This is a genomic window from uncultured Xanthomarina sp. (assembly GCF_963971605.1).
Taxonomy (GTDB): domain Bacteria; phylum Bacteroidota; class Bacteroidia; order Flavobacteriales; family Flavobacteriaceae; genus Xanthomarina; species Xanthomarina gelatinilytica.
Genome location: NZ_CAXATZ010000026.1, coordinates 1 through 41795 on the forward strand (window position 1 = coordinate 1; position 41795 = coordinate 41795).

37 protein-coding genes are annotated in these 41795 nt (G+C 35.1%); 23 read left to right on the top strand and 14 right to left on the bottom strand.

What is annotated here, in order from left to right; translation table 11 throughout:
- The 5 genes from AACY93_RS09930 to uvrB form a co-directional block, all read left to right on the top strand.
- Window positions 1–382, top strand: a 382-nt coding sequence (locus AACY93_RS09930; protein WP_339611850.1) for a T9SS type B sorting domain-containing protein, incomplete at its 5' end; no start/stop codon positions are given.
- A 78-nt stretch (window positions 383–460) separates the two neighbouring features.
- Window positions 461–2260, top strand: a complete 1800-nt coding sequence (locus AACY93_RS09935) for a gliding motility-associated C-terminal domain-containing protein (protein WP_287006346.1) — start codon at window positions 461–463, stop codon at window positions 2258–2260.
- Window positions 2261–2423: 163 nt separating this feature from the next.
- On the top strand, window positions 2424–7217 hold the full coding sequence (locus AACY93_RS09940) for a choice-of-anchor L domain-containing protein (protein ID WP_287006344.1): 4794 nt from the start codon (window positions 2424–2426) through the stop codon (window positions 7215–7217).
- Between the two features lie 79 nt (window positions 7218–7296).
- On the top strand, window positions 7297–9627 hold the full coding sequence (locus AACY93_RS09945; RefSeq protein ID WP_286853362.1) for a T9SS type B sorting domain-containing protein: 2331 nt from the start codon (window positions 7297–7299) through the stop codon (window positions 9625–9627).
- A gap of 109 nt (window positions 9628–9736) precedes the next feature.
- Window positions 9737–11737, top strand: a complete 2001-nt coding sequence (uvrB, locus tag AACY93_RS09950) for an excinuclease ABC subunit UvrB (RefSeq protein ID WP_286853361.1) — start codon at window positions 9737–9739, stop codon at window positions 11735–11737.
- 95 nt (window positions 11738–11832) lie between these two features.
- Here the strand turns inward: uvrB and AACY93_RS09955 are convergent, their stop codons facing one another.
- On the bottom strand, window positions 11833–12234 hold the full coding sequence (locus tag AACY93_RS09955; protein ID WP_007650151.1) for a hypothetical protein: 402 nt from the start codon (window positions 12232–12234) through the stop codon (window positions 11833–11835).
- A gap of 224 nt (window positions 12235–12458) precedes the next feature.
- Between AACY93_RS09955 and AACY93_RS09960 the strand changes: the two genes are divergently transcribed.
- The 3 genes from AACY93_RS09960 (at window position 12459) to AACY93_RS09970 (ending at window position 14246) form a co-directional block, all read left to right on the top strand.
- On the top strand, window positions 12459–12725 hold the full coding sequence (locus AACY93_RS09960) for a DUF1456 family protein (protein ID WP_286853360.1): 267 nt from the start codon (window positions 12459–12461) through the stop codon (window positions 12723–12725).
- Between the two features lie 68 nt (window positions 12726–12793).
- Window positions 12794–13492: a phosphoadenylyl-sulfate reductase gene (locus tag AACY93_RS09965; RefSeq protein ID WP_286853359.1), complete on the top strand. Its 699-nt coding sequence runs from the start codon at window positions 12794–12796 to the stop codon at window positions 13490–13492.
- Between the two features lie 22 nt (window positions 13493–13514).
- The gene (locus AACY93_RS09970; protein ID WP_286853358.1) at window positions 13515–14246 is read left to right on the top strand and encodes a DUF2071 domain-containing protein; all 732 of its coding nucleotides are present in this window, start codon (window positions 13515–13517) and stop codon (window positions 14244–14246) included.
- A gap of 84 nt (window positions 14247–14330) precedes the next feature.
- Here AACY93_RS09970 and sucC read toward each other — a convergent pair whose 3' ends face one another.
- The gene (gene sucC, locus AACY93_RS09975; protein ID WP_007650138.1) at window positions 14331–15521 is read right to left on the bottom strand and encodes an ADP-forming succinate--CoA ligase subunit beta; all 1191 of its coding nucleotides are present in this window, start codon (window positions 15519–15521) and stop codon (window positions 14331–14333) included.
- Window positions 15522–15736: 215 nt separating this feature from the next.
- Here sucC and lysA point away from each other — a divergent pair, with 215 nt between their 5' ends.
- A complete protein-coding gene (lysA, locus tag AACY93_RS09980; RefSeq protein WP_286853357.1) occupies window positions 15737–16948 on the top strand; it encodes a diaminopimelate decarboxylase in 1212 nt (403 codons plus the stop codon).
- Window positions 16949–17000: 52 nt separating this feature from the next.
- Here the strand turns inward: lysA and AACY93_RS09985 are convergent, their stop codons facing one another.
- Complete coding sequence (locus AACY93_RS09985; protein WP_286853356.1) at window positions 17001–18026, bottom strand: T9SS type A sorting domain-containing protein; 1026 nt, start codon at window positions 18024–18026, stop codon at window positions 17001–17003.
- Window positions 18027–18160: 134 nt separating this feature from the next.
- Between AACY93_RS09985 and AACY93_RS09990 the strand changes: the two genes are divergently transcribed.
- From AACY93_RS09990 to AACY93_RS10050, 13 genes are all read left to right on the top strand, one after another.
- Window positions 18161–18673, top strand: a complete 513-nt coding sequence (locus AACY93_RS09990; protein WP_286853355.1) for an SRPBCC domain-containing protein — start codon at window positions 18161–18163, stop codon at window positions 18671–18673.
- 57 nt (window positions 18674–18730) lie between these two features.
- Window positions 18731–20749, top strand: a complete 2019-nt coding sequence (locus tag AACY93_RS09995; RefSeq protein WP_339611856.1) for a histidine kinase dimerization/phosphoacceptor domain -containing protein — start codon at window positions 18731–18733, stop codon at window positions 20747–20749.
- A 3-nt stretch (window positions 20750–20752) separates the two neighbouring features.
- The gene (locus AACY93_RS10000) at window positions 20753–21496 is read left to right on the top strand and encodes a response regulator (RefSeq protein ID WP_286853353.1); all 744 of its coding nucleotides are present in this window, start codon (window positions 20753–20755) and stop codon (window positions 21494–21496) included.
- Between the two features lie 175 nt (window positions 21497–21671).
- Entirely contained in the window at window positions 21672–22097 is a 426-nt protein-coding gene (locus AACY93_RS10005) for a hypothetical protein (RefSeq protein WP_286853352.1), read from the top strand.
- Window positions 22098–22275: 178 nt separating this feature from the next.
- Window positions 22276–23214: an NAD-dependent epimerase/dehydratase family protein gene (locus tag AACY93_RS10010; RefSeq protein ID WP_286853350.1), complete on the top strand. Its 939-nt coding sequence runs from the start codon at window positions 22276–22278 to the stop codon at window positions 23212–23214.
- A 6-nt stretch (window positions 23215–23220) separates the two neighbouring features.
- The gene (locus AACY93_RS10015; protein ID WP_287006339.1) at window positions 23221–23742 is read left to right on the top strand and encodes a RidA family protein; all 522 of its coding nucleotides are present in this window, start codon (window positions 23221–23223) and stop codon (window positions 23740–23742) included.
- A gap of 81 nt (window positions 23743–23823) precedes the next feature.
- A complete protein-coding gene (locus AACY93_RS10020) occupies window positions 23824–24099 on the top strand; it encodes a hypothetical protein (RefSeq protein ID WP_287006338.1) in 276 nt (91 codons plus the stop codon).
- A gap of 201 nt (window positions 24100–24300) precedes the next feature.
- Complete coding sequence (locus AACY93_RS10025; protein ID WP_287006336.1) at window positions 24301–24606, top strand: EthD family reductase; 306 nt, start codon at window positions 24301–24303, stop codon at window positions 24604–24606.
- A 117-nt stretch (window positions 24607–24723) separates the two neighbouring features.
- Window positions 24724–25485 carry a glucose 1-dehydrogenase gene (locus AACY93_RS10030; protein WP_287006334.1) on the top strand — a complete coding sequence of 254 codons (762 nt, stop codon included), beginning with the start codon at window positions 24724–24726 and terminating at the stop codon, window positions 25483–25485.
- Window positions 25486–25930: 445 nt separating this feature from the next.
- Window positions 25931–26500, top strand: coding sequence for a nuclear transport factor 2 family protein (locus AACY93_RS10035; protein WP_287006332.1), 570 nt, complete (start codon window positions 25931–25933; stop codon window positions 26498–26500).
- Window positions 26501–26690: 190 nt separating this feature from the next.
- A complete protein-coding gene (locus AACY93_RS10040) occupies window positions 26691–27737 on the top strand; it encodes a proline iminopeptidase-family hydrolase (protein ID WP_287006330.1) in 1047 nt (348 codons plus the stop codon).
- A gap of 82 nt (window positions 27738–27819) precedes the next feature.
- Window positions 27820–29226 carry a VWA domain-containing protein gene (locus AACY93_RS10045; RefSeq protein WP_287006328.1) on the top strand — a complete coding sequence of 469 codons (1407 nt, stop codon included), beginning with the start codon at window positions 27820–27822 and terminating at the stop codon, window positions 29224–29226.
- Window positions 29227–29228: 2 nt separating this feature from the next.
- Window positions 29229–30212 (top strand): hypothetical protein, encoded by a 984-nt coding sequence (locus AACY93_RS10050; protein WP_287006326.1) that lies wholly within the window; start codon window positions 29229–29231, stop codon window positions 30210–30212.
- A gap of 152 nt (window positions 30213–30364) precedes the next feature.
- On the opposite strand, the gene AACY93_RS10055 is transcribed toward AACY93_RS10050, so the two are convergent.
- The 9 genes from AACY93_RS10055 to AACY93_RS10095 form a co-directional block, all read right to left on the bottom strand.
- Entirely contained in the window at window positions 30365–30856 is a 492-nt protein-coding gene (locus AACY93_RS10055; protein WP_286853340.1) for a hypothetical protein, read from the bottom strand.
- Window positions 30857–30864: 8 nt separating this feature from the next.
- Entirely contained in the window at window positions 30865–32241 is a 1377-nt protein-coding gene (locus AACY93_RS10060) for a M20/M25/M40 family metallo-hydrolase (protein WP_287006324.1), read from the bottom strand.
- Between the two features lie 74 nt (window positions 32242–32315).
- Window positions 32316–33197: a PPK2 family polyphosphate kinase gene (locus tag AACY93_RS10065; RefSeq protein ID WP_287006323.1), complete on the bottom strand. Its 882-nt coding sequence runs from the start codon at window positions 33195–33197 to the stop codon at window positions 32316–32318.
- Window positions 33198–33220: 23 nt separating this feature from the next.
- Window positions 33221–34384: a sigma-54 dependent transcriptional regulator gene (locus AACY93_RS10070; RefSeq protein ID WP_287006322.1), complete on the bottom strand. Its 1164-nt coding sequence runs from the start codon at window positions 34382–34384 to the stop codon at window positions 33221–33223.
- Between the two features lie 3 nt (window positions 34385–34387).
- Complete coding sequence (locus tag AACY93_RS10075; RefSeq protein WP_287006321.1) at window positions 34388–35275, bottom strand: mechanosensitive ion channel domain-containing protein; 888 nt, start codon at window positions 35273–35275, stop codon at window positions 34388–34390.
- Between the two features lie 6 nt (window positions 35276–35281).
- The gene (locus tag AACY93_RS10080; RefSeq protein WP_007650083.1) at window positions 35282–36595 is read right to left on the bottom strand and encodes an ABC transporter permease; all 1314 of its coding nucleotides are present in this window, start codon (window positions 36593–36595) and stop codon (window positions 35282–35284) included.
- A gap of 1 nt (window position 36596) precedes the next feature.
- Entirely contained in the window at window positions 36597–37523 is a 927-nt protein-coding gene (locus AACY93_RS10085; RefSeq protein WP_007650082.1) for an ABC transporter ATP-binding protein, read from the bottom strand.
- A gap of 283 nt (window positions 37524–37806) precedes the next feature.
- The gene (gene dnaJ / locus AACY93_RS10090) at window positions 37807–38934 is read right to left on the bottom strand and encodes a molecular chaperone DnaJ (protein WP_007650081.1); all 1128 of its coding nucleotides are present in this window, start codon (window positions 38932–38934) and stop codon (window positions 37807–37809) included.
- A 4-nt stretch (window positions 38935–38938) separates the two neighbouring features.
- Window positions 38939–39487, bottom strand: coding sequence for a nucleotide exchange factor GrpE (locus AACY93_RS10095; RefSeq protein ID WP_287006318.1), 549 nt, complete (start codon window positions 39485–39487; stop codon window positions 38939–38941).
- 162 nt (window positions 39488–39649) lie between these two features.
- Between AACY93_RS10095 and AACY93_RS10100 the strand changes: the two genes are divergently transcribed.
- A complete protein-coding gene (locus AACY93_RS10100; protein ID WP_287006317.1) occupies window positions 39650–40306 on the top strand; it encodes a YceI family protein in 657 nt (218 codons plus the stop codon).
- A gap of 52 nt (window positions 40307–40358) precedes the next feature.
- Here the strand turns inward: AACY93_RS10100 and AACY93_RS10105 are convergent, their stop codons facing one another.
- Both AACY93_RS10105 and AACY93_RS10110 read right to left on the bottom strand, forming a co-directional pair.
- Window positions 40359–41261: a TIGR01777 family oxidoreductase gene (locus tag AACY93_RS10105; RefSeq protein WP_287006315.1), complete on the bottom strand. Its 903-nt coding sequence runs from the start codon at window positions 41259–41261 to the stop codon at window positions 40359–40361.
- A gap of 228 nt (window positions 41262–41489) precedes the next feature.
- On the bottom strand, window positions 41490–41795 hold a 306-nt coding region (locus AACY93_RS10110), incomplete at its 5' end, for an MnmC family methyltransferase (RefSeq protein ID WP_339611870.1).

Genomic DNA, 41795 nt, shown 5'->3' on the forward strand with positions numbered 1-41795 from the left:
TTTATATTACACCTATCAATCCAGCAACACATTTTACAATGTATATGGAGGTATTTATACAGTTGCTGTAAGGGATATTAAAAACAATTGTGGCATAGTAACCCAAGATGTTTCTGTTATTGGTTTTCCAAAATTCTTTACACCAAATGGTGATGGCTATAACGATACTTGGAATGTAAAAGGAGTCTCTAACTTATTTCAGCCAAATACCATGATTCGAATTTTTGATAGATATGGAAAATTAGTAAAACAAATTGATCCTCTTGGAACTGGTTGGGATGGCACTTTTAATGGAGAGCCCTTACCTACCAGTGATTACTGGTTTTCTGCAACACTACAAGACGGCAGGGAGTTTAAAAGTCACTTTACTTTAAAACGTTAAACATAAAAGTTGTACATTTAATTCAATAATTTTTGTTGAATGTCTCGACTTTTTACATACGTTATATTCTGTATCATTTTGACAAATAACATTCTTTTTAGTCAGGAGATTACGTTATTTCAGCAATTTAATGGACAATATGATTATTTGGCATTTGGAAACACTTTAAATTCTGGCGAAAACAATATAGATCGTGATTTTTGTGATGTTTTATCAGAATCCCAAGCCGATTTACTCATGCCAGCCAATACAACTATTGTTGCTGCATATCTCTACTGGGCTGGTTCTGGTAATGGCGATTTGGATGTGGCTTTAAACAATAATCCAATTAGTGCAGACAATATCTACTTAGTAGAATACAACGACCCTACTTATGGTTTGCTCACTTATTTTTCCTGCTATGCGGACATTACAGACTTCATCACAACAACAGGTAATGCTACCTATAACTTTTCAGGATTGGATATTTCTGAAACCTTAACAAACAATCTTGGCTATTGTGGCAACAGAACCAATTTTGCTGGTTGGTGTGTATATGTAGTTTTCGAGGAAAGTCAGTTGCCTTTAAATCAAGTGAATTTATTTCAAGGTTTGGAGATTATCAATAGAAATGTTCAGGAAAAAACTATTTTATTGGACAATGTAAATGTCTTGGATAACGATGGCGCTAAAATTGGTTTTCTTGCATGGGAAGGGGATGCCAATTTAAATTATGGCGAATCCATAATAATCAATAACAATATCATTTCAAGTCCGCCATTAAATCCTGCCAACAATGCTTTTAATGGCACAAACTCTTTTACAAACAGCAACACATTTTACAATGGAGACATTGATGTTTATGGCATTCAAAATAATATTGCAATTGGGGACACTTCTGTTGAAATAAAATTAACAACTGGAGATTTGGATATTTTTGGTAACCTGCAAGCCGATTTAATTATAATAAACAACATTATAACCGTATTAAACAGTCAGCTTCCTGATGCTACAGTTCAAATAAACAATATCCTTTTGGAATGTGGCAACAGACAAATCACAATCGATTACACTATTTTCAACATAAACAGTACAGATATTTTAGCTGCAAATGTTCCCATTGCCATCTATGCCAACAATGAACTTATTGGCAGCACATTTACCACAAACGAACTGCTTATTGGAGCTTCGGAAAACGGACAAATAACCGTTACTGTTCCAGAAAGCCTGCCAAATAACCTAAATATAACCATGGTTGTAGATGATACTGGAAATGTCACAGGAACGGTTGTTGAATTAAATGAACTTAACAACCAAGCCTTTCAGGATATCCAACTCCTTGATATACCTATCAATCCTCTCGAACCATTAAAAAATTGTGATGAAGGATTTGATCAAGCTTATTTCGACCTCACCCTCTCATTGGAACAAGTTGAAACCAATGGACAAACAATATCATTTTATGAATCTTTTGAAGATGTTGAAACAGATTTAAACGAAATAATTAATCCAACGTACTATCAAAACTCTGTTGAGCCACAAACCATTTATTTAAAAGTACCAACCGAACCCTGTTACCATATTTATTATTTTGATTTAGTAGTGGAAAATTGTCCACCACACATTCCACAGGTTTTTACACCAAATAATGATGGCTATAACGATTGGTTCAACATTCAAGGACTTTACAATATTTTTGAACAGCATGAACTGAAAATTTACAATCGATATGGCACCTTAATTTTTGAAGGAGACAACAATACACCATGGGAAGGAAAAGCCAACAAAGGCATTAATAATACTGGAAACATCTTACCCACTGGAACCTATTTTTATCAATTGCATCTAAACGATCCCAATTACAATATACTTACAGGTTGGGTATACTTAAATCGATAGTAAACATAAAATATTGCATTTTATCGATATTTTTTGCGTTTTGTCTAATTTTTACCTACTTTGCTCGCCCAATTAATCCCAAATTAATAGAATCTTGAAAGTAAAAAATAAAAGTACGCATCAAAGGCTTACATATGCTAGCTCTCTGTTAGCCGCTTTATTTATGGCTTTTTTGCAAACTACCTACGCCCAACAAATTTCCATAAACGATAACATCCCAGTGAACGACCTTATAGAAACACACTTAATCCAAGGCTGTGTAGAGGTTTCTAACATACAATCAAACAGTAACGGTACGGTAAATCAAATAGCCAGTTTTGGGTATTTTGAAAGAGACAGCTCCAATTTTCCGTTTGAAAATGGCATCATGCTTTCTACTGGAGCAGCAACTTCTGCTGGAAACACGGTAAATGCAAACCCTTTAAATGAAGGGGAAACCACATGGGGAACAGATCCTGATTTGGAATCTGCCTTAGGAATTACAAATACCTTGAATGCGACGTCCATAGAATTCGATTTTATTTCGGTATCCAATCAAGTACAATTCAATTATATTTTAGCTTCAGAAGAATATTATGCCAATTATCCTTGTGATTATTCCGATGGTTTTGCTTTCTTGATTAAAGAAACAGGTTCGGCTGCTCCTTATCAAAATGTTGCTTTGGTTCCTGGAACTGCCATTCCGGTTAACACTAATACAGTCCATGAAGAAATAGTTGGTTTCTGCCCAGCAGAAAACGAACAGTATTTTGATGGACATAATCTGGGAGACACCAATTTTAATGGAAGAACAACGGTATTAACAGCAAACGCCACCATTTTACCAAATGTTCAATACCATATTAAGTTGGTCATTGCAGATCAATCTGATGAGAATTTCGATTCAGCCGTTTTTATTGAAGGTAACAGCTTTAATGCTTCTGTAGATTTAGGTCCAGACGTGACCACCTGTGCAGACAATGTGACTTTAAATGCCGATATACAAAACCCGTTGGCTACTTACGAATGGTTTTTAAACGGACAGCCATTAATTGGTGAAACATCAGAAACCTTAACAGCTAGTGCTTCTGGAGCCTATACAACGGTTGTAACCATTCCTATTAGCAATACCACTTGTGTAATTGACGACACCATAGAAGTTACACTAAACTCCGAACAACCTGCTGGACCTATTGCAGATTATGAGATTTGTGATGATACCAGTAACGATGGTATTGAAACCTTTGATTTAAGCACTAAAGATGCCGAAGTATTAGCTTCCGTTCCTTCTTCAAGTTACAATATTAGTTATCATGAGTCTGCTACTGAAGCCCAAAATAACCTAAACGCCATAACCAATCCTATTCAAAATACGTCTAATCCACAAACCATATTTGTAAGAATTGAAGACACAACCAATGGTTGTTTGGCCTATGCCAATTTTAACCTGGTTGTAAATCCTTTACCAATTATTATAGACCCTCAACCCTTGGAAATTTGTGACGATGCCACGGCAGATGGCTTTACCGAAATAGATTTAACCCAAGCAGACAACGAAATAACCAACAACAATCCAAATTTAATTGTTACCTATCACTATTCTCAAGCAGATGCTGATGCTGGTACCAACCCAATAGCTTCCCCATACGTAAACACCAATCAAACCGAACAGCTTTTTGTGAGGGTTACAGATGCCAACACTGGCTGCTTTGGCACTACATCTATGGTTGTAACTGTTTTGGACAGTCCCGCTATTAATATGGATCCTCAAACCATAAATGCCTGTGAGCAAGATGGAGATGGTTTTGATAGTTTTGACCTCTCAACGGTTATTACTGATATTTTAGACGGATTGACAGGGGTTTCAACCACATTTCACACCTCTTATGAAGATGCGCAAACTGGAGATAACCCAATTCAAGATATTACTAACTTTGAAAATACAACTCCTAATGTGCAAACGGTTTATATAAGGGTTGTTGACGATGTTACTGGTTGTGTTGCCATTTCAGCTATTGAATTACACACCAATATTTTGGAATCAGGAACCCAAATCAGAAACTTCTACAGATGTGATGATGCTTCCAATGATGGAATTTCAGATTTTAACCTACAAAACATAGGAAACACCATTATCAACAATTTGGAAAACGTAACGGTTACTTTTTATGAAACCGAACAAGATCAAACCAATGGAACCAACCCAATAGACCAAACAGTTCCTTACCAAGTAACTGCTAGTCCACACCCATTGTTCGTGACCATAGAAAGTATAGATTGCACCTACTTTACAGACATAAATTTAGTGATTAATCCTGCTGTGGTTTTACAAGCATTAAATCCTGTAAATTATTGCGATACAGATGATGATGGCTTTACAGCGATTGAATTGGCTACCTTTGATACCTATGTAAGCTCTGGAATTTCAAATGCTACGGTTAGTTATTTTATATCTCAAGCAGATGCTGAAAATAACGAAAATATATTACCTCCTTTTTTCACGAACACAAGCAATCCTCAAATCGTCTATGCACGTGTGGCCGATGCAACAACTGGATGTAACGACATTGCTCCCCTTGAAATAAATGTCATACCTGCACCAACAGTTTCTCAACCATCAGACCTTGTAATTTGCGACGATGATCAGGATGCATATTATATAGTGGATTTAGAGGCTAAAATTTCAGAAATTGTTGCCAATACTTCAAACTTAAACATCTCTTTTCACACTTCAGAAAATGATGCTAATGCTGATACCAATGCCATTGCCAACACATCTGCATACAATGCCAATACACAAACGATATTTGTAAGGATAGAAAGTGAGATCACAACTTGTTATGCCTTAGTGAATTTCGAAATCATTGTTAATACCGAACCTGTGTTTACCAATATCAGTAACTTTAGAAATTGTGAAACCGATGGCAATCAAACAGCAGAGTTCTTTTTTGTGGATAAAGATGCCGAAATTTTAAATGGTCAAACCGGAAAACGCGTATTGTATTTTGAATCTGCTGCAGATGCCCTAAACAGAACCAACATCATTGACAAAAACTTGGCTTACACAAATCAATCAAACCCACAAACCATACATGTACGTGTGGAAAACCTAAGTGACCAAAGTTGTTTTGGAGTGTCTTCTTTTATTATTGAAGTAGGCTCCATTCCTGTTTTTGATGCACCTTTGGACACATTTTTATGTGATGACATGTCCAACGACAGTCAAGAATCCTTCGATTTAAACGCCATCATAACAGAAATGTCCCAAAACAGTCCGGAAAACTTAACCATTACTTTTTATGAGTCTTTAACGGACGCTGAAAACGAACAAAACCAACTACCTTTGGATTACACCAATCAAACCAATCCACAACAAATCTATGCACGTGTGGAAAATGGAACCTATTGCCATGCCATTGCAGAATTTGGTTTAAATGTGATACAAGTCCCTTTGGTAAATGCAGCTTCTGCTTTAACCCAATGTGATACAGATCAAGATGGATCTGCAAGTTTCAATTTAACAGTTTCAGAATCTGAAGTGTTGGATATTAGACAAAATGATATTTTGGTGACTTATCATGAAACCATGGAAGATGTGGATAATAATAACATTAGCATTCCAAATCCAAGTGCTTACAGCAATACCTCAAATCCACAAACGGTTTTTATTAAAGTCACCAATACTGTTTCCAATTGTTATGTTACCATTCCTTTGGATTTAATAGTTAACATACCTCCTACCATTAACTCGTCTTCTATTGAGATTTGTGACAACAATTCGAGCTCTTTTAATTTATTGGATGCTGTTGATGATTTAATAGGAACCCAAACTCCAATTGATGTTACTTTTTATTCCAATATAACAGATGCACAGAATGGACAAAATCCCTTGGATACCAATTATACATACAATTCAAACAACGATACTATCTTTATACATGCTTTAAATACAGACACAGGTTGTGCTGCTATTGGTTCCTTTAATTTATTGGTAAACCCAAGTCCCATGGCCAACCAACCTCCTGATTTAATAGCTTGTGATGATGATTTTGATGGCATGCTTATTTTCAATTTGTCCCAACAAACACCTTTTATTCTTGGCACACAAGACCCAAATAATTATAGTGTGGATTATTTTGAACTGTCAGAAGAAGCCATAGACAACACCAATGCCATACAAGATTTAAACTATTTGGCATTTGATGGACAAACCATTTATGTAAGAGTGGAAAATAACCAGACAGGCTGCTTTAACACCACATTCTTTAATACGGTTGTAAACAGAAAACCAGAAGTCAATATCCCAGACCAAACGGTTTGTTTAGACAACTTACCACTAATAGTTTCTGCTGAAACCGGTTTTGCAGACGACAGTTATGTGTGGTCAACCACTGCTACAACCCCAGAAATAGAAATCACACAAATTGGAACCTATTCTGTAACGGTTACCTCCATAAATGGATGCCAAACTACTTCCACCTTTAATGTCATAGAATCCGAACAAGCTACTATAGAATTCACAGAAACTGTTGATTTCTCTAATCCTAATAACATTACAGTTACCATTAGTGGGATTGGAAATTACCTTTATGTTCTGGATCATGGTGTCCCACAAGAGTCCAACGTATTTTATAATGTTACCTTAGGACCACACACCATTGAAATTATCGATTTAAACGGTTGTGCTTCTGCCATCAAAGACATTGTTATTATTGATGCTCCTTTGTTTTTTACCCCAAACAGCGATGGTTATAACGATACTTGGCACATCACTGGAGTCAACCAATTGGAAGGAACCATTGTCAATATTTTCGACAGATATGGCAAACTCATCAAAACCCTTACCAGCAGTTCTCCTGGTTGGGATGGCACCTATCGTGGTGAACCAATGCCTTCTAACGATTACTGGTTTGTGGCTTATGTTAAAAAAGGTGATATTTCTTTTGAAGTAAAACGACATTTTGCTTTAAAAAGATAAAAGAATCTCACAAGTCTTTAACAAACTTTATACTGTAAAAAAATTAGTATTGGTTATCTTTGCACACTAATTTCCATTAATGAAGCAGTATTTTATAATTCTTTGTGTTTTTGTTTCTTCCTTGACGTTTTCGCAAAACGTGATTACAGATAGCAATACCTATTCTGCTCAAGAACTTATTGAAGATATCTTAATAGATAGCAATTGCATTACAGATGTGGTTGTTACCAATGCTGTTGGTGGTAATTTCAATGGTCCAGATAAAAGCTATGGTTATTTTAACGCCAATGGTTCTTCGTTTCCCTTTCAGGAAGGCATTGTGCTCAGTACGGGAAGATTGATAAACGTACAAGGCCCAAATACCTCTCTAAGTGACGACGATGCAAACGGTTGGGGTGGCGATGAAGATTTGGAATATGCTTTAAACGAGTCGAACACTATCAATGCAACTATCTTGGAATTCAATTTTAGAGCTGTTGCAGACCAAATTAGTTTCAGGTATCTTTTTGCTTCCGAAGAATATCAAGAAGGCAACAGCAATACCTGTCAATATTCCGATTTATTCGGGTTTTTAATTAGAAAGGAAACAGAAACCATTTACGACAACATTGCCCTTGTTCCTGGCACCACAACTCCTGTTAAGGTAACAACGGTTCATTCTGGGATCCCTGGCGCTTGCCAACCCATAAACGAAGCCTATTTTGGGGGTTGGAACGATAGCAATGCTCCCATAAATTTTAATGGACAAACAGCTGTTTTAACTGCAACTGCCAATGTAATCCCTAACGAAACCTATCATGTGAAACTGGTTATAGCAGACGAACAAAATTACAGATACGATTCGGCTGTTTTTTTAGAGGCTGGCAGTTTTCAATTAAGTACCAATTTAGGACCAGATTTACTACTTGCCAACAATTCGGCTTTATGTCCAAACGAAACCATTTTATTAGATGCCAGCCAACCTGGAACCAACACTTATAGATGGTTTAAAAATGGTGTGGAAATTCCCTTGGAGACCAATCCCACCTACTTGGTTACAGATGCTGGAACCTACAATGTGGAAGTGGTTATTGATGGCACCTGTTTTTCGTATGGCGAAGTAGTTGTTGAAATGGCTGCAAATCCAACAGTTTTTAACACCACATTGAGCAGTTGCGATTATAATTTGGATGGTTTTACCAACTATAATTTATTTGATGCAGAAGCAGATGTTACCAATAACAACAATGCCTTGACTTTAGAAAACTTTTTCTTTTCTCAAGCAGAAGCAATCTCCAACTCAAACCCAATTCCCACACCAACCAATTTTGATAATACTGCCATTAACCAAATTGTATATGCAAGAGTTACAAATGCCAATGGTTGTATTTCGGTTGCAGAAGTAACTTTAACCTTTGCCAACAATCCTATTGTATTTCCATTATATCCAGGATGTGACGATGATACCAACGATGGCATAACGAGCTTTGATTTGGATGCCATGGAAGCTTTTGTGCTTTCAAACAACAATGTACCTAATACTGCCACAATCACCTTTTATGGGTCCCAATCTGAATTGGAAAACCAAACAAACCCTCTTTCCGGAACCTATGAAAACACAGACAGTTCCTATTTTGACACCTTATATGTTCAAATTACAGATAATGGTAATTGTTATGCCTATGCATCCATTTATTTAACAGTAAACCCTTCTCCAGAATTAATTTCAGATGAAGACATGGTTTATTGCTTAAATCTCTTTCCAGAAACCATACTTTTGGAAGCTGGAATTCTTTATGGTAACCCAATTGACTTTAATTACCAATGGCAATTTAATGGCACTGATTTATTGGAAAGCACAGAGCAAATTTCTGTGAATGAAGTAGGCACTTATACTGTAACGGTTACCAATAGTGATGGCTGTTCAAACACAAGAACCATAACGGTTCTTCCTTCCAATCTAGCTACAATTCAAGATATTTTAATAACTGAAGCGTCAGACAACAACTCCATAACAATAGTTGTAACTGGCGAAGGACAATACGAATTTGCCTTAGATAACGGTTACTTTCAAGACAGCAATACCTTTACCAATGTAACTGCAGGAAATCACACAGTGTATGTTCAAGATAAAAACGGTTGTGGTATCATTTCAGCAGATGTTTCTGTTTTAGGTTTCCCTAAGTTTTTCACACCAAATGGCGATGGTTACAACGATTTTTGGAATCCAGTAGGTTTGGATTACATGGAAACTTCGGTAACTGTAAACATCTTTAACAGATACGGAAAACTCCTCAAAGAATTAAGTGCTTTCAGTTCTGGTTGGGATGGCACTTTTAAAGGGGAATTACTGCCAACAGACGATTATTGGTTTGTAATTACCTTTAGTAACGGCAAAGAATATAGAGGTCATTTTACTTTAAAAAGATAGATGAAAGTTTCATGTAAAATTTCAACATCTTTAAGTAATTTAGCTTCGATGTCATACTGAGCTTGTCAAAGCATCTTAAATAATTTTTATAACATAAAAAATACGCATTATGCGTTTCAAAATAACATCAGAATTCAGTCCAACAGGAGATCAGCCAGCTGCCATCAAGCAATTGGCAGATGGCCTAAATGCCAATGAAAAATACCAAACATTGCTTGGTGTTACTGGTTCTGGTAAAACGTTTACAGTTGCCAATGTTATTGAACAGGTACAAAAACCAACACTGGTTTTGGCTCACAATAAAACCTTGGCTGCTCAACTATACTCAGAATTCAAACAGTTTTTTCCTAATAATGCTGTAGAATACTTTGTATCTTATTACGATTATTACCAACCAGAAGCTTATATTCCTGTATCTGGCGTTTACATTGAAAAAGACCTCTCCATAAACGAAGAAATAGAAAAAATGCGTTTAAGCACAACTTCTTCCCTACTTTCCGGAAGAAGAGATGTGCTGGTGGTTGCTTCGGTATCTTGCTTGTATGGTATTGGAAATCCTGTGGAATTTCAAAAAAACGTGATATCCATTGAAAAGGACCAGGTTCTTTCCAGGACCAAGTTACTTCATAGGTTGGTTCAAAGCTTGTATTCCAGAACAGAAGCAGAATTCCATCACGGAAATTTCAGAATAAAAGGAGACACTGTGGATGTGTTTCCCAGCTATGACGATCACGCCTTTAGGATTCACTTTTTTGGGGATGAAATTGAAGATATTGAAGCGTTTAACATTCAAACAAACGAAGTTATTGAAAAGTATGACAGGCTCAATATATATCCAGCCAACATGTTCGTGACTTCTCCTGAAGTCTTACAAGGCGCCATAAAAAACATTCAAGATGATTTGGTAAAGCAATACGAATATTTTAAAGAAATTGGTAAGCACCTGGAAGCAAAACGACTGAAAGAACGTACCGAATTTGATCTGGAAATGATTCGCGAATTGGGTTATTGTTCTGGTATTGAAAACTATTCCAGATACCTGGATGGTAGACAGCCAGGAACCAGACCTTTCTGTTTGCTGGATTATTTCCCAGACGATTATTTAATGGTTGTAGATGAAAGTCATGTGACCATCTCTCAAGTCCATGCCATGTATGGAGGAGATAGAAGCAGAAAAGAAAACCTGGTAGAATATGGTTTTAGACTTCCAGCAGCTATGGATAACAGACCTTTAAAATTTGAGGAGTTTGAAGCCTTGCAAAACCAAGTGATATATGTAAGTGCCACACCTGCAGATTATGAACTTCAAAAATCAGATGGCATCTATGTGGAACAGGTTATTAGACCTACTGGTCTGCTGGATCCTGTAATAGAAGTACGACCTAGCTTGAATCAAATTGATGATTTAATTGAGGAAATCCAACAAAGGGTTGAAAAGGATGAACGTACCTTGGTAACAACCTTGACCAAACGTATGGCCGAAGAACTGACCAAGTATTTAAGCAGGATTCAAATTCGGGTTCGTTACATCCATAGTGATGTGGACACCTTGGAACGAGTTGAGATTATGCAGGATTTACGAAAAGGTTTGTTTGATGTTTTGGTTGGTGTAAACTTGCTTCGTGAAGGTTTGGACTTACCAGAAGTGTCTTTGGTTGCTATTCTGGACGCAGATAAAGAAGGGTTTTTACGTTCGGCCAGATCTTTAACACAAACCGTTGGAAGAGCTGCCAGAAACCTTAACGGAAAGGCCATTATGTATGCAGACAAGATAACCAACAGCATGCAAAAAACCATAGATGAAACCAATTACAGACGTGAAAAACAAATTGCTTACAATACCAAACACAAGTTAACACCAAAGGCTTTGAACAAAAGTCTTGACAATGCCTTGTCAAAAAATTCGGTGAGCACTTACAGTTATGAATTGGAAGCCATGAAAGCGGCCGAACCAGAAAGCAAATATCTTACAAAAGGGGAATTGGAAAAGAAAATTCGTGAAAAACGAAAATTGATGGAACAGGCAGCCAAAGCTTTGGACTTTTTACAGGCAGCTAAATTTAGAGATGAGATTAAAGCTTATCAAGGGAAATTAGAAACTTTGAAATAAACCCCAAGTTCCTTAAAACTAAATTCCAAAAATCCATCATTCAAAAATATGCAACTATATAAGCTAAATCTTGAAGTATAAACTTTGAATTTAAATCAATTATATTGCACTTTAAAAATATCAATAAGCACATCTGGAGGAACAATTTTATTAGGAAAGCTTTCCATTAAATACAATACCTTATTGATGGATTCGTGACTTAAACCCATTCGGATGCCATAATTAAACAGCTTGATTCTTTCTTTTGGTGTATGCTCGTCATCAATATTCATAAGTAAAACCAATCTATGAAATTGCACAATACGTTCACTATGGGATTCTAAATGAATATAGTTTATTGGATGATCTATCAAATAATCGAAATCTTCTCTGGAGATTTCAAGCTGTTTTGCAATTGCTAGTAAAAAGTTATACTCAATTGGCTTTAAATCACTTTCGCTTTTTGCAAATGAAATCATTTCAGACAAAAGGCTTAATTTTTCAACCCTGTTAATCATTAGAGGAATGGATTAATATTTACATTATAAAGATACTTATAAACAATAATTAATAATCCCTTATAATTTGTAACTTGTCGAAAAATAATCTGCGTTTTATCGTTATTTTTTTACGCTTTGTATAAAATAAAAGTTAATTAACTGACTATCAATATTTTAACTACAATGTGTATTTCATCGATTATTTTACATTTGTGAGAAAAAAGAAACAATAAATTTTATATATGACTAATAACGACATCTTTAAAAAATTAAGGGTTGCTTTAAAACTTCGGGACGACGAAATAGTAAAAATTTTGGAATTGGTAGATTTTAGAATCACTAAAAGTGAGTTGGGCGCATTTTTCAGAAAAGAGGATCACCCTAAATACATGGAATGTGGCGACCAAATATTAAGGAATTTTTTAAATGGTTTAGTAATTCACCTACGTGGACCTATGCCAAAAAAGGATTCCAAACCAGCTATTTCAAACAAAAACACAAAAAAATAGGTTAGCATTTCAGTAGTATGGTAAATATTACTAAATTGCACAAATAAGACCAAAAAGTCCTAATCTATATGTTAGATAATCCTACGATCACACAGCTTTCTGAGATTTCAGAAGACACCATAAAAACCCTCAACAAAAAATACAAACCGCTTTCTGCCACCAACCGTATCAAAGAGCTTTATAAAGATTTTGATGTTAAAGATGTCATGCTTACCAGTTCTTTTGCTGCGACTTCTGCTTTTTTATTGAAACTTTTTTCTGAAGTAAATACAAACCAAAAAGTGTTTTTTATTGATACTGGCTATCATTTTGAAGAAACCTTAAAGTATAAGGAAAAACTGGAACAACTTTACAATTTAAATGTAACATCCATTACAGCCATTAAAGAGGAACATGAGTTTACCACAAAAGATGAAACTTGGAAAAAAAATCCGGATTTCTGTTGCTCCATTAACAAAGTAAGACCTTTGGAAACCATAAAAAAACAATACAAGGTTTGGGTTTCGGGATTGATGGAATGGCAAAGCGACCATAGAGCCAGCTTGGACATTTTTGAAATGAGAGGAGAGATTTTAAAATTTTATCCATTGTTGGATATTACCAAGGAACAACGTGATGCTTACATAGAAAAACACCAATTACCCTTTCATCCATTAGTTGCCAAAGGCTATCACTCCATAGGTTGCAGCCACTGTACAGTTCCTGGTGAAGACAGAAGTGGGCGCTGGAACAACAATCCAAAAACAGAATGTGGATTGCATTTATAAGGTTTTTTAGTTATTTTAAGGAATGACAATCAAAGAAATTCTAAATTCCACAGAACACAGACCTTGGAAAAAACCTAACAAAAGTTGGAAATATTATCAAGAATGGAATGATGCTATTTTTCTGCATTGGCAAGTAGAATTGCATGAATTAAAAAAATTTGTTCCAGAAGAATTAGAAATAGATTTATTTGAAGGAAAACCATGGATTTCTGTAGTAGCCTTTACTATGGAAAAAATAAGACCAAAAAACCTTCCAGCATTTAGACCAATTTCCAATTTTGAAGAAATTAATATCAGAACTTATGTAAAATGCAACAATAAAACTGGAGTATATTTTTTAAGCATAGAAGGTGGCACCAGTCTATCTTGTAAAATTGCAAAAGGCATCTCTCAACTTCCTTATCGTTTCTCAAATATAGAACGAAATACGAATCAATATTATTCAAACAACATTCAATTTAATGACAGATTAAAAATTGATTTTGTTATTAGTGAAAAAATAAATAAAAAAACCGCATTAGAACATTGGCTTGTTGAAAGGTATGCACTTTTTCAAGATTCCGAAAATACTATCAATGAATTTGAAATCCACCATTTGGAATGGCCTTTAAATGACATTGAATTGAAAAATTTAGAATTAAACTATCAACGCTATGAAAATCTGTTAAAAAATAATCCCATTAAAATGCATTATTCAAAAGGTGTAAAAGTAGTTGCTTGGGGAAAGACAGAAATAACGAAACTAAAAAAATAGTCATTATTAAGTAACATTTACTTTAAAACTAAAAAAACCACTTTACATTTAAAGTGGTTTTTAATTAATATAAAGATTGCTTTTTTAAGCTAATACTTTCTGTACTTTGTCTGCAGCTTCTTGGAATTCGGTAGCACTTAATACATCCAATCCAGAATTATCAATCAAATCTTTAGCGATGTCTGCATTGGTTCCTTGTAAACGTACAATAATTGGCACATTAATGTTCCCCATGTTTTTATAGGCATCAATAACTCCTTGAGCTACACGATCGCAACGTACAATACCTCCAAATATGTTTATTAATATGGCTTTTACATTTGGGTCTTTTAAAATAATTTTAAATGCAGCTTCTACTCTTGCAGCATCTGCAGTTCCACCAACATCCAAAAAGTTTGCTGGTTCTCCACCTGCTTGCTTAATTAGATCCATGGTTGCCATAGCAAGTCCAGCTCCATTAACCATACAACCTACATTTCCATCTAAATCCACATAGTTTAGACCTAGAGCTCCAGCTTCTACCTCTATTGGGTTTTCTTCACGTAAATCGCGTAAATCTTTATAATCTTTATGTCTAAAAAGCGAATTGTCATCTATGGTCACCTTGGCATCAACAGCCATAATTTTGTTATCACTGGTTTTTAAAACCGGGTTGATTTCAAATAAAGAAGAATCTGACTCAACATAAGCTGTATATAATGCAGAAACAAACTTGGTCATTTCTTTAAACGCAGTTCCTTCCAAACCTAAGTTAAAAGCAATACGTCTTGCTTGAAAAGGCATCAATCCTACAGAAGGATCGACTTCTTCGGTAAAAATTAAATGTGGTGTTTGTTCAGCCACCGTTTCAATGTCCATACCACCTTCGGTAGAATACATAATCATGTTACGACCTGTACTTCTATTTAACAATACAGACATATAAAACTCACTTGTTTCACTCTCTCCAGGATAATAAACATCTTCTGCAACCAAAACTTGGTGTACTTTTTTCCCTTCGGCAGAAGTTTGTGGCGTAATTAAGTTCATGCCAATAATTTGACCTGCAATCTGTTCCACTTCCTGAAGGTTTTTGGCAAGCTTTACTCCTCCACCTTTACCACGTCCACCAGCGTGAACCTGAGCTTTTATAACATGCCAACTTGTTCCTGTTTCAGATGTTAATTGTTTGGCTGCTGCTACAGCTTCTTGAGCATTTTTTGCAACAATACCACGTTGAATACGTACGCCAAAGCTTGCTAATATGTCTTTTCCTTGATATTCGTGTAAATTCATCTTTATTAAATTAATTGTCATTTATTTAAAAGAAGAAATCTCTTAAATCTATTGTGGCACAAAAGTAAACAACCTATTGCTTTTAACCAATATTTTTTACAGGAAGTATTAGTATACTTTTTAAATGACTGAAATATGAAATAATAATGCTAAAAATGAACTTGGTTATATTAAATAATTTTTAGTTTTACGCTTCAAAAAAAATAATAAATCAAATGAACACAAAAACCTTATTACAAATTGCGAAGGATTATGGAAGTCCTGTTTATGTTTACGACTCTGAGAAAATAGTCTCTCAATACAAACGTTTAACAACTGCATTTAATAAGGTCAAACAGGTGAAAATTAATTATGCCGTAAAAGCCTTGTCCAATGTTTCGGTATTAAAACTCATGCATTCGCTTGGGGCAGGATTGGATACCGTTTCCATACAAGAAGTGAAATTGGGTTTAACGGCTGGGTTTTCGGCTGATAAAATAATTTACACTCCCAATGGCGTATCTCTTGAAGAAATTGAAATTGCAGCAAACCTTGGGGTACAGATTAATATAGATAATCTTTCAATTTTGGAACAATTTGGAACCAAATACTCAAACATTCCTGTTTGTATCCGCATAAACCCTCATGTTATGGCTGGCGGAAACACCAATATTTCTGTTGGGCATATTGACAGTAAATTTGGGATTTCAATTCATCAAATCCCTCACATCCTTAGAATTGTTGAAAACACCCAGATGACCATTAATGGGATTCACATGCATACTGGAAGTGACATTTTGGATATTGATGTGTTTTTATATGCCAGTGAAATTTTGTTTGAAACAGCCAAACATTTTAAAGATTTGGAATTTATTGATTTTGGTTCTGGTTTTAAGGTTCCATACAAGGAAGGGGATATTGAAACCAATATTGAAGAATTTGGAAAAAAACTAACCAAAAGATTTAACGAATTCTGTAAAGAATATGGCAAAGAATTGACCCTAGCTTTCGAACCTGGTAAATTTTTAGTGAGTGAAGCTGGATATTTTTTAACCAAGGTGAACGTGGTTAAACAAACAACCTCAACAGTTTTTGCTCAAATCGATTCTGGGTTCAATCATTTAATCCGTCCCATGTTTTATGGGTCTCAACATGAAATTGAAAACATTTCCAATCCTAAAGGTAGAGAGCGTTTCTATTCTGTAGTTGGATATATATGTGAAACCGATACATTTGCAAACAACAGACGTATTGCAGAAATAACCGAAGGAGATATATTAGCGTTTAAGAATGCTGGAGCCTATTGTTTTTCCATGGCGTCTAACTATAATTCCAGATATCGTCCTGCTGAAGTTCTCTGGCACAACAACCAAGCACACCTTATTAGAAAAAGGGAAACTTTTGACGACATTATTAAAAACCAAATAGAAATCGACCTCACTAAATAAACAAAAAAAGCGTTTCAGAAACCGAAACGCTTTTTTTTATAAGTATAACGGGTTATTTTTTTAATATTTTTTTAGAGTAAGCACCTTTATCTGTTGCAATATTGGCAATATACATACCTGCTTTTAAGTTGGAAACGGAAATGGATGTTAAATGGTCATTTATAGACAAAACCTGTCTTCCACTTAAGTCTATTAGAACAATTGAACTTATTGTCTCGTTCTTACTTAAATGTATATTCAAAACATCTTTAACTGGGTTTGGAACTATGGTAAGTTCTCTTGATTCTAAGTTGTTTTCAGCAATATTTAAGGTGCTTAATGGTAACAAACTTTCCATAACAGTCTCGTTTACATTAAGTAAACCGACAACAAAATTATTGGTTCTAAACATCAAATTATTATTGTTATTATCATAATAGTAGTATGATGTTTGAGATGCTGCAGCGCTAACCGGAAAAGGTGATGTAGCGTTTAATGTTAAATTTTGAACAACTTTCAATCTTGTAACAGATCCTATATATGACCCTTCACCAATATCATTTAATTGTAAGGTACCATAAGCATCAACCACAACATCAATGGTTCCATTAAAAGTCCCTACTATAGTTCCAATTTGTGTATTAGCAATAGTAAAGCTACCTGAAACCGGATCAGAACTTACTGTATTATAAGACAAAGGAAATGTACCAATTAATGCGTTATTTGTATAATTAAACTGTAACTCATCTCTTTCAACACCTGTTAAAGAAACAGTAGACATTTCAATTTTCTCAAAGATATAATTAATATTTGTCGGATTGTTAGTATTGGTAATAGTTGCTACATTAGTAGTTCCAGGATAATTACTAAGATTTACGGGTGTGGGAGGGTTATAGGTATCTTCATTTTGAGTTCCCGTTGCTACAAGATCTGTAAAGTTCCAAGTTAGGTTTGGACCACTTGTAGTCTGATCAACAGAACCGCTTGAGGTTACTTCAGCATAATTAGATCCACTTAAACTGTTAAAGCCTGCTATTGGCACTTGCGAAAAAATCATTGCAGGAATTGATAAAAATAAGTAAAGTAGTTTTGTTTTCATATAAGTTAGTTTTCCTCAAATCTATCAAAAAGAGCATATTAAGTATAAAAAATAGGACAATTGTATAAAAATACCGTTAAAGTGTTAATTGTACTGAAATATAATTTTGTACTTTTAAAAGTAAATTTTCCATAATGAACAAACTAACTTGGGAATCGTTTACAAAACGCATCCACATTCATGCCACAACGGAAAAACTATATTGGTGTTGGGCTACATCAGAAGGTCTCACGTCATGGTTTTTAAAAGATGCAGTGTTTTTAAGAGACAACAAGCCTATTAATAAATCAGATTTTATAAAACCAAATGACAGCTATTTTTGGTATTGGCATAATTGGGACGGGAAAGAAGAAGGGAAAATTATTGAAACAAATGGGAAGGATTTTATAAAGTTTTTGTTTGCTGGAAGCTGTGAGGTTACCATAAACCTGGAACAGAAAAAAGAAGCCATATTGCTCTCCTTAACCCAGTCCAAAATCCCACAAGATGAAAAAAGCAAACTGGAGATTTTTTATAGCTGTAGTAATGGTTGGACCTTTTGGTTAGCCAATTTAAAGGCATATTTGGAACATGGTATATTGTTAAATGAAACCGGAATCGACCTAAAACCTTTTGGACTAGCAGGTTATGAATTTGTTAATATGTAGTTTTTTTTACTATCTTTAAACTCTCCTCAAGTCTTTTTAATAGCGTACAAAAGACTTATGAAAACTAACAAACTAAAGCCCATTGTGCTTGCCAGTGCAACATCTCTTCGTTGTGCCAAAAAATTCACGTTCTCATTCGAGCCTTTTTTTATTTTAAAATACTTTAAAACCCTATTGTGTTTTGTACTTCTATGCCATACTCCATTAGTTTTTTCCCAAACCAAAAAAATGGATAGCTTATCAGAAGCGCTTCAAAAAGAAACAGACAAAAATTTAAAACTGGCCATAATAGACGAGCTGGCCAACACAGCATTTCAAACAGATTTTGAAACAGCTCTCGATTATGCCAAACAAGGGGTTTTACTTTCTGAAAAAAACCAAAACAAAGAATGGCAGCCCAAATTTTATGAAATGACCGGAAGAATCCATGCCAATTTATTGGAATTGGATTCAGCAACCACTTATTTCAATAAAGCCGTAAACGGTTACAAAGCCATTAACAACAAAAAAGGTCAGGCAACCACCTATTTTAAGATTGCTTGGGTACACAAAAGAAGAGGGAATATTGAACAAGCCCTAAAACTGGATCTTGAGGCCTTGAAACTTATGGAAGTAATTCAGGACAACACAGGAATTGCTGGTGCATACAGTCGGATTTCTGAAGACCTAAACAAACAAGGCAGACATAATGAAGCCCTGGAATACGCTTTAAAAACCATAGAAATAAGCAAAAAAAACAAGCTAAACACCGAATTGGTCTATGCTTACACCTCTGCTGGCGACACACATATGTATTTGGGGTCTTACCAAAAAGCCTATAACTATTTTAATGATGCATTGTTATTGGCTTATCAGCAAAATGTGTCCACTTATGATTTAATAAACTTTAGAAACAACAAAGCGAATGCACTTAAACGTATGGGCAAACATCAAGAGGCTAAAATTGAATATGAAACGGCTTTAGCCAAAGCTAAGGAAATCGAGTATGAAAATGCCAAATATGTTATTACTGCCAATTTAGGGGAAATAAACTTGCTTCTAGGAAACTACAACGATGCACTTAAATACCAGCTCCTAACGGTAAATTTGCAGGAATCCAATGGAGATGTCTCTAATCTTACAGAAAATTACGAACATGTAAGCACCATATACGAGAAATTAGGCAATTATCCAAAAGCCCTGGAATACCAGAAAAAAGCAAGGGTTATGAGAGATAGTACTGCTGCTATTGAAAGTGATAAGGTAATGTCCAACCTATTAACAAAATACGAAACTGAAAAAAAGGAAGAAACCATAAAAGTCCAAAAAGCAAAAATCTCCCAACAGCAAAAAACCCAAATCCTGTATATAACCATTGCGGCTTTATTGACCTTTAGTTTAATAGGCATGTTTTCCAGCATGAGGAATATTAGAAAAAAACGTAAAAAGCTCCAAGTTTTAAATTTGGAATTGGAAACAAAAAACAAACAAAATGAGCTCCTTCTCAAAGAAATACATCATCGCGTAAAAAACAATTTGGAGTTGGTAAAAAGTTTAATCTCCTTACAGTCTGCACAACTGGAAGACTCTGCAACCAAAGATGCCATGATAGCGAGTCAAAATAGGGTTCAGTCCATGGGAATCATCCATCAAAAACTCTATCAAGGCGAAAATTTAGGGAGTATTGAAATGAAAGATTATTTCATAAATTTAAGTGAAGGGATTCTAGACACCTTTAATAGTGAAGATCAAATAAAAATTGAATGTGCCATGGAGCAATTGGAGTTGGATGTGGACACTGCTGTCCCTATTGGGTTGATAGTGAACGAACTTTTGACCAATGCTTTAAAATATGCTTTTCCTGAAAACCAAAAAGGGAACATCCAAATTAGCCTACTTAAAGACAAACCTGACACTTTAACACTCAAGGTGGTGGATAACGGCATTGGCAAAACCCAAGGAATCGCTCCAAAGGGAACCGGTTTTGGCTCTCAACTTATCAAACTTTTAACCAAACAATTGAATGGTGAAATGAAAGAAGAATCGCATAATGGCACGTCTGTTCTATTTCACTTTAAATTAAAATCCGCTGCATAACAAATGAATCCTCCATTAAAAATATTAATCGTAGAAGATGAAATGATCATTGCAGCCAATATTTCTTTGCAGCTAACCTCATTAGGCTATGAAGTAACCGGAATTATTCCTCGTGGAGAAGAAGCACTCCTACATATAAAGCAACATCAACCAGACATGGTCTTGTTGGACATTAACTTAAAAGGAAAAATAGATGGTATTGAAACAGCTCTTTTAATGCAACAAGATTACCATATTCCCATTATTTACCTTACGGCGAATGCAGACGATGCAAACTTTAATAGAGCCAAAGCCACAAACCCTTATGCATTTATTTCAAAACCTTTTAAAAAACTGGATTTACAGCGCGCCATTGAACTTACTGCAACCCATTTAAAAGACAATAACACAACTCCCAAAGAACACACATTGGACAATGAAGACCCTTTAATACTTAATGATTGTATTTTTGTTCGTCATCATGAAAAAATGGTAAAAATAAATATCATAGACATTCTTTACATAGAAGCCGAACGTAATTACTGCCGAATTTATTCTAAAGGCAAAGAGTTCTTAATAGTAACCACTTTAAAGGACATAGATCAAAAATTACCACAAGATCACTTTTTAAGAATTCACAGGTCGTTTATTGTCAATATTTCACAAATAGATGAAATTGCCACAAGTCATGTAGTTGTTTCCAGAAAAGCCATTCCCATAAGCAAGCAGCTAAAATCCGAACTCTTAAAACGCTTACATACAATATAATAGCACAAAACCCTGTCTCCTGAAAAATTAATAGGTGACACCTATTTCTTTAGATAACTAAAAAAGGATGTTCGGACATTAATAACACCATTTCGTCCTAACCCACTTTCAATTGGTTGTGCAATTAAGTTACTTAGTTAAAGTAAAAGCTATTATTAATCAATACCTAAACATTGTGAAATCCATAAAGATCAAACTGGTACTAACCATTTTTGTTGTGATGTTGCCAATAGTTACAAAATCACAAGAGAACAATATTATAACCATAGAGGAAGTCTACAATCATATAATTGTAAATCAAGTTTCAAACACTAGACATATTGTAAGTCCTTCCCCTAAATACCAATTTAGCAATGGCCATAAAAACCAAAACATTGAAATCATTAATTCAACCAAGGTCAAGAACATAATTACAGAATTTAATAACGAATGGGAATACCTCATGTTCAGCAACATGACCATAACTGAAATAGACAGTGACCATATTTTGGTTACTGGAATTATTTCAGGCAAAAACATGGAAAAAGGCATGATAAACCACATGGTATTTCAACATACTTGGTTACTTGAAAATGGAGTGCTCATAAAATTTATTCAATAAACCAAATGCACAAACAAAACAGGCAGGTTAATTTTTTATAGAGGGAAATTTATAGAAATCGTTTTACTTGAGGTTTAAGGTTTTGGTGATTTTTAAACAAAAATGTCAAGTCACAAACGATCTAAAATCTGTCTGTTTTTATTTAAAAAAACATTCAACAATAAAAAAACAAAATCCCATGGATAAAGTAGGCATTATAGGTGGTTCTGGCTTTATTGGAAGCTACATCACAAAACTGTTTTTAGATAAGGGTTTTGAAGTTAAAGTTTCAACAACAGACATTTCAAACCAAGAAAAATATGAGCACTTAATGAATTTAGATCATTCTGACCATTTATATCTCAGCGAATTGAATGTTGAAGACAAAGAACAGTTAAAAGAATTTGTAAAAAATTGCGACATTATTATTCATGGTGGCACACCTTTTCAGTTGGATTTTAAAGATGCCAAAACCGAATTGTTAGATCCAACCATAAAAGGGACCGAAAATTTCCTGGAAATTATAAAAGATACACCTATGGTAAAAAAAGTGGTGTTAATTGCTTCTGTTGCTGCATGGAATACCAATTTCCCCTTACCAGCAAATGGTAAAAAACCAACAGATGTATTTAACGAAAACAGTACACCATATATGAGTGAGGAAAGTCATCCTTATGCACAGGCCAAATTTATTGCCAATGAAACGGTTCGCAAATTTATTGCAGAAACCCCAAATTTGGATTTTGAAATTACCAGCGTATCTCCAGTAGCCGTTATGGGTAAATCCTTGTCCAAAAGAGAAGATTCCACCTCAACTGGGTTACAGTTTCTTTTTAAAAACAAAATTGCTCCAAACCCTTTTATCCAAATGTTTTACGACAAGGATGTTTTGTTTGCCCTTGTAGATGTAAAAGATGTTGCCATAGGAGTTTACAAAGCTGCGACCATTTCAGGTTTGCATGGGAAAAACTATTTGTTATCCAGCGAAAGTTATCCTTTATCAGACATCAACTTAATGTTGAACCAAAAAGCACCTAAAAACAGGCCAATTACAGTATACCAAAACCAAATGGCAGAACGTGAATTGGGTCTGCCTTTTCGTCCTGTGAAATTAACTTTAAATAACTTTTCAAAATAAATAATCATGAAAAAAACACTCTTATTATGTTTTACTGTTATATTGCTCACAACAATGACTTCACTGATAAGCTGTAAAGAAAATGCAGAAAACACTCAAAACCAATCCGAACCAGTGGAAGCAACAATAAAAGTTGCAGATGTGCCAGAGTATTTCCTATTACGCCCAGAAGTAGAAAAAGCCTATGGTTATTCGCATGCCGTAAAAATTGGCAACAGTATAAAAATATCTGGTGCTGTTAGTATGGATGAACAAGGCAATCCTACTGCTGTAGGAGACTTGAAACAACAAATGAAAAACTGTTATGCCGATCTAGAAAAAATATTAAACCATTATGGCTGTACGTTTAACGATGTGGTTGTAGAAAACATCTTTACAACAAACATGCCTACCTTTTTGGAAGTTGCAGCTTATAGAGCTGAAATTTATAAAAACCATTTTCCAACAGGATCTTGGATAGGAGTCAAGGAATTAGCCATACCAGAGTTTCTTATAGAAATAGAGATGGAAGTACATAAAACAGAATAACGAATAATGAAGGTTAAAAACGAACTATGAGGACAGCACTTTTGGGAGACGATAAGCTAGGATGTTTCGAATCTATGCATTTTGCTAAAAAACACTTTCGGAAAGCAAAAGAAACGACCTGTAAATAAAGATGTTGAAAAAACTTCAGCTTATCTCAATATGGTTAATGTTGCTGGACAAATAAAAGAGATTTACTTGCAAGAAAATGAAGATGTAAGATCCATTTTTGAAGAAATGCTGAAACCTTATGGGATTTGGATGTGGATAATCCAACCATACAAAACACCAATATTACAGATCATGATGTATTCGACTATGGTAAAATTTCTGGTTTTCAAATCATTCATTATCCATTGAATTGAAAAGCATTATATATTACACAGATTAATATCATATAGAATGCTTACAAGAAAGCAACAAGATAATTAATGCAAGTTATGCTGCACTTGTCCATCAAATTGCAGAGAGAGACTCCCATATGCCCAGATATGAGTAGGTCTTTCGATTATCTGCTACAAAGGAAGCAACATTCATAATAACCAGTTAAAACATAAAATCATGATTAAATTAACAGTACTATATGGACACCCAACAGACATTGAAACATTTGAAACCTACTATGTAAACACCCATTTACCAAAAGCGTCTAAAATGAAAGATCACCTAAAAATTGAACTTACAAAATTCATGAATTCTCCAGATGGCTCCAAACCAGCTTATTATAGAATGGCAGAGTTTTGGTTTTCCAATCCTGAAACCATGCAAGCAACCATGTCTTCTCCAGAAGGTCAAGCTACTGCTAAAGACTTAGACAATTTTGCAACTGGTGGCGCAACCTTATTGATAGGAATTGTGGAAGGATAAACGTTCTTTTATGACACCAATTAATCGATTGGACATTATAAGTTTAAACAAATAAAAAAAATATCTTTTATAGTAAGCTTAAATAAATATCTTAAAAAATTCAAAAAATAAATAGTCATGAAAAAAAAAGTAGTATTGATTACAGGAGCAAGTAGTGGCATTGGGAAATCGACTGCCGAAGCCTTTGCTGCAAAAGGAGCCAACGTCGTGGTAGCTGCTCGTAGGGAAAATGAATTACACAATTTAGTCAATGCCATTAAAGCCAATGGTGGCAAAGCTACTGCCATACAAACAGATGTTTCCAACAGTAAAGAGGTTGAACAAATGGTTGCACATACCATGGAGACATTTGGTCGTATTGATTATGCCGTGAACAATGCTGGTATAGAAGGAGAAATCGCACCTATTACCGAATTGTCGGAAGCATCTTGGGACAAGGTGATGAATATCAATCTTAAAGGTGTCTTTTTATGTATGAAATACCAAGCAAAAGCCATGCTATCAGGTGGTCATTCTGGGGCTATTGTCAATGTTGGTTCAGTCAATTCTTTCCTTGGGTTTCCTGCTGGATCAGCTTATGTGACTTCAAAACATGGCCTTGTTGGGTTAACTTCAAGCGTTTCTGCCGAATTAGGCCCAAAAGGCATTAGAGTGAACCTCTTGTGCCCTGGAATAACCGTAACGCCAATGCACAGCAGAATCAGAGACCTTTTTGGAGACGATTTGTATGACAAAGGAATCATCCCAAAAGTTCATTTACAACGTGCTGGAAAACCAGAAGAAATGGCGAAAGTCATTTTATTCCTCTGTTCAGACGAGTCAAGTTACATAAGTGGTTCAACGCTTACGGTAGATGGTGGTCTTACGCTAACAATGTAACACCATTATAAGTATAATTAAAATAATTTAAAATCCATTACCTATCCTTAACCATCTCTTTTAGGGTGACACCTAATTGTATTTGTTTTGAAAGTATATAAAATGCAGTAAAAAACTCATTCCTTTAGGTCATCACAAAACCTGTTAATACGTGCATAAAAGCTTTTTTATGTTTAGTTATGCCTATTATGGGAAAAGAAAAACATTCTTTGTAAGATAACATTCACGATTATTTTGTATTTTTAACTTGACTACTAGCCTCTTAAACTAAAGCTAGTTCTCTAAAAAACATATACTTTATAGCAAATTGCCCTTTTCTGCTCTGCTAAACAGATGCTTTTGCAATAGCCTAATTGTTTTGCTCAATTTGGAATTCTTTATTGCAACATCACGTGAACCCTTCTTAATTTAACACTATTAAAATGTCACTTAAAAGCCATAAATCATGAAAAATCTTATCTTAATTGGATGTTTATTATTGATTTTCACATCCTGTGAAAAAAAACCTCGCTACACACAAAATTCTGAACAAATAGAAATTGTTAAAGCTGCCATTAACGATTACGACTACCAAGAATGGGAAAAACTCATGTCCCATTATGCAGATACAGCCCATATTTATTACAACACCAGATCAAATGTCCTGTCTCCAAAAGAACTTGCAGAATTTCATAAAAAAAACGATGTCTATTTTTCTACTCGTGCCTTTGAAGATGAAAACAGGGAATATGAGATGGTGGAAGATAACAACGGAAAAACCTGGGTGAATTTTTGGGGTCTATGGAAAGGGAATTTGGCTGCAAACAACAAACAGATAATCATCCCTGTTCATATTACCTATCAATTTATTGACAATAAAATTGTAACGGAATATGGTTATTGGAATTCTTCAGAGCTACAATCGGAACTACAAAAAATAAATACCGAAAAATCAGCAACAGACAGCATACAAGAACCCCAAGCTGTAGAAGACATACAAGAAGTGATTGACATTAAAGACGAAGACTTGGAGTAAATGCACATATATTTATTATTATTTTACCTAAAGTTCAATAATAAATATTGATACAATTTCTTATAAATTGATTTTGGTAAAAAAATAAGCCTATTCGGACAAAAATATGAATGTTTCATCCTAATCCGATTTTATGCTAACATAAATATCGCGTACTTAGAATTCAAATGATTACTAAATTTCAATTATTATGAGATACTTTTTTGCCATCATTATATTTTTGGGCTTCTTTTTGGGATGTCAAAAAAACCAAGAGCTTACTCAAACCGAATCCAAATCGGTTTACATGGATTATTCAAATAGTGAAGATCAATTCACTGGAGGCATTAACATGATCCCAATTACAACGTCCAAAGGCATATTCAAAGTTTATACAAAACGTGTTGGAAACAATCCTAAAATAAAAGTCTTACTCCTACATGGAGGACCAGGTGGTACGCATGAATTTTTTGATTGTTTTGATGGCTATTTTCCAAACGAAGAAATAGAATATGTGTATTACGATCAATTGGATTCCTATTATAGCGATAAACCAAACGATTCAACCCTTTGGACCACAGAACATTTTGTGGAAGAAGTTGAACAGGTAAGAAAGGCTTTGAATATGGACAAAAACAATTTCTATCTATATGGCCAATCTTGGGGAGGCATACTTGCTATGGAGTACGCATTAAAATATCAAGACAATTTAAAAGGATTGATAATTTCCAATATGATGTCGAGTGCTCCAGAATATGGTAAATATGCTGAAGAAGTCTTAGGCCCACAAATGCCTCCTGAAGTTTTAAAGGAAATCAAAGAGTTAGAGGCAAAAGAGGATTATGCAAACCCAAGATATACAGAGCTATTAATGACCCATTACTATAGCAAACACGCGCTTCGTTTACCATTGGAAGAATGGCCAAAGTCTGTTGAATTAGCTTTTCAACACTTAAATCCAAAAATTTATCTCTACATGCAAGGACCAAGTGAATTTAGCATGGCAGGAAACGCAACCCTAAAAAACTGGGATGTTTCAGACAGATTAAAAACAATCAATACACCAACTCTTGTTATTGGTGCAACACATGATACCATGGACCCTAAACATATGGAATGGATGGCAAACGAACTTCCAAACGGTCGTTTTCTATTATGTCCCAACGGAAGTCATCTAGCCCAATACGACGATCAAAAAGTATATTTCAAAGGTCTAATTTCATTTATAAAGGATGTTGATGACGGTACCTTTAAATAATTACCCATCTCTAAAAATCAGGCAAATTATGTCAAGCGAATTGTTTTTTTAAGTATCTTTAAATCACTTAAAACATCTCATTATGAAACGCTTAGCTTTTATTCTGTGTGTGTTTTGTTTTCTTTCAAAACTAGTCGCACAAGAACAAAAAGCCCCATCTCCTATTCTATTTATCTACGATGCCAGTGGTTCCATGTGGGGACAATTAGACGGTAAAACAAAAAAAGACATTGCTTCTGAGGTATTAGCCACCACTGTGAGCAGTTTACCAGAAAACCAAAATATTGGGCTTATGGCTTATGGTCACCGAGAAAAAGGAGATTGTAATGACATTGAGTTATTGATTAATTTAAACAACAGCTCCAAAACCAGCATCACCAATTCGGTTAGTAAAATAAATGCTTTAGGAAAAACACCTTTAGCGCGTTCTGCCGCACAAGCCATTAATTCATTAAAGGAAAGCGGTACCAAAGCTACCATCATTTTAATTACCGATGGTATTGAATCCTGCGATGGCAATATTTGTGATGTCGTTGCAAAGGCTAAAGCAGATGGCATTGATTTTAAACTCCACATTGTAGGTTTTGGACTGAAAGAAGCAGAAACCGAACAACTAAAATGCGCTGCAGATGCTGGTGGTGGTAACTACTATAATGCTGCAGATGCCAGTGGTTTAGGTGAAGGACTTATAGAGGCCACAACACAAACCGTAGATAAACCTGAAGGCAATTTTTCTATTTATGCCTCAAAAAACGGAGAACCTGTAGATGCATGGATAGTTGCAAAAAAAACAGGTACCAATGAAGCTATTGATGGCTCCAGAACCTATAGAGATTCAGGTTGGGTGTATCTACCTCCTGGAAAGTACGATATTGCCATTAAACCACTTGAAGGCACAGATATTCCTGGAACTTCAATTACTGTGGAAATGAAAGAAGGCGACATCAAACATGAAAACATCAGTTTTGATGGTGGCACTTTAGCGGTAACAACTACAAATAATGATGAAGGTTGGGATACCATGGTAAAAATGCTTGATATTAATTCAGGAAAAGTGGTTGCCCAAACTAGAACTTATGGTGAACAAAAAACCATGGAAGTTCCAGCAGGATATTATAAGATTACCTTTCAAGCGCTTGCCATGAAAGGTGTTGACACCTACTTTGAAATTAATAATATTGAAATAACATCTAATTCAACAACTCCAATAACACATAATTTTGAAACAGGAATTGCCATGATTGGCGTACAAACATCAAATGGAGAGCTTATTGATGCCACAGTGAATTTTACAGAAATAAATTCCAAAACCTGGGTCGCTGGTTCACGAACATACACCTCTACAAATAACAATCCACGTGAATTTTTATTAAATCCTGGTACATATAGTGTAAAAGTTGTGACTTTGGGAGCTCATAAAGGCAACTCAGAAACCTTTACTATTGAAGTAAAACAAGGTGAAACCGTTACAAAAATACTAAGCTTTTAATCATGGCACATCAAGCAGTTAAGCCCTATAGTTTTTTAATGTACTTTTTAGCCATTATTGCATTTTTCTTTCTAGGCATCGTTTATGCTAGCATTACAGAAGCAGGAAAAGGACAAATGTTGGCTGGTGGTGCCATTGTGTTTGGTTATGGTGTGATTGGCGCGTTTATTGGGTTGTGTTTATCAATATTTACAGCTATAAAAGCTGAACGACATAGTATCATTAAAATTAATGGTTTGTTAACGCTCATTATTGTTGCGTCTTTTGCATATTTCTATGTCAATTACCAAAAGCGTCAACGAGAAAAATTAGAGAACGAACAGCAAAAAATAGAACGACCAAAAACTCAAGAAACCACAAATAAAGCACAAACAAAACCAATGGCAATGTTTTTAAATCCAGAGATAAGGAGGCAAACGACTTCTGAAATGGGTTTGGGTATGTTCACACCTAATTTCTATGAAAACAAGGTATTGTATTTCTATGGTAACCTAACCCATGGAAAATCGGTTCAAGAACACATGCCAACTGATAGTATTACCTTCAAACAACGCGAATATGGCGGTTTTGATATTGCAACTGCGCCACCTTGGTTGGTTCCAGAACATTTAAAATTGGATTACGACCTACTGTATTTTAAAGTCAAATCCATTTCGCTCGATTTTATTGAAGTCATCGTTAATTCAACCAATAATCAAACTGCATTTGTGGATCGCTATTCTGGAAAATTACATTATTGGCCTGAATTCTTGTTAGGTGTTCATAGTATTGAATTTCCAGAGCCTTCAAAACACAAAATATATGTAAAGCCTTTAGATCATGCAGGAACAATTGCAACCTCTTACAGTTTTATGCGTCCTGTAAAAATTCAAAATGATTGGATGTATGTTGAACTCATGGATGATAACTTCAATAAAAAAGGAAATGGTTGGATCCGTTGGACTAAAAACAGCAAAATGCTTATCACTTATAATTTATTGAGTTAGTTTAAACTATGATAAAGGTTTTTAGAAAAATACGTCAAAACTTAATTAAGAAAAAAAGAGTGAGCAAGTGTATATTTATTCCTTTAATTAAATTTTTCTAGTTGTTGTTGGATTTTTGAGTAAAAAATAGAAATAAAGCAAAAAGCCCTCATTTAACCGATTATATTGGAGTTCCTTAGTTTATCCAACACGCTTTGTAGCTCTTCTTCTTTTTGTGTTCCTATTAAATATTTTTTCTTGTTAAAGAGTTCCAAAGATAAGCCTTTGTTCCCTTTCATGTTATAGACTATGCCATGAGTCAGTCCTATTCTTATTCCATAACCAAGAAATCTATATTTTATAACTCGTGCAGATTTGATGTCTGTCCATAAAAAATGTTTCTTTACAAAAGGAAAAAAACTAACACGAACGCCATCATTATTAATTTCAGTCTTTAAGCGCATAAGCCAGAATAAAACAATAATTCCAAAAATAAATGCAGAAAACAGCATAAGACCAACATCAGACATGGGATTGTTTCCAAATGCTTCTCCAAGAACAAACTGTTTGTAAATACCAAAAACCGGAATATTACCAAGTCCTATTATAATAAGCCAAAGCCACCACTGTGAAAATCTTTGTTCTTCTTTAAAAAAGACATTCATAAAACAAACTATTTAACCAAACCATAGGTATCAAACAAATAGACCAAACTTGCCATGGTAGCTGCCCCAAGTTCCAACTCACGCTTATTTACAGCATCAAAGGTATCATTTGCAGCATGATGGTAATCGAAATAACGTTGAGAATCTGGACGCAAACCAGCCAAGACATTGGTATCTGTTTTTAAAGGTCCAACGTCTGCGCCACTACCTCCTTTTTCAAAATAATGTATTAAATAAGGTTTAAATAACTCTTTCCAGCCCAAAACTTGATTAAAGTTTGCATCATTACAATCAAAACTAAATCCTCTAGGTGTAAAACCTCCAGCATCACTTTCCAAAGAAAAAATATGTGTCTCTCCTTTTTGTTTGGCGACCTCAGCATACTTTGTGGCACCACGAAGTCCGTTTTCCTCATTCATAAATAACACCACTCGAATACTGCGTTTAGGCTTGATACCTGTTTCTTTAAACAACCTTAGCACTTCCATAGACTGTACAACTCCTGCTCCATCGTCGTGAGCTCCATCTCCCAAATCCCAGGAATCCAGGTGTCCTCCAACTACTATATACTCGTTTGGAAACTGACTCCCTTTAATTTCACCAATCACATTGTAAGATTGAACATCATTTAATTGCTTACAGGTTTGGCTGAAATAAAATTTAATATCCTTATTTAAAGCCAACATACTACTTAAGGTATTGGCATCGTTGGTACTTATGGCTGCTGAAGGAATACGTTTGGACAATGGTAAATTACCATAAGTCATACTTCCTGTATGTGGGAAATTGTCTTGTCGTAAACTTAATGAACGAACCAAGACTCCAACAGCTCCATACTTTGCAGCTTCCATAGCTCCCGAATATCTTTGATTCACACAACCTCCATAAGCCTCGAAAGTCTGGATTAAATCGGCTTGCATTGGTTTGTTAAAAAACACTATTTTCCCTTCAATGTTTTCTTTTCCTAGAGCCTCTAACTCATCCATGCTCTTAACCTCCACCACATGAGCTTTTATACCTCCAAACGGTGTTGCAATAGAACCTCCCAAGGCACAAATATTCACATTGGTTGTGGCTCCAAAAGCCGATTCTATAAAAGCAAATTCTGGCGCACCACGAACCCATTTAGGCACCATAACCGGTTGAAGCCAAACTTTGTCCAAGCCTAATTTTTCGAGTTCTTCTTTTGTGTACTCTACTGCTTTTTCTGCATTTAAGGAACCTGACAAACGTCCACCTATTTGATTAGACAAATGGTCCAACCATTGATAACTGTTGCCATTTGTTAAAGAGGTTTTGTATAGATTTTTTATAACCTCTGTATCGGTTTGTGCAGTTGTGTTTAAAACTAAAAATAAACTAAGAAATAAAATGATGTATCGCATGGGAAAAAATTAAAAAATAAAAATACTGTTATTAAAAAAACAAATTGTTGAACAGATTATAAAAGTCGGTTTTTTTATTGCTCACTTTCCAGTTGTTTTTTATAAAGCTCCAAATTTGCTTTAACCTCATCATCCAATTCCGGTTCTTTAATATCCTTATATTGCTTTAAAGCTTCGTATATAATATGAGCCACAAGAATTCTAGCTGTAGGCTTATCGTCTGCAGGAATGGCGTACCAAGGCGCATGAGGTTTGGATGTTCTGTTTATGGCATCTTGATAAAATGCTTGATATTCATCCCAGAGTTCCCGTTCTTTTAAATCGTTAGGAGAGAATTTCCAGTTTTTGTTTTTCTTTTCCAACCTACGAAGCAATCGGTTTTTTTGTTCGTCTTTAGAAAGATGTAGATAAAATTTAAAAATTATGGTGCCGTTTTCTGCTATGTGTTTTTCAAAATTAATTATCTGTTCAAAACGTTTATCCCAAAAAGTATCGTTAATATCATCCAAAGAAGTAACATCTGGTAAATTTTCGCCTAAAATATATTCTGGATGTACGCGAGTTACCAACACATTTTCATAATGTGTTCTATTAAAAACCCCTACTTTTCCTCTAGCGGGAAGCGCAATATAATGTCGCCATAAATAATCGTGTTTCAGCTCCAATGGAGTTGGCACTTTAAAACTATGTACCACAACACCTCTAGCATTTAGGTCTTTAAAAACCTCACGGATCAAACTGTCTTTTCCAGCTGTATCCATGCCTTGCAAACACACCAAAACCGCATATTTACCATGTGCATACATGGTATCTTGGAGCTTGGCCAGTTTTTTTCTTATATCCTCAAGTTCCGACTCGATTTTTTTGTTGCTCGCGTCAAGATCGATAGATGTTTTAACATCTTTTAATTTTATAGGTTTGGTAACTTTAAACTGATCACTATCTATATGTTTCATGTTGCAAAGGGTTTAAGTCCAATTTATTTTGAAGCAAATAGTTTCACGTCTTGCTCACCTACTTCCTTCTCACCAAGAATGATAAGTCTTTCAACCACATTTCTGAGTTCACGAATATTTCCGGTCCAATCGTAATCCTGAAGCATTTTTACTGCTTTTTCAGAAAATGATTTTTTTGCCGTACCATGTTCGTTGGAAATTTTTTCAGTGAAATACTCAATCAATAATGGAATATCTTCCCGTCTATCGTTTAAAGGTGGTACCTTAATCAAGATAACTGCCAAACGATGATAGAGGTCTTCGCGAAATTTTCCTTCGTCTATCTCTTTTTTTAAGTCTTTGTTGGTTGCAGCTATTACGCGTACATCCACCTTGATGTCTTTATCGCTTCCTACACGCTGAATCCTGCTTTCTTGCAAAGCCCTTAACACTTTGGCCTGTGCAGAAAGGCTCATATCGCCAATTTCATCCAAAAAGATGGTGCCTCCATTAGCTGCTTCAAATTTTCCCGCTCGATCTTTTACAGCACTTGTAAAAGCACCTTTTACATGACCAAACAATTCACTCTCTATGAGTTCTGAAGGGATTGCAGCACAATTGACTTCAACTAAAGGTCCAGAGGAGCGTTCGCTTTTTTGATGCAACCAATGCGCCACGAGTTCTTTTCCTGTTCCATTTGGTCCAGTAATCAGCACACGAGCATCTGTAGGAGCAACTTTATCAATCATACCTTTAATATTGGTAATAGCTTCACTTTCCCCAATCATTTCAAAATTCTTGCTTACCTTCTTTTTAAGCATTTTGTTTTCCACAACCAATTCCTTGCTGTTTAGAGCAATACGGACAGTGTTCAACAAACGGTTTAGGTCTGGCGGTTTTGAAATATAATCGAAAGCGCCCAATCTCATGGTATTAACAGCTGTATCCAAATCGCCATGACCGGAAATCATGACAATAGGTATTTCAGGTTTTATTTTTTTTACGGCTTCCAAGACTTCAACCCCATCCATTTTTGGCATTTTGATATCGCATAAAATCAAATCGAAATCTTCGTTTTTAATTTTCTCAATACCTATAAGGCCATCTTCAGCTTCTTCTACTTGATAGTTGTTGTTCTCTTCTGAGAGAATTTTAACCAATACGCGTCTAATGGCTGCTTCGTCTTCTATAATTAATATTCTTGGCATCTTTTAATTCTTTTTTTCAATAATATGAATGTCTCTTTGTGGAAACGGGATACTGACATTATTTTCCCTAAACAACCTGTCTATTTCAAACCTAATATCGCTAGATGGGAACTGGGCCTTAAAACTATCGTTTAAGGTAAAAATCAACTTAAAATTTAATGAGCTGTCTCCAAAATCCGTGAACAAAACCACTGGTTCTGGTTGACTTAAAACTTCTGGGTGTTTATTGGCTGCTTCCAACAATAACTTTTTTACCAGTTGTACATCGCTGCCATAAGCTACTCCTACCGAGACACTCTCTCTTGTGGAGGTATCGTTTTGGGTCCAATTGTACAAACTGTTTGTAAGATATAAGTGATTGGGTATAACCAATACTTTATTATCTATTGTAACGGCTCTGGTTGTGCGTAGCTTTATTTCTTCCACACGTCCTATTTTACCTTCTATTTCTATAATGTCCCCTACATGCAAACTTTGGTCTATTAATATAAAAACTCCAGAAATAATATCTTGGAATAAGGTTTGTAAGGCTAGACCAACACCTATCAACAGGGCTGCAGATGCAGCAAAAATAGCGGTAACGTTTACACCTACAGAATCGAACACTATCAATAATACAATAATGTAAACCAACCATCTGGCAAAAGAAAACACAGTATTGAATTTAGCTTTGTCTGCTTTTGGCAGCCTTCTGGAGAATATACGCCTTAAAAAATTTAAAACAATGGTAGTGATGATGTAAATAACAAACACCAACAAAACCAAGCCTATGGTTATCTTTATGGTTTTATCTTCATTAACGTATAAAACAGTCCTTAAAAAATCCAAAAACGTTTCCCAAGCGCCACTATCTGTCACTATTTCCTCTATTTCATCTAAATGATTCTGCATGTAAGATTAATATTTAACCCATTTTAGTAATTCTTTATAACTTGGTTTTTTTCCATACATTAAAATACCCACACGATAAATTTTAGCTGCAAACCAAACTGTAAAAATAAAAGTCCCTATCAATAAAGCTAAAGATACCAATTGCTGCCAAATAGGCACACCAAAGGGAATTCGCATAAGCATGACAACTGGCGATGTAAAAGGAATAAATGAAAACACTGTTGAAACGGTTCCGTGAGGATCTTCTATAACCGTAAAAATGCCAATATAAACAGCTAATATCAATGGCATTAAAATAGGTAGCAAAAACTGTTGGGTATCTGTTTCGTTATCAACAGCCGCTCCAATGGCCGCATAAAGCGAACTGTACAACAAGTAGCCTCCAATAAAAAACAGGATAAAGGCTATAATTAAATTGGTAATAGGAAGATTGTAAAAAGCTGTAATAACATTTTGGATTTCGGTATTGACATCTGGATTTTGCATGGCTTGATTTAAGATTTCCTGCTGACCTGTTTGTGATTGTGCAAAATCTATTCCGAAAACCATGGATAAAACCGTCATTAAAACACCTCCCAAAATAATCCAGATTACAAACTGGGTGATTCCTGCCAAAGAGGTTCCAATAATTTTACCCAACATAAGCTGGATGGGTTTGACAGACGAAATAATGATCTCTATGATGCGACTGGTTTTTTCCTCTATCACGCTTCGCATGATCATATTACCATAAATAATGATAAACATAAACAGTAAATATCCTGCCAAACCACCAAATATAAGCTTTACAACACTATCTATTTTTGAGGTTTTTTCACCTATAAAACTTTCTTGACCTATGTTTACACGTACTCTGGAAGCTTTAATTTTTTCAACATCCACGCCTTCAAACTCCAACTTTAAATCTGTGAGTTGCTTTTCCAGTTTGCTTTCCAGGGCAGACATAAGCGTTAACGAAGGGGATTCTTCTGAAAAAAACTTGATATGTTCGCCCAACTTATCTATATCCTTAAAATTTTCTATGTATAGCAAGCCATATTCCTCATTTTTATGGACTTGTTCCTTGGCTTCTTCCAGAGACATGTTTTCCAAAATATGATACGTCAGGTTGTCTGTGTCTGTAAAAGAATGCTTTAAAATTCCAGATTGATCCAAAATGGATATGGTTCGTTGCTTATTGTTATTTATTTGAGAAAGATAAGCCACAACAGCTATAAGCGCAATCATGATGATTGGACTTAAAATGGTCATGACTATAAACGATTTGTTTTTAACCTTGGTTAAATATTCTCTTTCTATGATTAATGATAAATGATTCATATTAATTATTCTTTATGGCTTGAATAAAAATATCGTTGGCACTTGGAATTAGCTCAACAAAATGCGAAACTTCCCCTTTAGAAGTTAAAAAACTCAACAAATCATTTGGGACATCCTTTTCTGAAAGTTTTACATTAAGCATCAATTCGTCTCCAAGTGTTTTAAAACTTGCAGGCGATACCACAAATTTTTCTGAGAGTTCTTTCTCCAGCAGCAAATTATTGGAGGTTCTGATGCCAACTTCGAAGGTGTTGGTTTTAAACTGCTTTTTAATATCTGTGAGCTTCCCATCCAGAATTTTATTGGATTGATGAATCAATGCAATTTGATCGCACAATTCTTCTACGGATTCCATTCTATGGGTTGAAAAAATAACAGTCGCTCCATTGTCTCTCAACCTTAAAATTTCATCTTTAATAAGAATGGCGTTTATGGGATCGAAGCCAGAAAAAGGCTCATCGAATATCAACAACTTTGGTTCGTGTAAAACCGTTACAATAAATTGTATTTTTTGGGCCATTCCCTTGGAAAGTTCCTGGATTTTCTTGTTCCACCAATCTCCAATTTCCAATCTCTCAAACCAATATTTCAATCGGGTTTTGGCTTCTGCTTTGCTCAAACCCTTTAGCCTAGCCAAATACATGGCTTGTTCACCAACTTTCATGGATTTATAAAGGCCACGTTCTTCAGGCAAATAGCCTATGTCCTTAATATGATGTGTTTGAAGTGGTTCTCCATCTAAAAACACCTGCCCAGTGTCTGGCATGGTAATTTGATTGATAATGCGAATTAATGTGGTTTTACCTGCCCCATTTGGACCAAGAAGTCCAAAAATACTTCCTTTAGGTACAGAAATAGACACTTGATTAAGTGCTGTAAAGTTGCCAAATTTTTTAGAAACCGATTGTGCTTCTAATAAGTTGTTCATATAGGTTGGTTATTTATGATACGTAAAGATATTAAATGTCATAAAGTAATCCTTAATATCCGGAAATAATTTAAAAGCCATAAAAAAAACAAAACCCACCCTGAAATATATAATATTTTAGGATGGGAAAAAATTGCTATGAAAAAGAAAAAAACCACTATTTAAAAATAGTGATATTTCAAAGATAGTGTTTTTTAATAAACTATCGATATTTAGATACAAATAAGTTGTTAAAACAAAAAAAATCCCTCTATTGAAGAGGGATTCGTGGAAGTATATTTTTTTAAGAAAACATGTCTTTTACTTTCTCAAAGAAAGATTTGTCTGAACTTTCTGGTTTTGGCGCAAAATGTTCATCGTCTTTCATGGTTTCAAAAAAGTCTTTTTGTTGTTTGTTTAAGGTTTTTGGTGTCCATACGTTTACATGAACCAATAAATCCCCTTTTCCATATCCATTGATACTAGGAATCCCCTTCCCTCTTAAACGCAATATTTTTCCAGATTGCACTCCTGCTTCTACTTTAATACGTACTTTTCCTGTTACTGTATCTATCTCTTTGGAAGTCCCTAAAACAGCATCTGGCAAACTTATATACAAATCGTAATGCAAATTGTCTCCTTCACGTTGTAAGGTGGCGTGCTTTTCTTCTTCAATGGCTACAAGCAAATCTCCAGAAACCCCATTCCCAGGAGCTTCGTTACCTTTACCAGAAACTTTAAGTTGCATGCCATCTACAACTCCTGCCGGAATTTTTATGGAAACTGTTTCTTCTTTAACAATTAAACCATGAGCATCTGCACCATCGGGCTTTTTATCAATGGTTTGACCAGCTCCACCACAGGTTGTACAGGTTGTTGCAGTTTGCATTCGTCCTAAAATAGTATTTGTAATACGTGTTACCTGTCCAGAACCATGACACATACTACAGGTTTTGTAGGTGGTTCCACTGGCTTGGACCTTACGTCTTACTTTCACTTTTTTCTCAACACCATTGGCTATTTCTTCTAAGGTTAATTTTACCCTAATACGCAAATTACTACCTTTTACACGACGTTGCTGACCTCCAAAGCCACCTCCAAAACCAGAGAATCCACCTCCACCTCCAAAGGCACCTCCAAAAATATCGCCAAATTGGCTAAATATGTCATCCATATTCATGCCTCCACCACCAAAGCCACCATTGCCATCAAAGGCTTGGTGCCCAAATTGGTCGTAGCGCGCTTTTTTATCGGCATTGCTCAAGACCTCATAGGCTTCTGCTGCTTCTTTAAATTTTGTTTCAGCTTCTTTGTCGTTCGGGTTTTTATCAGGATGATATTTTAAGGCCATTTTTCTGTATGCCTTTTTTATTTCGGCTGCACTGGCATTTTTATCAATCCCTAAAATCTCGTAATAATCTCGTTTTGCCATATGTTTATTGTCCTATAACTACTTTTGGAAATCTAATTATTTTATCGCCTAGTTTGTATCCTTTTTCAACCACATCCACAATTTTACCTTTCAAATCGTCTGATGGTGCAGGAATTTGCGTTATCGCCTCATGTATATCTGCATTGAAAACATCTCCTGACTCTAGCTCTATTTCTTCAAGCCCTTTACCTTTTAAGGTGTTCTTTAATTTACTGTTAATAAGCTCCACGCCTTTTAAAAGTTCTTTTTCTTTGGTCTTGGAAATTTCGGAATAGGCTCTATCAAAATCATCTAAAATAGGCAGCAAAGATAGCATGACGTCTTGACTTGCAGTTTTAAACAATTCAATACGCTCTTTGGCAGTACGTCTTTTATAGTTTTCAAATTCGGCAAATAAACGTAAAAATTTATCTTTTTCCAGTTTCAGTTCTTCTTGAAGCTGTTCTTCCTTACTTAACTCTTCTTGTTCCATAACTTGGTCATCAACTTGATTTTCAGTTTGATTTTCAACTTGACCCGAAGTTATATCTGTTTTTTCATCATTCTTACTCATAGTTGTACTTGTAAATATTAAATACTTTTTAAAGATGGCAAAAGTACTGCCATTATTGTAAAAATGTCAAAATGTCACCAAAAAATTTTAATATTTTTTTTAGATTATATTATCTGGCAAATATGTATTTTTGCTACTTAACACTAAAAACAATAACTTATTATGAAAAAAAGATTTCTTACAGTTTTAACAGTAGCAACTTTGGCAATTGCTTTTACCAGTTGTAAAGATAAAGCCAAGGAAGCAGAAACTACTGAAGCTGAAGTTGCTGCAGAAACAACAGATGTTTCAACCAAATATATAGTAGACACAGAAAGATCTACCATAATGTGGACAGGTCACAAACCTACAGGGTCCCATAACGGAACCATTGCCTTGGACAGTGGTGTGGTAACTTTAAACAACGACACCTTGGAAAGTGGTACGTTTTTAATTGATATGAATTCCATTACTGTAAAAGACATTCCTGCAGAAGAAGAGGACAATGCAAAACTTACAGGACATTTAAAAAGCCCTGACTTTTTCCATGTTGAGCAGTTCCCTGTATCTGCTTTTGAAGTGACTGGAATGGAAACTGTTGAAGGTAAAACCATGTTGTCTGGAAACTTAAAAATGAAAGATGCTGTTAACAATATCAAGATTCCTGTAACAGTAGACCAAAATGGCGACGCTTTAACCATTACCAGTGAAACGTTTACCATTGACCGTTCTAAATGGAATGTTCAATATGGTTCTAAATCATTTTTTGATAATTTAGGTGATAAGTTTATTAACGACGAAATAGAATTACAAATCAACATTACTGCCACTAAAGCTTAACGATGATTTTCTAAAATAAAAAAACCGTTACAACACTTGTAACGGTTTTTTTTTACAATAAATCTTCCAATGCTGGTTTGAGATTAACAAACTTATGTTCAAAATCAGTGTCAATGATCTTTTTTGAACACACTCGCTGACTTTCAAAAAGCAACACATGCATTTCCCCTAGAATCAATTTCATGACAACCTTGGGAATGTTTGGCAACCACAAGGGTTTATTTAATGTTCTCCCAATGGCTTTTGTTAATTCTTGATTGGTAACAGGGTTTGGTGCTACTCCATTATAAACACCTTCCAGTCCGTTCTCCAAAACATGAATGAATATTCTGGCCAAATCTTTTTTATGAATCCAGGATTGCCACTGAAGACCACTTCCAAAAGCTGCTCCAAAACCGTATTTGGTAGGTTTAACCATTTGTGGCAAAGCACCTTCTTTTGCATCCAACACCAAACCAATTCTAATTTTTGAGACTTTCATATTTAAATTGGAAAAAGCATCTGCTGCCTCTTCCCATTCCTTGGCCACTTTCCCTAAAAACCCTGTAGAGGTGTTTTTATAATTCTCTTCGTAATAATTAGTTAAAGAATCTGGGTAGATGCCAATGGCACTTGCCGATATTATTTGATTGATTTTGATGTTTTCTTTCTCTATGGCAGATTTTAAAAGCTGTAAACTTTGCAGCCTACTGTTTATAATTTTTTGTTTGTAGCTGGAGGTCCACCTATTGGAAATGGGAGCTCCTGCCAAATTTATTATAGCATCGACCCCTTGAAAGCACGACACATCAATTTCATTATTGGCTGGATTCCAATAAAACCCTTTATAGTGTTCTCTATTTTCAATTTTATGCTTTGAGGTAGTTAAGTAATGTACAGAAATAGCATGTTTTTTACATTGAGCTACAATGGCATTTCCTACTAATCCTGTGGCTCCTGTAATTAAAACTTTCATAGTCAATTTTTATTTAAAGATACAGATTTACCAATGCTATAGCAGTCACTTTAAATAAGGTTTAACAGATTTAACGAAAGTTTAGGGTTTATGAACGTAAATGGCTAGATAAACACTTAATTATAGAGCCTAGTTTTTCCTCTTGGCATTTATCCCGAAATATTATAAACTTGGAGTCGCTGTTTGTTTTGTAGCACGAAGCATTTGACTTGTAAATCTCTCCAAATGCTATAAGCCTTTACTGGCTCTTAGCATTTCACGTTTTCCTGGAGGTCCAGGAAGTTTTTCAACAGTAAAACCAACGGCTTGCATGGCTCGACGCACACTCCCTTTGGCTGAATAAGTCACCAAGACACCTGATGGCATTAGAGCATCAAACATTATTTTAAACACAGATTCGGTCCATAGGTTTGGTTGGACACGTGGCCCAAATGCGTCAAAATATATTAAGTGATGTGTATTTGTATCAGTGATGTCTTTAAACATCTTTTGCTGCTTTAACAAACTGAAGTGTGGCGATATTTTTTGAAAGGT

Excerpts from the sequence above, each read along its gene's own strand:
- AACY93_RS09940 (WP_287006344.1), top strand. The coding sequence starts at position 2,424 with ATGGCTTTTTTGCAAACTACCTACGCCCAACAAATTTCCATAAACGAT.
- uvrB (WP_286853361.1), top strand. The coding sequence starts at position 9,737 with ATGCGTTTCAAAATAACATCAGAATTCAGTCCAACAGGAGATCAGCCA.
- AACY93_RS10050 (WP_287006326.1), top strand. The coding sequence starts at position 29,229 with ATGGCACATCAAGCAGTTAAGCCCTATAGTTTTTTAATGTACTTTTTA.
- AACY93_RS09965 (WP_286853359.1), top strand. The coding sequence starts at position 12,794 with ATGTTAGATAATCCTACGATCACACAGCTTTCTGAGATTTCAGAAGAC.
- AACY93_RS09985 (WP_286853356.1), bottom strand. The coding sequence starts at position 18,026 with ATGAAAACAAAACTACTTTACTTATTTTTATCAATTCCTGCAATGATT.
- AACY93_RS10060 (WP_287006324.1), bottom strand. The coding sequence starts at position 32,241 with ATGCGATACATCATTTTATTTCTTAGTTTATTTTTAGTTTTAAACACA.
- AACY93_RS10100 (WP_287006317.1), top strand. The coding sequence starts at position 39,650 with ATGAAAAAAAGATTTCTTACAGTTTTAACAGTAGCAACTTTGGCAATT.
- AACY93_RS10080 (WP_007650083.1), bottom strand. The coding sequence starts at position 36,595 with ATGAATCATTTATCATTAATCATAGAAAGAGAATATTTAACCAAGGTT.
- lysA (WP_286853357.1), top strand. The coding sequence starts at position 15,737 with ATGAACACAAAAACCTTATTACAAATTGCGAAGGATTATGGAAGTCCT.
- AACY93_RS10095 (WP_287006318.1), bottom strand. The coding sequence starts at position 39,487 with ATGAGTAAGAATGATGAAAAAACAGATATAACTTCGGGTCAAGTTGAA.
- AACY93_RS10065 (WP_287006323.1), bottom strand. The coding sequence starts at position 33,197 with ATGAAACATATAGATAGTGATCAGTTTAAAGTTACCAAACCTATAAAA.
- AACY93_RS09955 (WP_007650151.1), bottom strand. The coding sequence starts at position 12,234 with ATGATTAACAGGGTTGAAAAATTAAGCCTTTTGTCTGAAATGATTTCA.
- AACY93_RS10000 (WP_286853353.1), top strand. The coding sequence starts at position 20,753 with ATGAATCCTCCATTAAAAATATTAATCGTAGAAGATGAAATGATCATT.
- AACY93_RS10085 (WP_007650082.1), bottom strand. The coding sequence starts at position 37,523 with ATGAACAACTTATTAGAAGCACAATCGGTTTCTAAAAAATTTGGCAAC.
- AACY93_RS09970 (WP_286853358.1), top strand. The coding sequence starts at position 13,515 with ATGACAATCAAAGAAATTCTAAATTCCACAGAACACAGACCTTGGAAA.
- AACY93_RS10030 (WP_287006334.1), top strand. The coding sequence starts at position 24,724 with ATGAAAAAAAAAGTAGTATTGATTACAGGAGCAAGTAGTGGCATTGGG.
- AACY93_RS10035 (WP_287006332.1), top strand. The coding sequence starts at position 25,931 with ATGAAAAATCTTATCTTAATTGGATGTTTATTATTGATTTTCACATCC.
- sucC (WP_007650138.1), bottom strand. The coding sequence starts at position 15,521 with ATGAATTTACACGAATATCAAGGAAAAGACATATTAGCAAGCTTTGGC.
- AACY93_RS10045 (WP_287006328.1), top strand. The coding sequence starts at position 27,820 with ATGAAACGCTTAGCTTTTATTCTGTGTGTGTTTTGTTTTCTTTCAAAA.
- AACY93_RS10105 (WP_287006315.1), bottom strand. The coding sequence starts at position 41,261 with ATGAAAGTTTTAATTACAGGAGCCACAGGATTAGTAGGAAATGCCATT.
- AACY93_RS09990 (WP_286853355.1), top strand. The coding sequence starts at position 18,161 with ATGAACAAACTAACTTGGGAATCGTTTACAAAACGCATCCACATTCAT.
- AACY93_RS09960 (WP_286853360.1), top strand. The coding sequence starts at position 12,459 with ATGACTAATAACGACATCTTTAAAAAATTAAGGGTTGCTTTAAAACTT.
- dnaJ (WP_007650081.1), bottom strand. The coding sequence starts at position 38,934 with ATGGCAAAACGAGATTATTACGAGATTTTAGGGATTGATAAAAATGCC.
- AACY93_RS10010 (WP_286853350.1), top strand. The coding sequence starts at position 22,276 with ATGGATAAAGTAGGCATTATAGGTGGTTCTGGCTTTATTGGAAGCTAC.
- AACY93_RS09945 (WP_286853362.1), top strand. The coding sequence starts at position 7,297 with ATGAAGCAGTATTTTATAATTCTTTGTGTTTTTGTTTCTTCCTTGACG.
- AACY93_RS10075 (WP_287006321.1), bottom strand. The coding sequence starts at position 35,275 with ATGCAGAATCATTTAGATGAAATAGAGGAAATAGTGACAGATAGTGGC.
- AACY93_RS10055 (WP_286853340.1), bottom strand. The coding sequence starts at position 30,856 with ATGAATGTCTTTTTTAAAGAAGAACAAAGATTTTCACAGTGGTGGCTT.
- AACY93_RS10015 (WP_287006339.1), top strand. The coding sequence starts at position 23,221 with ATGAAAAAAACACTCTTATTATGTTTTACTGTTATATTGCTCACAACA.
- AACY93_RS10025 (WP_287006336.1), top strand. The coding sequence starts at position 24,301 with ATGATTAAATTAACAGTACTATATGGACACCCAACAGACATTGAAACA.
- AACY93_RS09995 (WP_339611856.1), top strand. The coding sequence starts at position 18,731 with ATGAAAACTAACAAACTAAAGCCCATTGTGCTTGCCAGTGCAACATCT.
- AACY93_RS10070 (WP_287006322.1), bottom strand. The coding sequence starts at position 34,384 with ATGCCAAGAATATTAATTATAGAAGACGAAGCAGCCATTAGACGCGTA.
- AACY93_RS10040 (WP_287006330.1), top strand. The coding sequence starts at position 26,691 with ATGAGATACTTTTTTGCCATCATTATATTTTTGGGCTTCTTTTTGGGA.